Origin of the sequence: Corallococcus sp. RDP092CA, assembly GCF_041903675.1 — a bacterium.
Lineage (GTDB): Bacteria > Myxococcota > Myxococcia > Myxococcales > Myxococcaceae > Corallococcus.
Map to the genome: position 1 here is coordinate 1 of NZ_JAYESI010000037.1, position 56636 is coordinate 56636.

At 70.5% G+C, this 56636-nt stretch carries 50 protein-coding genes and 1 pseudogene; 21 read left to right on the forward strand and 30 right to left on the reverse strand.

Features of this window, described 5'->3' with window-relative positions:
* The 5 genes from U8525_RS29275 to U8525_RS29295 form a co-directional block, all read left to right on the forward strand.
* The coding region (locus tag U8525_RS29275) for a hypothetical protein (protein ID WP_374270004.1) at window positions 1–248 on the forward strand (248 nt) is incomplete at its 5' end.
* On the forward strand, window positions 242–604 hold the full coding sequence (locus U8525_RS29280) for a hypothetical protein (protein WP_374270005.1): 363 nt from the start codon (window positions 242–244) through the stop codon (window positions 602–604). The genes U8525_RS29275 and U8525_RS29280, both read left to right, overlap by 7 nt.
* A 92-nt stretch (window positions 605–696) precedes the next feature.
* The gene (locus tag U8525_RS29285) at window positions 697–1332 is read left to right on the forward strand and encodes a glutathione S-transferase family protein (RefSeq protein ID WP_374270006.1); all 636 of its coding nucleotides are present in this window, start codon (window positions 697–699) and stop codon (window positions 1330–1332) included.
* A gap of 104 nt (window positions 1333–1436) precedes the next feature.
* Window positions 1437–2468 carry a hypothetical protein gene (locus tag U8525_RS29290; RefSeq protein ID WP_374270007.1) on the forward strand — a complete coding sequence of 344 codons (1032 nt, stop codon included), beginning with the start codon at window positions 1437–1439 and terminating at the stop codon, window positions 2466–2468.
* A gap of 216 nt (window positions 2469–2684) precedes the next feature.
* Window positions 2685–3656 carry a M91 family zinc metallopeptidase gene (locus tag U8525_RS29295; RefSeq protein WP_374270008.1) on the forward strand — a complete coding sequence of 324 codons (972 nt, stop codon included), beginning with the start codon at window positions 2685–2687 and terminating at the stop codon, window positions 3654–3656.
* Between the two features lie 77 nt (window positions 3657–3733).
* Here U8525_RS29295 and U8525_RS29300 read toward each other — a convergent pair whose 3' ends face one another.
* The 4 genes from U8525_RS29300 to U8525_RS29315 form a co-directional block, all read right to left on the reverse strand.
* A complete protein-coding gene (locus tag U8525_RS29300; RefSeq protein ID WP_374270009.1) occupies window positions 3734–4207 on the reverse strand; it encodes a hypothetical protein in 474 nt (157 codons plus the stop codon).
* A gap of 415 nt (window positions 4208–4622) precedes the next feature.
* Window positions 4623–5447 carry a HEAT repeat domain-containing protein gene (locus U8525_RS29305; protein WP_374270010.1) on the reverse strand — a complete coding sequence of 275 codons (825 nt, stop codon included), beginning with the start codon at window positions 5445–5447 and terminating at the stop codon, window positions 4623–4625.
* Window positions 5448–5581: 134 nt separating this feature from the next.
* Window positions 5582–6403 carry an SAM-dependent methyltransferase gene (locus U8525_RS29310; RefSeq protein WP_374270011.1) on the reverse strand — a complete coding sequence of 274 codons (822 nt, stop codon included), beginning with the start codon at window positions 6401–6403 and terminating at the stop codon, window positions 5582–5584.
* Between the two features lie 45 nt (window positions 6404–6448).
* Window positions 6449–7267 (reverse strand): DUF6597 domain-containing transcriptional factor, encoded by an 819-nt coding sequence (locus U8525_RS29315; RefSeq protein ID WP_374270012.1) that lies wholly within the window; start codon window positions 7265–7267, stop codon window positions 6449–6451.
* A gap of 62 nt (window positions 7268–7329) precedes the next feature.
* On the opposite strand from U8525_RS29315, the gene U8525_RS29320 reads away from it, so the two are divergent.
* The 6 genes from U8525_RS29320 (at window position 7330) to U8525_RS29345 (ending at window position 12154) form a co-directional block, all read left to right on the forward strand.
* Window positions 7330–7590, forward strand: coding sequence for a hypothetical protein (locus U8525_RS29320; protein ID WP_374270013.1), 261 nt, complete (start codon window positions 7330–7332; stop codon window positions 7588–7590).
* A 254-nt stretch (window positions 7591–7844) separates the two neighbouring features.
* On the forward strand, window positions 7845–8300 hold the full coding sequence (locus tag U8525_RS29325; protein WP_374270014.1) for a hypothetical protein: 456 nt from the start codon (window positions 7845–7847) through the stop codon (window positions 8298–8300).
* A gap of 33 nt (window positions 8301–8333) precedes the next feature.
* Window positions 8334–9761 (forward strand): carotenoid oxygenase family protein, encoded by a 1428-nt coding sequence (locus U8525_RS29330; protein ID WP_374270015.1) that lies wholly within the window; start codon window positions 8334–8336, stop codon window positions 9759–9761.
* A 75-nt stretch (window positions 9762–9836) separates the two neighbouring features.
* Window positions 9837–10223 carry a hypothetical protein gene (locus U8525_RS29335; protein ID WP_374270016.1) on the forward strand — a complete coding sequence of 129 codons (387 nt, stop codon included), beginning with the start codon at window positions 9837–9839 and terminating at the stop codon, window positions 10221–10223.
* Between the two features lie 93 nt (window positions 10224–10316).
* Window positions 10317–10871: a hypothetical protein gene (locus tag U8525_RS29340; protein WP_374270017.1), complete on the forward strand. Its 555-nt coding sequence runs from the start codon at window positions 10317–10319 to the stop codon at window positions 10869–10871.
* A gap of 203 nt (window positions 10872–11074) precedes the next feature.
* Window positions 11075–12154, forward strand: a complete 1080-nt coding sequence (locus U8525_RS29345) for a LuxR C-terminal-related transcriptional regulator (RefSeq protein ID WP_374270018.1) — start codon at window positions 11075–11077, stop codon at window positions 12152–12154.
* Window positions 12155–12271: 117 nt separating this feature from the next.
* On the opposite strand, the gene U8525_RS29350 is transcribed toward U8525_RS29345, so the two are convergent.
* The 5 genes from U8525_RS29350 to U8525_RS29370 form a co-directional block, all read right to left on the reverse strand.
* Window positions 12272–12982, reverse strand: coding sequence for an iron-containing redox enzyme family protein (locus U8525_RS29350; protein WP_374270019.1), 711 nt, complete (start codon window positions 12980–12982; stop codon window positions 12272–12274).
* 82 nt (window positions 12983–13064) lie between these two features.
* On the reverse strand, window positions 13065–13877 hold the full coding sequence (locus U8525_RS29355; RefSeq protein ID WP_374270020.1) for a GNAT family N-acetyltransferase: 813 nt from the start codon (window positions 13875–13877) through the stop codon (window positions 13065–13067).
* 264 nt (window positions 13878–14141) lie between these two features.
* Entirely contained in the window at window positions 14142–15587 is a 1446-nt protein-coding gene (locus U8525_RS29360; protein ID WP_374270021.1) for a glycoside hydrolase family 43 protein, read from the reverse strand.
* A gap of 246 nt (window positions 15588–15833) precedes the next feature.
* The gene (locus U8525_RS29365; protein ID WP_374270022.1) at window positions 15834–16427 is read right to left on the reverse strand and encodes a hypothetical protein; all 594 of its coding nucleotides are present in this window, start codon (window positions 16425–16427) and stop codon (window positions 15834–15836) included.
* Window positions 16428–16601: 174 nt separating this feature from the next.
* Complete coding sequence (locus U8525_RS29370; RefSeq protein ID WP_374270023.1) at window positions 16602–18569, reverse strand: DUF4185 domain-containing protein; 1968 nt, start codon at window positions 18567–18569, stop codon at window positions 16602–16604.
* A gap of 148 nt (window positions 18570–18717) precedes the next feature.
* On the opposite strand from U8525_RS29370, the gene U8525_RS29375 reads away from it, so the two are divergent.
* Together U8525_RS29375 and U8525_RS29380 are read left to right on the forward strand one after the other, a co-directional pair.
* Window positions 18718–19212, forward strand: coding sequence for an endonuclease V (locus U8525_RS29375; protein ID WP_374270024.1), 495 nt, complete (start codon window positions 18718–18720; stop codon window positions 19210–19212).
* A 213-nt stretch (window positions 19213–19425) separates the two neighbouring features.
* Window positions 19426–19572 (forward strand): hypothetical protein, encoded by a 147-nt coding sequence (locus U8525_RS29380; protein WP_374270025.1) that lies wholly within the window; start codon window positions 19426–19428, stop codon window positions 19570–19572.
* A 23-nt stretch (window positions 19573–19595) separates the two neighbouring features.
* On the opposite strand, the gene U8525_RS29385 is transcribed toward U8525_RS29380, so the two are convergent.
* Together U8525_RS29385 and U8525_RS29390 are read right to left on the reverse strand one after the other, a co-directional pair.
* On the reverse strand, window positions 19596–20243 hold the full coding sequence (locus U8525_RS29385; RefSeq protein WP_374270026.1) for a response regulator: 648 nt from the start codon (window positions 20241–20243) through the stop codon (window positions 19596–19598).
* Window positions 20240–21403 carry a sensor histidine kinase gene (locus tag U8525_RS29390; protein WP_374270027.1) on the reverse strand — a complete coding sequence of 388 codons (1164 nt, stop codon included), beginning with the start codon at window positions 21401–21403 and terminating at the stop codon, window positions 20240–20242. Before U8525_RS29390 ends, U8525_RS29385 begins: the two co-directional genes overlap by 4 nt.
* Window positions 21404–21541: 138 nt before the next feature.
* Between U8525_RS29390 and U8525_RS29395 the strand changes: the two genes are divergently transcribed.
* Complete coding sequence (locus U8525_RS29395; protein WP_374270028.1) at window positions 21542–22267, forward strand: hypothetical protein; 726 nt, start codon at window positions 21542–21544, stop codon at window positions 22265–22267.
* Window positions 22268–22539: 272 nt separating this feature from the next.
* Complete coding sequence (locus U8525_RS29400) at window positions 22540–23298, forward strand: 2OG-Fe(II) oxygenase (protein ID WP_374270029.1); 759 nt, start codon at window positions 22540–22542, stop codon at window positions 23296–23298.
* Between the two features lie 8 nt (window positions 23299–23306).
* Here U8525_RS29400 and U8525_RS29405 read toward each other — a convergent pair whose 3' ends face one another.
* Window positions 23307–24434, reverse strand: a complete 1128-nt coding sequence (locus U8525_RS29405) for a hypothetical protein (RefSeq protein WP_374270030.1) — start codon at window positions 24432–24434, stop codon at window positions 23307–23309.
* Between the two features lie 168 nt (window positions 24435–24602).
* Here U8525_RS29405 and U8525_RS29410 point away from each other — a divergent pair.
* Window positions 24603–24746 (forward strand): annotated as a pseudogene (locus U8525_RS29410) (hypothetical protein); the annotation flags it as partial.
* Window positions 24747–24757: 11 nt separating this feature from the next.
* Here the strand turns inward: U8525_RS29410 and U8525_RS29415 are convergent.
* From U8525_RS29415 to U8525_RS29455, 9 genes are all read right to left on the reverse strand, one after another.
* Complete coding sequence (locus U8525_RS29415) at window positions 24758–26404, reverse strand: endo alpha-1,4 polygalactosaminidase (RefSeq protein WP_374270031.1); 1647 nt, start codon at window positions 26402–26404, stop codon at window positions 24758–24760.
* A gap of 226 nt (window positions 26405–26630) precedes the next feature.
* Window positions 26631–29234, reverse strand: coding sequence for a DEAD/DEAH box helicase (locus tag U8525_RS29420; RefSeq protein ID WP_374270032.1), 2604 nt, complete (start codon window positions 29232–29234; stop codon window positions 26631–26633).
* 351 nt (window positions 29235–29585) lie between these two features.
* Complete coding sequence (locus tag U8525_RS29425; protein WP_374270033.1) at window positions 29586–31193, reverse strand: AMP-binding protein; 1608 nt, start codon at window positions 31191–31193, stop codon at window positions 29586–29588.
* A gap of 55 nt (window positions 31194–31248) precedes the next feature.
* Window positions 31249–32022 carry an enoyl-CoA hydratase family protein gene (locus U8525_RS29430; RefSeq protein WP_374270034.1) on the reverse strand — a complete coding sequence of 258 codons (774 nt, stop codon included), beginning with the start codon at window positions 32020–32022 and terminating at the stop codon, window positions 31249–31251.
* Window positions 32019–34031 carry an acetyl-CoA carboxylase biotin carboxylase subunit gene (locus U8525_RS29435; RefSeq protein WP_374270035.1) on the reverse strand — a complete coding sequence of 671 codons (2013 nt, stop codon included), beginning with the start codon at window positions 34029–34031 and terminating at the stop codon, window positions 32019–32021. The genes U8525_RS29430 and U8525_RS29435 overlap by 4 nt, the downstream gene beginning before the upstream one ends.
* Before the next feature lie 10 nt (window positions 34032–34041).
* Window positions 34042–35658: an acyl-CoA carboxylase subunit beta gene (locus U8525_RS29440; protein ID WP_374270036.1), complete on the reverse strand. Its 1617-nt coding sequence runs from the start codon at window positions 35656–35658 to the stop codon at window positions 34042–34044.
* Window position 35659: 1 nt separating this feature from the next.
* Window positions 35660–36538, reverse strand: a complete 879-nt coding sequence (locus tag U8525_RS29445; protein ID WP_374270037.1) for an SDR family oxidoreductase — start codon at window positions 36536–36538, stop codon at window positions 35660–35662.
* Window positions 36539–36549: 11 nt separating this feature from the next.
* Window positions 36550–37716, reverse strand: a complete 1167-nt coding sequence (locus U8525_RS29450) for an acyl-CoA dehydrogenase family protein (protein ID WP_374270038.1) — start codon at window positions 37714–37716, stop codon at window positions 36550–36552.
* Window positions 37717–37740: 24 nt separating this feature from the next.
* Window positions 37741–39435, reverse strand: coding sequence for an acyclic terpene utilization AtuA family protein (locus tag U8525_RS29455; RefSeq protein ID WP_374270039.1), 1695 nt, complete (start codon window positions 39433–39435; stop codon window positions 37741–37743).
* Window positions 39436–39531: 96 nt separating this feature from the next.
* Here U8525_RS29455 and U8525_RS29460 point away from each other — a divergent pair, with 96 nt between their 5' ends.
* Window positions 39532–40164 (forward strand): TetR/AcrR family transcriptional regulator, encoded by a 633-nt coding sequence (locus U8525_RS29460; protein WP_374270040.1) that lies wholly within the window; start codon window positions 39532–39534, stop codon window positions 40162–40164.
* Between the two features lie 265 nt (window positions 40165–40429).
* On the opposite strand, the gene U8525_RS29465 is transcribed toward U8525_RS29460, so the two are convergent.
* Window positions 40430–41233 (reverse strand): serine protease, encoded by an 804-nt coding sequence (locus tag U8525_RS29465; protein WP_374270041.1) that lies wholly within the window; start codon window positions 41231–41233, stop codon window positions 40430–40432.
* Between the two features lie 3 nt (window positions 41234–41236).
* Window positions 41237–42010 (reverse strand): zinc-dependent metalloprotease, encoded by a 774-nt coding sequence (locus U8525_RS29470; protein ID WP_374270042.1) that lies wholly within the window; start codon window positions 42008–42010, stop codon window positions 41237–41239.
* Between the two features lie 380 nt (window positions 42011–42390).
* On the opposite strand from U8525_RS29470, the gene U8525_RS29475 reads away from it, so the two are divergent.
* Window positions 42391–43566: a DUF6068 family protein gene (locus U8525_RS29475; protein ID WP_374270043.1), complete on the forward strand. Its 1176-nt coding sequence runs from the start codon at window positions 42391–42393 to the stop codon at window positions 43564–43566.
* A gap of 23 nt (window positions 43567–43589) precedes the next feature.
* Here U8525_RS29475 and U8525_RS29480 read toward each other — a convergent pair whose 3' ends face one another.
* Together U8525_RS29480 and U8525_RS29485 are read right to left on the reverse strand one after the other, a co-directional pair.
* Complete coding sequence (locus U8525_RS29480) at window positions 43590–46655, reverse strand: poly(A) polymerase (RefSeq protein WP_374270044.1); 3066 nt, start codon at window positions 46653–46655, stop codon at window positions 43590–43592.
* A 93-nt stretch (window positions 46656–46748) separates the two neighbouring features.
* On the reverse strand, window positions 46749–47801 hold the full coding sequence (locus U8525_RS29485; RefSeq protein ID WP_374270045.1) for an EH signature domain-containing protein: 1053 nt from the start codon (window positions 47799–47801) through the stop codon (window positions 46749–46751).
* 632 nt (window positions 47802–48433) lie between these two features.
* Here U8525_RS29485 and U8525_RS29490 point away from each other — a divergent pair.
* Window positions 48434–49615 carry a hypothetical protein gene (locus tag U8525_RS29490; protein WP_374270046.1) on the forward strand — a complete coding sequence of 394 codons (1182 nt, stop codon included), beginning with the start codon at window positions 48434–48436 and terminating at the stop codon, window positions 49613–49615.
* Between the two features lie 4 nt (window positions 49616–49619).
* Here U8525_RS29490 and U8525_RS29495 read toward each other — a convergent pair whose 3' ends face one another.
* Window positions 49620–50351: an NAD-dependent deacetylase gene (locus U8525_RS29495; RefSeq protein WP_374270047.1), complete on the reverse strand. Its 732-nt coding sequence runs from the start codon at window positions 50349–50351 to the stop codon at window positions 49620–49622.
* 73 nt (window positions 50352–50424) lie between these two features.
* On the opposite strand from U8525_RS29495, the gene U8525_RS29500 reads away from it, so the two are divergent.
* A complete protein-coding gene (locus tag U8525_RS29500) occupies window positions 50425–50919 on the forward strand; it encodes a GAF domain-containing protein (protein ID WP_374270048.1) in 495 nt (164 codons plus the stop codon).
* 12 nt (window positions 50920–50931) lie between these two features.
* Here U8525_RS29500 and U8525_RS29505 read toward each other — a convergent pair whose 3' ends face one another.
* The gene (locus U8525_RS29505) at window positions 50932–51849 is read right to left on the reverse strand and encodes a pseudouridine-5'-phosphate glycosidase (protein ID WP_374270049.1); all 918 of its coding nucleotides are present in this window, start codon (window positions 51847–51849) and stop codon (window positions 50932–50934) included.
* A gap of 256 nt (window positions 51850–52105) precedes the next feature.
* Here U8525_RS29505 and U8525_RS29510 point away from each other — a divergent pair, with 256 nt between their 5' ends.
* The gene (locus tag U8525_RS29510) at window positions 52106–52969 is read left to right on the forward strand and encodes a DMT family transporter (RefSeq protein WP_374270050.1); all 864 of its coding nucleotides are present in this window, start codon (window positions 52106–52108) and stop codon (window positions 52967–52969) included.
* Window positions 52970–52987: 18 nt separating this feature from the next.
* Here the strand turns inward: U8525_RS29510 and U8525_RS29515 are convergent, their stop codons facing one another.
* From U8525_RS29515 to U8525_RS29525, 3 genes are all read right to left on the reverse strand, one after another.
* Entirely contained in the window at window positions 52988–54724 is a 1737-nt protein-coding gene (locus U8525_RS29515; protein WP_374270051.1) for an FHA domain-containing protein, read from the reverse strand.
* Between the two features lie 64 nt (window positions 54725–54788).
* Window positions 54789–55964: a DUF2314 domain-containing protein gene (locus U8525_RS29520; RefSeq protein WP_374270052.1), complete on the reverse strand. Its 1176-nt coding sequence runs from the start codon at window positions 55962–55964 to the stop codon at window positions 54789–54791.
* Window positions 55961–56575 (reverse strand): deoxynucleoside kinase, encoded by a 615-nt coding sequence (locus tag U8525_RS29525; protein ID WP_374270053.1) that lies wholly within the window; start codon window positions 56573–56575, stop codon window positions 55961–55963. Before U8525_RS29525 ends, U8525_RS29520 begins: the two co-directional genes overlap by 4 nt.
* Window positions 56576–56636 lie beyond the last annotated feature (61 nt).

A 56636-nucleotide genomic window follows, 5' to 3' on the forward strand; every position in this document is an offset into this window, starting at 1 on the left:
GCGCGGCGACCTCCTCGGGCACTTCCAGCGTCACCTTCACCATGGCCGGGATTTCTCCCACGCCTTGGCCTGCTCCCGCCAACCCGCGCTTTAGCTCAGGCGATGCTCAGGATCAGATCCACACCCCCGTAGAAACAAGAGGGACCGAGTCATTCAAGAGCCCAGCAATCTCCACCGGATTGCCAGGCTTCTTCTTTAGGGGGACGATGCGCGGCGCCATCCCTCACGAAGAGAACAACACATGCTGAAGAACCTGCGAATGATTGTCGGCCTGGCTGGCGGTGTCGCGCTGCTCTGCACGGGCTGTGGTGTCGAAGCCCAGCAGGAGGTCTCCACGGACTCCGAACAGCAACCCCTCCCCGAACAACCCCGCTTCCACCAGGAGTCTGTCTACACGGTCTGCTGGAGCGAGCTTGGCATCTACAGCCAGCCCAGCACGTCCTCCTCGCTCGTGTTCGTGCTGAAGTACGGCAACCACTTCAACACCGACAGCTCGGTGTTCTCATCGAACGGCGAGAACTGGGTCCGAGGCCAGCTCTATTGCTCCCCGCCCTATACCTGCACTGGCGGCTACGGCTACGTCCGCTGGGGCGGCCTCTGCTAGTCATTGATTGAAGAGGGCGGGTGGCGAAGCGGTGGCGTCACCCTCCCCTCCGCTTCAGCGCGACGGCCCTCCCGGGCATAGACTCCGCGCCCATGCTCAAGCTCCACCAGTTCAACCCCTCCGGGAATTGCTACAAGGTCCGCCTGCTGCTGCATCAGCTCGCGATTCCGTTCGAGACGCGGGAGCTGGACCTCTCCGCGGGAGAGACGCGCACGCCGGAGTTCAAGGCGATGAACCCCATTGCCCGGATCCCCACCGTGGAGCTGGAGCCCGGTGTCTTCCTCGCCGAGTCCAACGCCATCCTCTGGTATTTCGCCGAGGGCACGCCGTTCATCCCCGCCGACCGGCTGGAGCGGGCGCGGATGCTCCAGTGGATGTTCTTCGAGCAGTACAGCCACGAGCCCTACATCGCCGTGGCTCGGGCGTGGCTCACCTTCTTCGGCGTCCCCTCCGGCAAGGAGAAGGAGCTGGAGGAGCGCATCCAGAAGGGCTACGCCGCGCTCGACGTCATGGAGGGCGAGCTGCGCAAGCGGCCCTTCTTCGCGGGCGAGAGCTACAGCCTCGCGGACATCGCGCTGTATGCGTACACGCACGTGGCGGAAGAAGGCCGGTTCGACCTGGGCCGCCATCCCGCCATCCGCGCCTGGTTCGAGCGGGTGCAGGCCCAGCCCCGCCACCTGCGCATCACCGACGTCCTCGACGCGCCGTCCACCCCTCGGCCGCTTTGACGGCGCAGCTGTAAATTTCGTATTCTTCTGGACAATCCCGGTTCGACCGAACCCGTCCCCATCCAGGGAGAAGTCCGATGTGGAAGTTCTTCCTCTTGATTGTCATGTCCTGGCTTTGGGGCCTTGGCGGCTCGACCGGCCTCGTGCTGCTGGTGATGTTCTTCCTCGGCAATGCCTATTCCATCCGCTACCGCGGCCATCACGGGAGGCTGACCCAGGAGGAGTCGCGGGCGCTGCGGCTCAGGACCGATGTCGACACCCATCACATGCGCGACCAGTGGGACGTCGTTCCCTGGTGGGGCACGTCCAAGCACGTCATCCGCAAGTGGACCTGGGACCGGATCGCGCTGGATACGCGGCTCCAGAAGGTCATGGAGAAGGCCTCCGGCTCCCTGACCCGCGCCGCGGAAGCACTCGCTGAGCTGAGCGACAAGGCGCTTCCGGGCAGTTCGATCAACCCCTACAGCGGGACGCTGGCGGTGATCGACCCCAACCACGCGAAGTCCCATACGCCCAAGACAGCCCTCGCGCTGCTGAACAAGGTCTCCGGGGGCTACAAGGGCTGGACCAACCAGGCCATCTGCACGCTGGGCGGCACCTTCATCATCTGCGCGGACGCGTACAAGGGCGAGGTCAAGGCCCGGCTGAAGCGGAAGGAGAAGCCGGAGCCGCGAATGAAGTCCGGCACGGTCGCCGAGACCTCCCGGCTCACGTGGAAGATGGGGCAGCTCTTCCTGAGCCCCGGCACCCCCGCCATCATGAACTTCCTGAAGGCCCTCTTCGCGCGGATCAACCCGTGGGACAGGCACGCGGTCATCCAGTACCAGGGGGACACGTACTACGCGCCGACGACGATGTTCGGCGCCTCCGCGACCATCATGAAGGTGATGAACCTGTGCGAAGCGCTCGACTTGAGCAGCGAGGACAAAGAGTTCGTCGGCTACTGCGTGGCCATGCACTGGCTGGACAAGTACCTGAACGACAGCTCCTGGTTCCTGGGAGGGGCGTTCACTCCGGATCGCCACTCCCTGATTGAAGCGCTCCAGGGAATGTATGCCCACATCGAGGACAACCCGACCAGGGCCGCCGAGGTGCTGGCCAGGATGTACGAGGAGGCCGACGAGGCGCGGAAGTAGCGCGCGCCACGGTCGTCGGACCCGGGGCGGCGCCTGATGTCTCCAGCCATCAGGCCCCCGACTCCAGTCACCAGGGCCGCCTCCAGCAGGGCCTCCCACTTCGACGTAACCCTTTGAAATCAGGGAAGGCTTGCGAGCCCCAGGGCCGCGAAACGGTGGGCACGCGGGGTGCAGTAGGGAGGGTCCGTCGCTGCACTCCACTTTCGAGGCCCTCCCATGAAGCTGCGCTCCTCTTCCTTCTCCAAGCCTTCCTTCTCGTCCGGCCCCAGCCTCGCCACCCCCCGCCCCCGCAGCAACAGCCTGCCGGCGAAGCCCGAGACCGCGAAGCCGAAGCCCGTGGCCACGCCCGAGCAGCTCCAGGCGGGCAAGAACAACCTCAAGCCCGCCGACTACGGCGTGGTGGACCCCAAGCTCCAGGGCATCCGGACGCGCCGTGACAGCGGCCAGTCCGGCGCGCAGTTCGCGGACTTCACGCAGGACGTGCGCAACTCCACCAACCGCCTGACGAGCCAGCCCGTCGGCAACCAGATGCTGACCGAGCTCAACGGCCGCACCCAGGCCGTGAACCCCGGCGCCACGGGCACGCAGCGCAACCCGCTGACGGCGATGGACATCTACTCGGGCCGCAACTCGGCGATGCCCAACTCGCATGTGCCCCGCAACGACGGCAGCCTGTCGTCCACCCGCCCGGCGTACCGCTACGACGGCCAGCCCGGCGCCGGCACGGCCAGCGACGTCAAGTACGACGAGACCGCCTCCGGCCCGCGCTTCAACAGCCTGGGCCACGAGTCGGTCCACGCCTGGCGCGCGTCCAATGGCCTCCAGGTGAGCCCCCTGGCCGCCAGCAAGCACAGCGACGCGGCGGTCTTCAACCAGTACCCGTCGCACTCGGCCAACATGAAGGAGACCGTCGACGACCGCCTCCGCCTCTCGGAGGAGTTCGAGACCATCGGCCTGCGCCCCACGCCGCACACGAAGAACAACTGGGCCCCGTCCGAGAACGCCATCCGCGCCGAGCACGGCCTGCCGTCCCGGCAGGACTACTCGGGCCTGAAGCCCGACGGGCAGAACAGCAACGACATCGCCTTCAAGAACTACGACGAGGGCACCGACGCCCGGAACTTCTTCCAGAAGCTGTCCGGCCAGCCGTCGCCCTTCCAGAAGATCGTCGGCGACCTGGAGAAGTGATGCACCGGTGCCGCCGCCCCAGGCGGACGGGATGACCGTCACCTGGGGCGGCAATGCGAGACGGGGTGAGCCCGCGCTCAGTAGTAACCCACCGAGATGACGTCGAAGATGATGATGGAGCCGTTGGGGCAGTAGTAGACGTAGGTGGTCCGCGTGTAGTGCCAGCGCGGCCCCGAGTACGGCACCATCATCGCGCTCACGGTCGTGCGCGGGAACGGCGGCTCCTTGGGCACCTCCAGGCTGAACGTCTGGATGCGCGCGGAGAGCTCACCGGCGACGTTGCCGTTCAGGTCGATGAGGCGCACGGTGCCACCGTATTCGCCCTCGTGGATGTCCTCGGCGGCGGCCTGGGTGTTCAGCCGGTAGTAGCCGGCCGGAATGCCCGAGCCCGGCGCATCCAGGTACATGAAGCCCATGTCCACACCCTTGATGAAGCCGCTCGCGGGCACGGACTCGAAGCCGGCGATGCTGCTCGCCACCGTCGTGATGTCCGCGTTCGACGCGAACACCGTCTCCTCGGGGTTGATGGGGTAGCCTGCGGCTGCGGCCACCTCCGCCAGCTCCGACTTGGGATCCTGGCAGGAGTTGGTCGCGGCTCGCGGCGCCTCCACACGAGGGAGATAGGACTGGAGGCGCGAGCCCTCCGCCCATGCCTGCCCAGAAGCGAGGAGGACCACTGCGAGGGTGGTGACTGCCTTCAACCACTGTCGTGTCATGGAATGCTCGGGGTTGGGGTGGAACGCCCCATCGCCCTGCACTGCCAATGCCATAGCCGCAAGCCTTGGATTTCAATTATATGCCGGAATGACTTTCACTGCGGCTGTGGCGGGGCATGCCACAACTCGCGGGCGCGCTGTGACAGCGGAGGTCACAGCGCCAGCCACACGGGCGCTCAGCCGAGCACGTCTGTCTTGCGCAAGACATTGGCAGCCGTGAGCAGGGCCTGCCAGAGCTGACAACAGCGCCTCACCGCGAGAGGGACTCCAGGGCGTGGATGGCCTCGAAGAGGACGGCGAGGAACTCGTGGTCCTCGCCGTCGCAGGCCTCCCGGTGCCTCTGGAGCAGCGGGAGCAGTGAGACATCCTCCAGCGCCTGGGCCGCCTCCACGTCCAGCGTGGAGACCTCCGGCCCCTCCAGCACACGCCGCAGGGGCTCCAACACGCGCGCGTCCTTGCGCAGGGCCAGCCCCAGGAGCGCTTCTCCGCGAATCTTCGGGTGGGACTCGGAGAGCCGGTCCACCAGCGCCTCCCGCAGCTCCGGCGTGTCCACCTCCCAGGCCTGGCTGCCGAGCGTGAACGTCGCCCACTCACGCACCAGCTCATCGGGGTCACGGGAGAGGTGGATCAACGCCTGGAGCGCCTGGGCATCCCGGTACCGCGACAACCCCATGACGACGCCGAAGCGGACATGGGCATCCGGATGGTCCTTCAGGGGCAGGAGCGCGGACACCGAGCGGGGATCTCCCAGATGCCCCAGCGCGGCGGCCATCGCCTCCAGCACTGCGACGTCCTGCTCCTTCGCGAGCGCCAACAGGAGAACGTCCGTGAAACGAGCAGCGCGCTCCGGGGTCCGGCTCCGGAACTCCAATTGGGACAGGACGTTCGCGCCGCGTCCCCGCTCCTTCGGCGAGGACGACTGGAGCCAGGCGGCGGCCCGCTGGAAGACGGCCTCGCCACCGCGGTGATGCAGCTGCCAGATGGCGCGCCACGCGCCCTCGTCCTCCTCGTCCCCCTGGAGCGTGCGGGCGAAGAGCTCGTCGGTGGAGAGGTCTGCCTCGGGCGGGAAGTCCATGCCGGGCAGCGTAGCGCCGGCCGCCCACCCCCGCACCGCGCCGCCCCCCGTCGTTCGTCCAGATCCCCCCACGAGCGGCGCGCCGCTGCACCGGCGCGCAGAACCGCAGCGTGGTGATTTGAACAGGGGGACGGTCAGCCTTCCTTCACGGCCTCCACCAGGGCGCCGAAGGGGAAGGCCGGCGCGCGTGCGGGCGCGGGTGGAAACGGCCAGCGCCCCCATGCGCTGCCGTGCCGCCCGGGGTCACTGGGGTTGGCCCTCCAGCCGCGCCCCTCCACGAGCGCCGCCGGGTGATCCGTGCCGAAGACCCATGGCGCGCCCAAGGCGTCCATGTACCGGAGCACCGGCGCCAGCATGGGAGCGGCGAGGAGCGTCCGCCCGACGACGTCATAGAGGAGCCTCGAACCGGGCGCGGACAGGGCATCCACGCGCGCGAAGAGGCCCTCGACGTGCTCCGGCGCCAGGTACTGCAAGAGCCCTTCGACGAGCCAGCAGGTGGGCACGTTCACATCATGTCCACCCGCCGCGAGCCCCCGCGACCAGTCCCCGGCCAGGTTCCCGGCGACCGGAATCCGCGCACAGCGGGGAGCCACGCCCTGGAGCAGTTGCTCCTTCCGAGCGATGACCTCCGGCTGGTCGACCTCGAAGAGCCGCACGCCTTCCGCCCAGGGAAGGCGATAGGCGCGCGCGTCCATCCCCGCGGCGAGGATGACGTACTGGCGCACGCCCTCGGCGGAGGCGCGCAGCAAGACCTCATCAAAGTAGCGCGTCCGGACCTCGATGATGGGGATGGAGGGCCCCACCGCGGCGCGATAGTCGGCCAGCGCGGCGCGGCCCGCGTCCCCGGAGAGGGTCGCGGCGTAGGGGTCCTCGAAGAGGCGATCCGGGCGGAGCGACTCCTCGGCGCGCATCGAGGCGACGAGGAGGCCAGTCGTTGCAACGGGGTTCATCATCATGAGCGCCAAGCTGCGCCCGCTGGCGGCTCCCGGTCTTGGATCTTTTTACCCGGCCAGGGGGAGGTGGTTCGGGCGCGCGAGTCCCCTCGCGAGGAACTCGCCCGGGCTCACCCCGGTGAAGTGCCGGAAGTCCCGGTTGAAGTGGGCCTGGTCGCAGTAGCCAAGCTCGAGCGCCAGCTCGGCGCCCCGGATGGGGGCACCCGGCTTGAGGCTCCGGAGCGCGGTCCGGAAGCGCCTCAACCGCCAGAACGCCTTTGGCCCCATCCCCACCTCTTCCCGGAACAGCGCGAGGAGGCGTTTCGGCGAGAGGCCCGTGCGCGCATTCACCTCGGTGACGCTTCGCAGTTGGAGATCCTCGAACGCCTCCAGGGCCAGGGTCAGGCGGGGATGGGCAGGGCGTGCATCCTTCGCACGCGTCAGGAGGAACGCCTCGATCAACCGGATGCGGGCATGCGCCTCCGTCGCTTCTTGGAGCTGCTCGCGAAGCCGTGCGGCGAAGCCGCCCCAGAGGGCGTCCAGGGGCACCAGCTTGCCCTCGAGGTCGCCAGCGGACACGCCCAGGAAGGGAACCGCCCTGCCGGGCTTGAACCGCACGCCCAGGGCCCTTCCGTGAGCGGGGAGCGCCATCGCGAAGGGGACGGACCGCGCGCCCGATACGAGCGCGCCGGGGAGCGGCGCCAGCGGGTCGCGCTCATCGGGCCCGTAGACGTCGAAGCGGTCCTCTCCCAGGTTGAACACGAGGCTCAGCACGCCCGTGGGCAGCACCCGCTCCCTGGAGGGCGACTCGCGGCGCTCCTCCGAAAGCCAGATGCAGGAGATGAAGTCACCCAGCGGAGGTCCCGGTCGGTGGAGCAAGATGTTCATGGCCCGTCGAAGCCTCCCGCGCGAGAGGATGCCACACGGCGCTCGATACCGGAGGTGGGTGAATGCCACGCAACACGCGCGAATACGGCCTCAATCACGCGGACCGCATCGCGGAGCTCCAACGGAAGTTCGGGCCCGGCCAGCTCGAAGAGGTGCTCGCGCGATTGCGCCAGGTCGTGAACCCCACCGAGCCGCTCCTGGGCGCCATCGTCTTCCTCTCCCGGCCGGGCCATCTCGAGGACATCGCCCAACTCGTCTCGCTCGCCAACCAGGACCCTTCCCGGGTCCTGAACGCAGCGACGGTCAAGGACGAACGCGGGTGACGGTCCGTGCACGCCGGGCGGGTTCGACTTTCAGGCCACGTGAACGCCCTGCCCCTGCCTGAAGCGTCCCACCTCAAACCCTTTCCATTCTTCTCCCCGCAACGGTTCATCTCCGCCCGGTGGCCCGAGCTGCCGTTCGCACCGCCGGTGCGAGTCCCGCCCCGGGGTGTTCTGGCCCCCGGTGCGCGGAGCCCGGGACTTCCACTAGGCTCCCGGCACCGGCTCTCGCCCGCCCCCTGCCTGGAGCTCCCCCCATGATGCTGTTCGCGCCGAAGGTGTTCCCCAAGCTGTCCACGCTGAGCCACGCGGGACGGTCGATGTACATCTGGGTCTATTACACGATCCCCCTCGCCTTCACGCTGCTGCTGGTGCCCGAGCTGTTCCTCAAGGTGATGGGCATCGCCCCCGGGGCGGCGGACGGGAACCTGTTCTTCATGCGGCTGGCCGGCGCGCTGCTGGTGTCCATGTCGTTCATGTCCCATCAGGCGGCCATCCTGGACATGCGCCAGTTCTTCGTCTGGGCGGTGATGGGGCGCACCTTCATCGTGCTGGTGCTCATCATCTGCACGGCCATGGGCCTGTGCGATCCCATCGTCACGTTCTTCGGCTGCATCGACTTCAGCGGCGCCATGTGGACGCTCATGGGCATCCGCCGCGACGAGGCCGAGGCGCGCGGACAGCAGGCCGCCATCGCCCAGCCCACGCCCTGATTCCTCGCGCCCTCCGTCCCCCTCGGATTCCCCATGACGACCGCGACGCCGCTGCCGGCCGCCCCTCCCCTTCCGGACTGGAAGCGGGCCTTCCGCAACATCTCCCGCCAGCACGCCTTCCAACCCCTCCGCGTGGAGGGACACCTCCCCGAGGGGCTCCGCGGCACGCTGTTCCGGCTGGGCGCGTGGACGTTCGACGTGCACGGCACGCCGCTCCAGCACTGGTTCGACGGTGACGGCGGCGTGATGGGCGTGCGCTTCGGGCCGGACGGCGTCCAGGGCGCGGCCCGGCTCGTGGACTCGCGCACCATGGTCACGGAGCGCAAGGCGGGCCGGCAGCTCTACGGCAGCTACGCCATGCCGGTGCCGCTGCGGAACAAGCTGCTCAACCCGCAGAAGAACAACGCGAACACGGCGCTCCTGCCGTGGAACGGGCGGCTGTACGCGCTGCACGAGCCGAACCTCCCCGTGGAGCTGTCCCTGGAGGACCTGTCCACGGTGGGCGAGACGAACCTCGACGGCGTCGTGCTGAAGTCGTTCTCCGCGCACCCGCGCCGGGTCGCCTCGCGCGGGACCACGTACAACTTCGGCCAGCACCACGGCCGGGTGAACACGCTGGAGCTGTACGCCCTGCCGGATGGCGGCAAGGCGCGACACATGGGCTCCGTGAAGCTGCCCGGCGCGACCATGGTCCACGACTACGTGGCCACGGACCGCTACCTCATCTTCTTCCTGCCGGGGATGCGCATCGACGTCTTGAAGATGCTGCTGCGCATCGGCGCGTTCGCGCACAACGTCTCCTTCCGCCCGAGCGACGCGGCGGAGGTGCTGGTGGTGCCCATCGACGACGTGGCGCACCCCATCCGCATCCCGGCGGACAACTTCTTCAACTGGCACTTCTCCAACGCCTACGAGGACGGCGACACGCTGGTGGTGGACTACGTCCGCTACCCGGACTTCGCCTCCAACCAGTGGCTCGGAGAGCTGGCGCACGGCATCCCGTCCACGGACGCCGACGGCATGCTCCACCGGGCCACGCTCGACCTGAAGGCGCGCACGTTCCGCAGCGAGCAGCTCATGGACCTGAGCTGTGAATTCCCCCGCGTCGCCCCCAGCGTGGCGTGCCGGCCGTACCAGACGGTCTACCTGGGCGCGCATGGCACCCAGGAGGCCCGGCGCGGCCTCTACGACGCACTGGTGCGCCTGGACGTGGGCACCGGCCGCGTGACGCGGGCCGCGCTCGACGCGGGTCAGTACCCCTCCGAGCCCGTCTTCGTGCCCCGCCCCGACTCGCACGCCGAGGACGACGGCTGGATCCTCACCCAGGTCTTCGACGCGAAGACGGACACCACCCACGTGGCCGTGCTGGACGCCGAACGGCTGGACGCGGGCCCCGTGGCGCGCTGCCACTTCGAGCACGCCCTGCCGCCCACGTTCCACGGCCAGTTCGTCCCCGCCTGAAGCGCGGCCACCGCGGGAATCCGAGGGTGCGCTCCGGCGCCGGGCGGACATGCCAACCGAGCTGCGCCGCGCTCCATGAGCCCCTCGCCCCTCCAGGCTGAAGCCGCCGCCCGTGATGGCTACGCACGACGTGTGGGCCTGTTCTCGGGGGTGATGCTTGTCATTGGCGGCATCATCGGCTCGGGCATGCTCCTCAACCCGGCCATCGTCGCGCAGCGCGTGCACACGCCGGTGCTCACCCTGGCGGTGTGGCTGCTCGGTGGAGTGATGGCGCTCATCGGTGCCTTCATCCACGGAGAGCTGGGGCAGCGCATCCCCAAGGCGGGCGGCAGCCATGTCTCCCTCTGGGAGGAGCGGGGCGAACCGAACCCGTGGCGTGTATGGGAAACCCCATGGAAACCCCGTAGCGCAAGGTGCAACACGGCCGGGCCGAAATCCTCCGCAATTACTGGAACATCATGAATTTCTAGTTTTGATTTGCGGTTGAATCGTGGACGATGTTAGTAAGCCATTGGCTTCGGCCAATCCCCGAACAATCCCAATCAGGAGAAGTCCATGACGAGGAACGTGAAGCGTTTCCTGGCTGCCTCCCTGTTGTCTCTCGCGCCGTCGGTTGCCTTCGCCGGACAGGTCGACCTGGGGTTCCCCGACTTCCTCAGCCCGCGCAACGAATATGTCAGCGTCCGTGAGGGTGCGTTCGAGATCGCCCAGGTGAAGGGCGGGGCGTCCGTGGGCCCGGCCGTGGAGAACCTGCTCGTCTCCAACCAGAGCGGCGTCAACATCTCCCTGGGGCTCCAGGTCCTGGCGGGCACGTTCAACGGCGTGTTCAACCCCTACCCCGTCCCCACCTCCAGCGTGGGCGGGTTCCAGGTCAGCGCCCCCACGCCGGCCCCGTCGTTCTCCCAGCAGTACTACTGGACGGTCGACCCGTCGAACCCGGCCGCAGCGAAGACGTGTGTCTGGCGCGTGGATGTGGCGGACTCCGCCGGGACCTGCACGGCGACGGTCTATTACGGCACCTACGGCGGCGCCATCTGCACTGTCGATGCGCTGAACTCGTTCATCGACCCCACCACCTGCCAGGCGCAGATCGTCACCATCATTCAGTGACCTGGGCCTCACACCGTCCGGGGCCCCCATGGGCCTCGGGCGGTGCTGTCGGGTAGACTCAAGGCGCCTGCCCTACCCGGCCGGTCCCGACAATACCTCTTAGGGGTGAGGGACATGATTTCAGCTCGGACCTATGGATGGGGGGCATCCACGCACGACCCGACAGAGGGTCGCCTGCCCACCAGACGCGGAGGTCCAGTCCGATGAACTTCAACACCCGTGAGCTCACGGTCCGCGACAACGTCATCAAGGCCCTCAACAGCTCGCTGTTCCTTCCCCAGGTCCTCGAAGCCACCCGGACGTCGATGCTCGAGTTCGTCCAGGCCGACGCCATGGCCCTGTGCCTCATGCACACGGAGCCGTTCGACTTCCGGTGGCTCGTCCCGGGTCCCCGCATCCCCATCCTCGATGGGTATGTGGAGCTGGTGAAGCATGACTTCCTCCGGGACCCCATCATGGCCCGGCCCAACGTGCCCATCCGCGATACGCAGCTGCTCTCGCGCGGCGAGTACGAACGCACCATCATCTATCAGCGCAGCCGGGAGCTGGACTCACCCCTGGAACACATCATGGCGGTCCTCCTCCCCATCCGCGCGGGCCTGGTCGGCGCGCTCGCGTTCTACCGGAACGAGCCGCGCCCCTTCTCCTCGCAGAACGCCAGTGCCGTCACCAGCCTCAACGAGCACCTGATGAACATGGTGCGCAACGTCAGCGACGCCCAGAACCTCATGACCGGTGCCAACCTCCTCGATGAACTCTACCGCCGCGACGACAGCGCCTTCCTCGTCGTGGAGCATCCCATCCGCGAGACCTTCCGCTCCAAGCACGCCGCCACCCTCCTGGCCCGGTGGTTCACCGCTTCGGACCTCGACTCCTCCGGAATCCCTCGCGTCTTCAAGGAGCGGCTGGACGCCCTGGTCGGTATGGATGCGGACGCGCGGCGCTGGAAGCTCGAGTGGGTCGTCAACCATTCCGAAGGCATCCGCAAGTGCCGGTTCATCGAGCTGCCCACCGCGGACGGCCCCCAGCGCTGGGCGCTCGTGCTGAATGAGATTCCCCATTCCATCCCGCTCCCCCTGGAGATGGCTGCCAAGCTCACGCGCCGCGAGGTCGACGTGGCAACGTTCATGCTGCGCAACTGGGACAACGATCAGATCGCCGGGGAGATTGGCCGCAAGGTCCTGACCGTGAAGACCCACGTGCGAAACATCTTCTTCAAGCTGAAGGTCGACGACCGGGCGGACTTCCTCTATCAGGCCGCCCGCCTCAACCGCCCCGTCTGAGAAGACAGGCGCGCCCCTTCGTCCGGAAGGGGCGGCCTTGATGCAGTGCATGGAAAGACGCCTCCCGGTCGGCCTGGGTTCGAACGGGAGGCTCTCCCAACCTGCGTGTGCTTGTCTCTACCTCGCCGGAGGGGGGCGGGAGACGCCGCCCTCACGGAAGATGCGCGGGAAGACGCTGCGGGCGACCCGGGCGGAGAAGAGGATCGCCTCCTGGTCCTCCGGGTCCGTCAGCTTGCTCAGGATCCGCTGCATCTCCGCCACGTGGTCCCCGTCCAGCGCGCCGTGGCTGCGCAGGAACGTCACCGACTTGTGGATGTTGGGGATGAGGGCCGCCGCCTTCAGGCGCTCGGCCCACACGCCCGCCCGCGTCTGGGACAGGTACTCCAGCGCGTACGCGGTCCCCAGCACCGCCGTCGGCACGCCGGAGAGCGACGTGAAGAAGTTCCACCCCGTATACGCCTCCACCGCGGGGCTCCGCTCCGCCGCCTCCACCAGCTCCGCCGGGACGCCCAGGTTCTTCAGGTCCGACAGCAACCACTTGTCGTGCCCGCGCTCCTCCTCCCCCTTCTGGACCAGCAGCTCCGCCAGCTCCGGGTGCCGCCCCAGGCGCCGCAGCCGGTAGCCCCCCTCGGCGAGGATCGGCGTGCTCCACCGCGCGTAGTGGTAGGTCTGGACGAGGTAGTGGATGTAGCCCTTCACGTCGAGGGTGCCGTCGAGGAGCCGGCGGCCGTCGGGCTGCGCATCCACCGCCGCCACCAGCGCGCGCGCCTCCACATCCAGTTCCGCCAGCCAGTTCTTCTCCGCCTGCTGCTCCGTCTGCGTCTGCATGGACGTCTCCTGTCCGGGGCCTTCTGGGGGCTCCCGGCTGCTGCGTGTTGAAGGTGAAGGGAAGGAAGAAGCCGCCTGGACCTCAGGCGGCGGAGCTCACGCCGTTCTCCAGCGCGTGGAAGCGCGCCAGGGAGTCCGTCGGGATTTCATCGAGCGCCATGACCAGCGGCAGCGTGAACCACCGGAAGTACGCGTCGTAGAGCGGCTCCGAGATGAAGCGCGCGCCCATCGTCGTGGCGAAGAGCGAGGGCGACCGGGGCAGCCGCAGCTCCTCCAACTGCCCCCGCGCCGCCTTCGCGCGCTCCTCGGGCGTGTAGAAGGGGTTGCGGGGCTGCACCGGGGCCTGCCACGGGTCGGGCACGTCCACGCGCCAGCGAGGGCTCAGCCAGCCGCGGTGGGCCGCCACCTGCCAGGAGAGGAGCGCGTCCTCGGGCGAGTCCGTCTCCAGGTTCGCGGACGCGATCCAGTGCGTCACCCCGTGCCGCCGGCTCACCGCGTACATGCCCGCCTGGAGGAACGCGACGGCGTCCGAGCGCCGCCACCGCGGCAGCACGCAGAAGCGCGAGGGCTCCGCGACCACCCTCCCCGGCTGGAGCAGCCCCGTGAGGTCCACGCGCTGCTCCATCTCCAGCCCCACCTTCACGCCCAGGTTCGCCGCCACCTCCGCGTTGGGCAGCGCCACCCGCATCGTCGCCACCGCCTCGGAGCCGGCATACACGAGCACGTGCACGGTGGTGTCGAGCGTGTCGATGGAGGTCAGCTCCCGCCGCGCCACCGCCGACTGCGCGGACAGCAATCCCATCTCTCCGCCAAACACAGCCCAGCGGATGCGGGCTGCGTCGTCGAACTCCCGCTGGGTGGTGGCGACCCGCCAGCGCCAGTGCCTGCACGTCATGGGTTCTCTCCCGGATGCGAAGTGGGGCCGGCGTCTCGCCTGCCGCACTCCTTATTTCGTCGCGGGAGCCCCGAGTTCGAGCGCGGGACCTACTTCGCGGGACGGGAGAACCTCCGCGCGAGCCACCCGTCGCGCGCCGCGATGCAGGCACGCGCCAGGTCTGACTCGGGCGCGATGTCATGGAAACCAACCGGCGCCCGGAAGGAAGACAGCGGCCGCGCGAGCCACTCCTCGCGCGGCCGGGCCGTCCTCGGGGCGCGCCTGCTACGGCATGGGGCGTGAACCGGACGACGGCGCCTCCGGCACCGCGGGCCAGCCGTTGGGCCAGGTGATGGCATCCACGAGCATCACCCGGGCCGTGTGGGCGCTGTTCCACGCGTGGTAGACCATGACGGTGCCGCCGCCGGGGCCGGTGACCACCGAGTTGTGGCCAGGCCCCACCCAGCCGCCGCCCGTCTTGAGGATGGGGTTGCCCAGCTTCGTATAGGGCCCCAGCGGGCTCGTGGCACGGGCAACACCCACGGCGTAGGTGCTGTTGGCGTACGAGTTGCCGCTGTAGAAGAGGTAGTAGTAGCCGCCCCGCGCGACGACCCACGGCGCCTCGACGACGCCGCCCTCCCAGCCCAGCGTATTGCTCATCAGCGTGCGGCGCGTGCCGGTGAGCGACAGCCCGTCCGCCGCCAGCGCCTGGCCGTAGATCGGCGTGGGCTGGCCCACCGCGTTTCCGTCCGCCTTCCACACGAGGTACGGCGCCCCCGCGGTGTCATGGAAGAACGTGGCGTCGATCATCCCCATGCCCGCGTCATGCACCAGGGGATGGCCCAGGTCCGTGAAGGGCCCGAGCGCGCTGGTGGCCGTCGCCGCGCCGATGGACAGCTTCCCGTCCTGGTGGCGCGCGGTGAAGTACGCGATGTAGCGACCGCCCACCTTGTGGATCTCCGGCGCCCAGAAGTCGCCCGTGGCCCACGTGGGACGGCGCGCGGAGGGGAAGATGTTGCCCGCGGCGGTCCAGGTGACCAGGTCCTTCGACGTGCGCAGCGGGAACGCGTTGGCCGCGCCCCCGGACGTGCAGGCCGCGACGTACTGCGTGCCGTCGTGGATGACGCCCGGGTCCGCGCAGTCCACCGGCACCACGGGGTTCTGGTAGAGCCCGCCACAGCCCGTGTAGCGCAGCGAGATGCCGCACGCGTTGGCGCCGCTGAAGTACGGCGCCCACTCGTTGGACAGCACCGTGTACGAATTGGGGGACGCGTTCGTGCAGCCCCGGTCCCACGTCACGCGGCCGCCCACGTCGTCGTACTGGGCCGCGTGCCCCGAGGGATGCAGCCACGCCGCGCTGTAGGTGAGGCGCGTCGCGCAGGCCGTGGCGCCCGAACAGTCCGTGTCGAGCGCCATCACACAGGCGTCATGCCCGGTGAAGTACGGCTTCCAGCCGTTCGACAGCACGGAGTAGGAGTTCGAGCCTTCGTTGACGCAGGTGCCGTCCCAGGTCACCAGGCCGCTCGCGATGTCGAACTGCGCCGGGTGCCCGGGGTGGATCCACCGGTCGCCGTAGGTGATGCGCGTGCTGCACGCGAGCGCACCGCTGGACGTGCCCACCGGGGCCTCGTCCACGACGGAGCCGTCGGAGCGCTCCTCACCACAACCCGCCGCGAGCGCGGAGAGCGCCCCGGCGAGGGCGACAGCGGACCACAACGAGGGGTTCTGCATCGATGGACCTCCAGGCAGGAGAAGACAAGGAAGTCATATCTAGCAGCTTTTACTCGTTGGCGAGTCTCCGCCTCCCAGGCGTGGACCGGGCCCTGAACACCCGGAACGTTCAGCCCAGCGCTCCTGCTCGTGGGACTCCAGCGGCGCGGCCGGGACCTCGGGCGAAGTCAGGCCGGCATCTCGTCGGTCCGCTCCGCGTCGAGCGGCGCGGCCCCCTGAAGCCTGTCGGGCGCTCCTGGACGCCCGCTAGGGTCCAGCCGCTGAACCCTCGTCGCGGAAGTGCGGCTCCGCGATGGACGCTCCCCAGCAGCAGGGGTCCTCTCCCTCCTCGCCAGTGGGCAACGTGGTGTGGAGCGGTGCGTCCGCCTTCACGTCCGCGAAGTAGAAGAGGTTGCGTGGAAGGACGACGAGGGCGCGATCCGCCTTCCGCGAGCGCAGGGTGAGCTGCCCCAGCGCCGGGTCGGCCGCGTCCGCGGGCCCCTTCGGGAAGAAGGTCTCCCGCTTCGGCGGAGCCTGCGGCCCCACGTGGTTGCAGCCGCCATCCTCCGTGGAGACATCCACCTGCCGCACTCGGCAGCCGGGGCCTTCAGCGAAGTGGAACACCGCCCGCACCTTCGTGAAGTAGCAGTCGGGGGTGCCGCAGTCCTCGCTGTGGACGTCCGCCACCGCCGTCAGGCGCACCTTGTTTCCAGGCAGGGTCTCCACCATGCCGCTGCGCGCGTAGCGCTGGAACAAGGGAGCCTGGGCGCAGCTTGCGGGCTTCGCCTCCGCTGCCCGGGGGGCGGTGCCAGACAGGGACAGCAGGAGCGCGAAGAGGGCCGGAGCATGCTTCAGGGACATGGCTGGGTTCATATCAGGCCCCGGCCTCCAGACCCGCGCCGGCTCAGGGCTTGAGGCCGGCGACGCTGTAGTTCACCGGCAGCCACGTGAAGGCCTTGCCCTCTCATGACGCCCGGCCCCGGACCGCCGAGGGCTGAGCGCCAGCCCGAAGACAGGCAACGGCCGCGCGTCCCTTCAGTCGCGGACCACCGCCACGTCATCCAGTTGCAGCCAGGTGTCGCCCGTGTTCGCCCAGGTTCCGGCGTACACCTCCACGCTGTGGTTGGCGCCGGAGTTGAACGTGATGGACTGGAGCGTGTAGCTGCCCAGCGGCTGCGTCAGGTGCACCTCGTTGAGGATGGGGCCTCCGTTGAGCACGCGCGCGCCGAAGTAGCCGTCGTCCTGGTTGGAGGACGTCTTCACCCAGCCGGTCAGCGTGTAGACGGTGTTCGGCGTCACCGCGACCTCCTGCTTGAGCGCGTTCCAGCCGGTGTTGTTGCGCACGAAGCCGTTGTTGGCGCCCGTGCGCGCGAAGCCCAGCCCCCGGTCCACGCCGCCGTTGCCCTGCACGTACCAGGGCGAGGTGGCCGTGGAGGACGGCTGCTGTTCGAAGCCGCCCTGCGCCACCAGGTTCGAGCCCCGGGTGAGGCTCACGTCATCCAGCTGCGCCCAGGTGTCGCCCGCGTCCGCCCACACGCCGCCGTAGACCTCCACGATGGAGTTGGCGCCGGAGTTGAAGGTGACGGTGCGCTCCGCCCAGGACGGCAGCGAGCCGTACTGCGTCTCCCCCAGGATGGGGCCGTTGCCCGCGGCGCGCGCGCCGAAGAAGCCCCGGGTGGTGTTGGACGAGGAGCGCAGCCAGCCCTTGAGCGTGTAGTCCGTGTACGGCTGCACCACGACGCGCTGCTTGAGCGCGTTCCAGCCGCTGGACGCGCGCACGTAGCCGTTGTCCTGGCCGGAGTGCGCGTGGCCCAGCGCCCGGTCGATGCCGCCCGCGCCCGCCAGGTACCAGGGCGCCATCGTGGGCGTCGCGGCTTGGGTCTCGAAGCCCGGCTCGGAGAGCAGGTTGTTGCCGTCCGCGTCGGCCGTGAGCGTCGCGCGCACCAGGAACGTGTTGTAGGGCGTCCACTGCGAGGTGATGAAGTACAGCTCGCTGGCGGTGTTGCCCCACGGGTGGATGAAGCCGTTGTAGAGCCCGGGGAAGGCGGCTCCGGTGGCCAGCAGCTTCTCCCCGCTCCAGGGACCCGTGGGCGTGGCCGCGTCGCGCAGCACCACGGCCTGACGGTGCTCGTTGAGGTACGTCATCAGGAAGCGGCCCAGCCCGGCGTTGTAGGCGACGGACAGCTCCCCCGCGACGCCGATGACCACCGGCCGCGCCGCCGCCTGGGACGCGGACCAGCCGTTGCCGTCCCAGTAGCGATACGCGTTGATGTCCAGCAGCGCGCCCTCCGGCACTCGCGCCAGGTGCACGTTGCCGAAGCGGCCGTTGGGCGTGGCATACAGGTAGACGAAGCCGCCGTTCTTCACGAAGGCGCCCATCTGGAAGGGGTTCGTGAAGGACGCGGTGTTCGCCCAGCGCGCCGTGGGGTGCTTCACCCAGCGCTGCCCGTTGTCATCCGAGTACGCGATGCCCGCGTAGTTCGTCTGCCACTGCCCCGGGTCGCCCCAGTGCTTCACGGACATGTAGTGGATGAAGTGGCGCGACCCCACGGTGACGCCCGCGGTGGGGATGACGGTGATCTCGTCGTTGTCCACCTTCCGGGACGCCAGCACCTCCTTCGCGTGGCGGGTGCCGTCCTGCACCATGGTGGTGAAGGACAGGCCGTTGGACAGCGTGGTGTCCGCCGAGCGCGCCAGCACGTTGCTGCGCCAGCCCCCGCCGCACCCGCCGTTGCCACACCAGCCCGCGCCGAAGGTGTCTCCGAAGAGGACGAACACCTCACCGCCCCCCTTGTCCCAGACGATGCCCAGGTCCGTGCCGTACACCTCGTAGTTCGTGTGCGTCTGATTGGGATTGGGCAGCGCCTCCCCCGCTGGCGTGGCGCCCGTCACCCGCGCCACCTTCGTCACGTTCGTGGGCGTCACCGCCCCGGCCGTGCCCGCGCCGCCCAGCAGACACACTGCCTGCAACGCCACCACCCGCTTCCACGTCGCGCTCCGCATCCTCTGGACTCCTTCCGGCAAGAAGGTTGTATTCACTGCAAAAACCAAAAATCCTGAAAGTATCCCGACGGGTGTGGAAGACTCCAGTGGACGGTGGAGCAGCGCGGGGTCCCCGCCGGTGTAGCCTGGGCCTCTGGAGGAGGATGGGATGCTCGCCTGCGTGGACGTGGACTACCGCCCGGATGTCACCGTGGCCGCGTGCGTCCTCTTCCGCGCCTGGACGGACGCCAGGGAGGCCGGGCACTTGGTGGAGCGCGGCCCCATCGCGGCCCCGTATGAGCCCGGCCAGTTCTACCGCCGCGAGCTGCCGCACCTGCTGCGGGTGCTCGCCGGCGTGCAGGAGCCGCTGGAGGCCATCGTCGTGGACGGCTACGTGTGGCTCGGGGAGGGCGTGCCGGGCCTGGGGGCCCACCTGTACGAAGCGCTCTGCCGCGCGGTGCCCGTCATCGGCGTGGCCAAGACGCCCTATGTCACCACCGGCCCGGCGCTCCCCATCGTGCGCGGCGGGAGCCTGAGGCCCCTGCTCGTCACCGCCGTCGGCATGGAGACCGCGACCGCCGCGGAGCACATCCGGCGGATGCACGGCGCTTCGCGCATGCCCACGCTGCTGAAGCAGGTGGACCGGCTGTGCCGTGAGCCCTGAGGCGGCGGCCACCACCGCGCCCCGTCCCCCGACCCGAGGACGGGGCGCCCGCCGCCCACACGGTTGGCCGCCGACTCCTGCGGGGCGTGCTCGGACAGCATCCGCACTTTGAGCGCGCCGTTGGCGAAGAGCTGGCTGTTCTGCCCCACGCGCTGCTGCTCCAGCCGCCGCTGGAGGTTGACGTCGTAGCGGCCCAGCTTCATCAGCCCATCGTTGAACCAGCCATCCCCCGCCCCCGTGCCGTCCACGCACTCCGCGTACACCCTGGGCGCGGGCCAGCTGACGGCGTCGAGCAACACGACGAACTCGCGGATGTCATCGTCCGTCCACTCCATGCCCGCGTCCTGGGCCTCCAGTTAGCCGCTTTTCAACTCGCTCCGCGCTTAAAGACAGCCCAGCTCCATGGCGCGGAGCACGGCGCGGGTGCGATCCCTCACGCCCAGCTTGGAGAGGATGCTGGAGGTCTGGTTCTTCACCGTCCCCTCCGCCGTCCCCAGCGCGTCGGCGATCTCCCGGTTGCTCATCCCCCGCGCGATGAGGCGCAGCACCTCCACCTCGCGGCGGGTGAGCCCCTCCGGCAGGTCCGCGTGAGGGAAGTCGCGAGGCACCTCCGCCATGCCGCGCGCCACGCGCTCCGCGACGCCGGGAGGCAGCAGCGTCTGCCCGGAGGCGACGCACCGGATGGCCTCCGCCAGCTCCTCCAGGGACACGTCCTTGAGGAGGAAGCCCTGCACGCCCGTGCGCAGGGCCTCGATGAGGGCGGCGTCCTCGTCGAAGGTGGTGAGCAGCACCACGCGCCGGTCCGCGTCCGTGCGGCGCAGCACGCGCAGGGCCTCCAGCCCCGTCATGCGCGGCATGCGCACGTCCATGAGCACCACGTCCGGGTCCAGCTCCGCGACCTTGCGCAGCGCCTCCTCGCCGTCCGAGGCCTCGCCCACCACCCTCAGGTCGGGCGTGAGCTCCAGCAGGCTGCGCAGGCCCTGGCGCACCAGGGCGTGATCATCCGCGAGCACCAGGCGGATCGGGTTCAAGTTCCCCCTCCATGCTCCGGCGTGGCCGGCAGCCAGGCCTCCAGCTCCATCCCCTGCCCCGCCGCCGCGCGCCACTCCACGCGCCCGCCCAGCCGGGTGAAGCGCTCGCGCATGCCGGTGAGCCCCGCGCCGGGCGTCACCCGCGCCGCGCCGCCGCCATCGTCGCGCGCGTGCACCCGCACGCCGCCGTCTTCCGTGGGCGCGATGGCGATCCACAGGTTGCGGGCCCCGGCGTGCCGCAGCGTATTGGTGAGGACCTCCTGCACGCAGCGGAACAGCGAGTGCGCCGCCTCGGAGGACTCCAGCGCCAGCGCCTCCGGGACGTCCAGGTGGACGTCGAGCCCCGGGGCCCCCTCCGCGAGCGCGCGCAGCGACGGCAGGAGCGGCACGGGGGCTTCGCGCAGCTCCGTCACCGTGCGCCGCACCTCGGACAGGAGCGTGCGGGCGGCCTCGCGGGCCCGGCGCAGGTGTTCAGCGGCGGCCGGGTCCTTCGCGGTGTGCGTGGCGGCCTCCAGGTTGAGGCTGAGCGCGGTGAGGTGGTGGCCCACGGAGTCGTGCAGCTCTCGGGCGATGCGCAGCCGCTCGCCCTCACGCTCGCGGTTGGCGAGCAGGACCTGGGTGGCCTGGAGCTCCGCGTGGACGCGGGCCAGCTCGCGGCGAGCCTCTGCTTCGCGGACCATCACCAGCGCGGTGCCGAACGTGAAGCCCTGGAAGCCGGTGTAGATGAGCGTCTGCGCCAGGGCGTGAAGGAGCGGGCGCTGGGCGGCGAACACGGCGAGCAGCCCCACCACCTGGGCCCCCATCCACGCCAGCGCCCGGCGCTGGGGAAGGATCTCGGGAACCTGCCCGGCGGTGATGGCGAGCAGCGCGGCCTCCAGCCCGCTGTCCCCCGCCGCGGTGCAGACGAGCGCCGCGAGCGTCTGCGCGGCGAGCAGCGGCAGCGCTCCCCTGCCCTGCACCCGCGTCTGGAGCCAGAAGGCCGCACCGAAGGCGAGGAGCGCGGCGCACCAGAGCAGCGTGTCCGGCGCCCACCACGGCGCGGGCTCGCGCGCGAGGTCCTCGGCGTGCGCGAAGCCGACCACGGCCCAGGTCAGCATCCCGGCGACGAACAGCAGCTGGTGGGTGGTGGCGGGCTTCGTCACGGCGGACCGCGCGGACATGACGGAAACCCTAGGCCACCCGGGGCACCGGGGCCATGTGCCGGAAGTCACATGCGGCCCGTGTGACTTCCGCCAGATGGAGGCCGCCGCGCCGGCGCGTACCTTGGCCTCCGGACTCGCAGCACGTCGGAGGCACCCGTGTCGCTCTATCTGCTCGCCCACTGGCTCCACATCGCCTCGGGGGTCGTCGCGTTCGTCACGCTCTGGCTGCCCCTGGTGGCGCGCAAGGGAGGCCCCCTGCACCGGCGCGTGGGCTGGACCTACGTGGGCGCGATGATCTCCGCCGCGATCTCCGCGCTAGCCATCTCGGGATGGCGCTTCCTCCTGGCACCGGGGGCGCGGCCCATGGACCTCTTCTTCATCTACATCGCGGTGCTCAGCGCGGCCTCCGCGTCCATGGGGGTGCGCGTGCTGCGGACGAAGACCCGCACCGGGGCGAGCACGCACCCGCTGGACCTGGGCCTGTCCGCGCTGCTGCTGTGCCTGGGGCTCTTCACCCTGGCGTACGGGCTGCGGATGAACGTGCCGCTGCTGTGGGGCTTCGCGCCGGTGGGCCTCCTCTCCGGGACGACCGGGCTGTGGTACTGGCTGCGCCCGCCCCGGGAGCGGATGCACTGGTGGTTCCAGCACATGGGCGCCATGGTGGCCTCGGGCATCGGCACCATCACCGCCGCCCTGGTGGTGAACGCCAAGCACCTCGGCATCGAAGGCCTTCAGCTCGCGCTCTTCCTGGGACCCACGGTGGTGGGGGTGGTGGGGCTGAAGCTCTGGACGCGCGCCTACCGCCAGCGCTTCGCGCGGAAGGCCCCGGCGGGAACGGGCCAGGGGCTCCCGGGGGAGATTCAGCCCGCGCGCGCGCGGTGAACCGCCCTGCAAGCCACGGGAATGTGGCTGCTCCTGACCTGGGGATCCGTGAAGCCTGGGTCAGGGGGACAGGCCTCCCATGATGAAACGGGCCTCCCCCTATGCGACCTGGGCGATGAGCTTCGACCAGCGCTGGCGCATGGCCTCGCGGACCTCATATGCGTCGATGGTCCGCGGGACTCGGGTCTTCGTCGTCGCCATGGCCGCTCCTGTCTGGGTTCGCGCACGCATGGCATCATCGAAGGCCGCAAACCCCAAGCGGAAGAGGTCTCGTGAGCGTCGCCACCGTTGAAGAGGGCCCATTGCGGGGTCCCAGCTTCTTCTTCAGCCGGAGCGCGCTCCGCTCACTCGCGCTGGCGCACCGTGACGCCTACGGAGCCGCGCGGCCGCATCCGCACGTCGTCATCGACGGGTTCCTGGGAGAGCGGTTGGCGAGCGCACTGGCCGGGGTCTTTCCAGGCGCGACCGAGGCCCCGTGGATGCGCCGCGACCATCCGGAGCAGGCGGCGCGCCTGGGACAGCTTCAGCGCAAGGGCTTCGAGGGCGTGCCCGGGGCGCTGCGGCACCTGCTCGCGGAGCTCTCCGGCATGGCGTTCCTCGACTTCCTGGAGACGCTCACCGGCGTGAAGGGACTCATCGCGGATCCGCACTTCCGGGGCGCGGGGCTGCACCTCACGCTGCCCGGTGGCCACCTGGCGCTCCACGCGGACTTCAACCGCGACCGCACCCGCGCCCTCTCGCGCCGGCTCACCGTCCTGTACTACCTGAACCCAGGCTGGGCGCCCGAGTGGGGCGGGGACCTGGAGCTATGGAGCGCCGACCTCTCCCGGTGCGAGGCGCGCATCGCTCCGGTCCTGGACCGCCTGGTCGTGATGGCGCACGGCGACACCCACTGGCACGGCCACCCCACCGCGCTGGCGTGTCCCGAGGGACGAGGCCGGGCCACGGTGGCGGCCTACTTCTACACGGCGGAGGAGTCCCCGGACGCGCCGGAAGCCCACAGCGCCCTCTGGGCTCCGACGCGGTCCTGAAACCCCTGTCACTCAATCGTGGAGTTCGTCACCCGGATGGGCGTGTCCGCGTGGTTCGAGATCTGCGGATAGGTCTCGTACCAGGAGCCCCCCTTGTTGTTCTGGATGACCGAGCGGTCGATGCGGATGTCGCCCGAGTGGTCATTGCTCACGAAGAAGATGGCGCTGCCGTGGGCATTGACCTCGTTGTGCTCGATGCGCGTGCCGCAGAGGGACAGCGTCATCGTGTTGCCATCGTTGTAGATGGCCCCGCCGCTGCCGCCGCCGGGCGTGCCCGGCTGGGCGGGGTTGGCGCCGTTGCCGATGGCCCGGTTGTACGAGAAGAGGCTGTTGATGATGGTCCACGACACGCCGATGCTGCTGATGCCGCCGCCGTTGGAGCAGACCCCGCCGTAACCCTCCTTGCCGCCGAAGGTCGTGTTCACCACGTAGACAGGCTGGTCGTCGTACTGGTCGAACACCCGCAGCGCCCCCCCGCCGACGTCGGGTCCGGCGTCCGCGCACACGTTGTTGAAGAAGCGCGAGTTGATGACCTTCACCCGCCCGCCGCGCACCCAGACCGCCCCGCCGCCGTCGTACTCCGTCTCGCTCTTGGAGCTGGCGTCCACGAAGGTGAGGTTCTGGAGCGTCAGCCGGGGGTGGTCCTGGTCCTGGCAGTGGGAGGTCGTCCACACCTGCGCCTGATCACAGGTGTTCATGTAGAGGATGCGGTGCCTGCCCGCCCCGCTGAGCGTCACCAGCCCCTTGCCGTCGATGACGATCTCCGGCCCCTTGTCATTGAAGATCTTCGCCGTCCTGTCGAGCGTGAGGGTCACCGGCTCCGGCCCGCAGTCGAAGGTGATCACCCCACCCTTCGCCACGGCGCTGACGAAGGCGTCCGACGTGCAGCTGGCCGGCGTCCCCGTCCCCACGACGGTGGTGGGCTTGGAGACGTCCGCGAGCCCCGCCTCGGCGGGCACGCCGCAGGTCGCCTCGGCGTTCGGGTTGCCAGCCGGGGGCCCGTCCTTCGGGTTGGTCAGCGGGTTGGGGACGTCCACGTCGTCGCTCGAGCAGCCCGCGGCGCACACCAGCGCCACCCCCGCGGCGAGCGAGAGCCACGTGGACACAGGGAACCGGCGAAGTCTCTTCGGGTACATGCAGCCTCCAGGAAGACGGCAGTCTAGGGCGGCGGGTACACCCCCGGATGAACAAGAGTGAGCCGCGGCCTCACAGCGCGCACCGCTTGCGGCTGTCGGAGATTGGGGGCACGAGACGCGCCCGTGATCGTCCGCCCCCGCCCTGGCTTCCTCAAACGCCTGTTCGTCGTGCGCGGCACCATCCTGCCGCGCGTCCTGCCCCACGTGTTGGGGGTCGCGGCGCTCGCGACGCTGGTCGTCCTGACGCTCAAGTACACGGCGACGGTCGCGTACCGAGAGCCCGGAAGGAGCCGGGGCCTGACGACGACCCCGGCCCACCCCGCTCACCAGCAGGCGAACTGGAGGTTGTCGTACCGGACGGACGCGGTGGTGAAGACCAGGGTGCGCAGGTCGCCCTGGGCGAAGCCGCTCTCACCGCAGGCGCAGGTCGCCCCGGTTCCGGTGCACGACGTCCAGTTGGTGGTGTCCCCGCTCGAGTCCTTGCGGTACTCGGCGTTGAAGACGGCCTTGTTCTTGTTGGTGAACGCCGCCTTGTAGACGCCGCACTCGCTGTACTTCTGGCACTCCTCGTTGATGGCGAAGTCGAAGGAGTCCGCGAGCGCCGGGACCTGATCCACGTCGTTCTTGAGCGCGATGCCCAGACACAGCGAGTGGGCGGTGGTGGCCAGCCAGCGGTTGTAGTCCAGCTGGTTCGCCGCCGTGAGGCCCCAGCAGGCCTGGTCGGTGCAACTGATTTCATCGTCGTGTGAGTAGCCGTCGACGTTGTCCGGCTCCACCGCGTCGCAGCCCTTGTTCTTCGCCAGTTGCAGGCGCGACGTCATCACCGTCCGCACCGCCGGCTTGCGGTGGTCCAGCCACCACTCACAGCCACCGCCGCTCGTGCACCAGTCGCCCAGGATGTGGATGGACTGCGCGCAGTTCTCCCCGGGGCTGCACCAGGTGTCTTGTGGGAACTGGTTCGCGTCGTCCCGCCAGTCCTCGTAGGTGCCCGCGCTGAAGTAGCAGACCACCTTCTTGCCGGCGGTCTTGTACTCCTGGATCTTCGCGCTCGTCGTATTGAAGAGGTCCACGACGTAGACCTGCGCGTCGAGGTTCGTGGGAATGGACGCGTGCTCCAGGTCCCACATCCAGGTGGTGCCCCTGGGGAAGGTCGCCACCGTGCAGGCGGAAGCCTCGCCACAGACATTCGCGGTGCCGCCACCGCCGCACGTCGCCGGGCCCTGACAGGTGCCGCATGTGGAGGCCGTGCGCGCCTGGCCGCAGTTGTCGGTGCCGCTCACCTGCCCACAGTCCTTGCCCAACCGCGCACAGAAGGCCGCATCCGTCTCCGGCGTGCACGACGTGGCGATGTCCCATGACACCTGGAGGCGCAGGCTGTCGAGCTGCGCCGAGTCCGAGCCCGCCCCCTGGATGATGCGCGCGCGGATGTCGCCGGTGCTCGACACGAAGTTCGAGGCCACCTCGGGGCTCGGGAGGTCGAGCGTCAGGACCGGGGTCCACACCCAGTCGCCGCGCCCCTGCGAGCTGGCGATGGTCACCCAGCTGGCAGTCGAGAACCGGTAGAGCTGCCACTGGTAGTAGGACGCGGCGACCCCGGGCCCCTGGTACTTCGTCAGCAGCTGGAGCTGGGTGACCTGCGCCGGGGTGGGCGCGGCCTGGGTAAGGCTGGAGAGCTTGAAGGTCAGGTAGCCCGTGTAGCTGGGGCTGAACTCGATGTACTGCGCATAGCAGTCCGCGTACGCGCCGACCGTGCAGTTCGCGCTGTTCGTCTTGAGCACGCCCATGCCGCCGCTCTTGCCAGACGCGTCCGTGTTCGCCTGCGTGCTCGCGGAGGCGAAGTCGATGACCTCCGAGCCCGGCAGGGCTTGCTGTTGGGCCTCCGGCTCCGGCGCGTCCTCCGCCTCCATGGACATGCAGCCGGGGAGCAGCAAGGACAGACAGGAGAGCAGCCAGACACTCCATTTCGACATCACGCCTCCAGGGTTGGTGCCCGGCTATCACAAAAGCCCCTCCCATCACTTAGCCATTGCGCCAAGTGTCAAGAGCCGTTGCACGGACTACAGCGCCCACGTGATGCACGAGAACCGCGCGGACCGGAACACGCTCCACGACCTGGGCTTCCACGAAGGCTGGGGCACCGTCACGGCGCAGCTCGCCGCCATCGCCCAACGGCGCGCGTGAGCGGGACGGTGGCGGTCAGCGCCATCGCCTGCCGCCCCTCCGGCCTCCAGGTCTGGGGACGCCGCGCTCCTGGGGCCGGCGCTCGCGCGTGGCCTCGGCGATCTCGTCGGGCATCCATGGCTGGTCGAGCAGGTCCTGGAGCTCCAGGAGCGAGCGGGCCTGGAGCACGCCCCGCCTGCCCCGGGCCACGCTGAAGCGCAGGGGACGGTCCAGCGATGGCAGCTCCTCCTCCACCAGCGTGCGAGCCAGCTTCTCCGGGAGGTGCAGCCGCACCACGCCCCGTGGGGCGCCGTCCGCCAGCTCCTCCACGTCGTATTCGAGCGGCACCGGCTGCTCGCGGACCGCCACCGTGTCCGGGAGCGCCAGGAGGGCCTGACGCGTCGCGGGCGGCACGAGCGCGTCCAGGTCGAGCCGCAGCGGGCGCGCCCGGAAGTCATCGAGCGTGTCCACGCCGTCGAGCTGCGCCTCATAGAGCGCGGTGAGCTCCTGGAAGCCGAGTGGCGCGGTGGTCCCTCCCGAGCGCCGCCACAGCTCGCGCACCTCGGCGATGGCGACCCGGTGACGGTCCACCGCGGGATGCGGCGCGTCGCCCCGCGCCAGCGCCTCGGCGAGCGCGTGCCGGGCCGCCTTGGCGAGCTCCGGGCCCCAGGCGCGCAGCACCTCCACTTCCCGCTCCAGCTCGAAGCCGAAGAAGTCCAGCCGCTTTTCGAGCACGACCGAGCGGAAGCGCGCGTCGTAGGCCGGCGCCACCGCCTGACGGTGGGCATGGCGGCGCAGCAGCGCCTGGGGCAGCTGGGTGCCTTCGATGGCGGCCTGCGAATCACCGTTGCGGTCGGCGAAGTAGCGCAGCGTGCCCACCACCGCGCCCAGGTTGCCGCACACGCTCGTCTTCGACACGCGCGCGGTCTCGCCCCAGGCCGTGCGCTCGTCGATGACCAGGTCGAAGGGCATGAAGCGCGCGAGCAGGTCGCAGAAGCGCTCGTAGACGCGGGGGCTCGCGAAGGGCATGCGCGCGGGCAGCGCCAGTCCCACGCTCCGGTACACGCTCGCCATCGCGAGCGCCGCGTCCTCCAGGGCCTTCACCAGCACGCCGCGCCCCTCCGCCCAGGCCGCGAGCTTCTCCGGGTCGAAGACGTGGCGCGGCAGCCCCTGCACCTCCCCCACCGTGCCCGCTTCACGGAAGGCCTCGGAGTACAGGTTGTACGCGGTCAGGTGGTCACTGCCGGGCACGAGCACCCCTTCCAGGTTCCGCTCCTCGCGCGTCATCCGGTGCAGGGACTCCACGGCGCTGCACACCGCGAGGAAGGGCAACAGCGCGTCCTCCGCGTTGACGATGAGCTCCGCCCACGGACGCTCCACGGGCAGGGCCTCCACCGCGCGGCCGTAGTCGGACAGCCGGCCCTCCGCGTCCACGATGCCGCGCGCCTGCAACCTCGTGAGCGCCCGCCGGTAGGCAGCGCGGTCCAGCGGAACGGGCAGGTCCAGCGCATCCGCCCACACGCCCAGCGCCGCCGCGGTGAGCGCCACCCGCTCCGGCTCGCCCGCGAGCTGGAACTCGGGCTCGGTGGGCCGCAGCGAGGCGAAGTGGATGGGCCGGTCGCTCAGGATGAAGACGCGGCCGCCCTCCACCCGCCCGTGCACGCGCCCCGCCATCTGCAAGAGCTCGTTGTTGCCCAGGTGCACGCGGGTGAGCACGTTGCGGCCGCCCTCCACCACGTTCGTGAAGCGCAGGTCGTCGATGACGACCGTGTCCAGGCCCGGCACGTTGAGCGCGCTCTGCCCCGCCGCCGTCATCGCGAGCACGAAGGGCCGGGGCGCCGTGCCCTCCAGGAAGGGGCGGATGGCGCGCAGCGGTTCACCGCCGTGGTAGTGCGCCGCGTGCACCTCCGGCGAGAGGGCGCGCACGTGGGCCGCCGCCTCCTCCACGCCCGCGCGCGTGGCCAGGAACACGCCCACGCCGCGCCCTCGCCGAGACACGTCCCGCAGGAAGTCCTCGTCGAGGAAGGACAGCGGCTGGCGGCGCTCCACCTCCACCCGGGCCGCCTTGCTCGGGTCGAAGGTAGACACCTGGAGCACGTCCGCGCTGTCCAGGTAGCGCGCGTAGAAGGCAGGGTCCACCGTGGCGGACAGCCAGATGAAGCGGCAGCCCACGCGCTTGCCCAGGGCCAGGCACAGCTCCAGCTCGGCGGAGGTCTGGTGGATCTCATCCACGATGAGCGTGTCCTCACGCCGGATGGCGCCGCCCTGGAACCAGCGCCGCGCGATGCCGGTGGTGACGATGGCCACGTCCGCGAGCTGCGTCTCCGCGGTGGCCTCCCGCTCGCGGTTGACCACCGCCACCCGCAGGGGCCGCCGGCCCACGAGCTCCTCCGCGATGGGCCGGATGGCGAGCGTCTTGCCCGTCCCAGTGCCCGCGACGATGCCGAACCCCTGCCCGCTTCGCGCCAGTGCGCGCAGGCGCTCGCCGTGGTGCTCTTGCAAGTGCGTGCGCAGCTCCAGCCCGAGCGCCAGCTCGATGGTCTCGCACGCGGCACGCGTGGGCGCGATGACCACGACCCGGCCGCGCGGGGAGGGAGCATCAGCGTGGGGTGGCAGGAAGCGGTCGGTGGGCGTGCGCACGAATGCGAGTGATACGCACGAGCGGTGCCCAGAGTAAGCACTTCCCCCGGCCGGGCCCACTTCGGAGCCCGGCCGTTCGGACCGGGGCAGAGCGCGACGCGAACGATGGCCGTCCCAGCAGTGCCCTCCGCGTTCACGCCCTCCGTGTCCAGATAGAGCGTGGGCGGGTTGTCACGCACGAGGCTCACGGGCCCAGGCCTTCCATCCCGCGTCCGTGAAGCCCTGGCTGAAGACGGGGCCGAGGACGGTGTCCTGGAGTGGAAGCCCTTCGGCCTCCTGGGCGGACGTCCGGCCTGCGCCTGGACGTCGCTCACGCCGTGACCCGCGGCTGCTGCCCCGCTGGGAGGGCGGCTACGCGCCGGCCTGACCGCTCCCGTCTTCGTAGTGCCCCGCATACTGCTGCCGGAGCACGAACTTCTGCGCCTTGCCGGTGCTGGTCTGCGGCATGGCCGGGAGCAGGACGATGGCCTTCGGCACCTCGAACCCGCCGAGGTGCTGACGGCAATGGGCGTGGAGCTCCGCCTCCGTCGCGGAGGCACCCGGCTTGAGCACGACGAAGCCCGTCACGGCCTCCGTCCAGCGCGCGTGCGGCAGGCCCACCACCGCGACCTGCAACACCGCGGGGTGACGCAGGAGGACCTCCTCGACCTTGATGGACGGGACGTTCTCTCCGCCCGTCTTGATCATGTCCTTCTTGCGGTCCACGAAGAGGAGCTGGCCGTCGGCGTCGAACATGCCCAGGTCGCCGGTGTGGTGCCAGCCGAAGGCGCTCGCCTTCGCCGTCGCCTCCGGGTCCTTGTAATAGCCGAGCATCACGTTCGGCCCGCGATGGACGATCTCCCCCACCTCGCCACGCCCGAGCAGCCGGCCTTCGTCGTCCATGATGGCCGTCTCGTTCGTCACGACCGAGTCGCCCCAGTACGAGCCGAAGCGCTTGAGCTGCTGCTCCGGCTTGAACATGGTCGTGGCCGGGTACATCTCCGTCTGCCCCGACGCGAGCGCGAAGCCTCCCGGGCAGAAGTGCTCGATGAGCTCCACGAGCATCGTGCGCGCCATGGGCGCCATCACATAGAGGCACAGGCGCAGGCTGGACAGGTTCGTGGTGGGACGCGCCGGGTGCGCCAGCATCGCGCCGTACATCACCGGCAGGCCCAGCAGGAACGTGATGCCCCGCTGCGCGATGGTCGCGAGCATCGCGCCCGGGTCGAACACCCGCCGCACGACGACGGTCGCGCCGGCCAGGAGGAACGTCATCACGATGGCGTGCTGCGCGCAGTGGAACATCGGCAGCACGCAGATGGTGGAGTCCGCGGGGCGCATCCCCAGCTCGAACAGGTTCCCGCTCAGCGCCGCCTGCACCGACGCGTGCGAGTGCATCACGCCCTTCTGCTGGCCGGTGGTGCCGCTGGTGTACATGATCTGCGCGAGCTGACCGCTCGCGATGTCCACCGTCGGCAACGTGCCTTGCTGGCCCTTCAGCGTGTCCAGGAACGCCACCGTGTCGCCCCCCGGCGCCGCCTGCCCCTCCGGCACGCAGACGATGATGCGGGTGCCCAGCGCGTCGAGCATCGGCCGCAGCCCGGGCTTCGCGAGGAGCTCGGCGTCGATGACGGCGTGGGTCGCCTCGGCGTGCTCCAGGATGTACTGGATGCCCTCCACCGACAGGCCGGTGTTGATGGGCACCCAGACGAGCCCCGACTTGTAGATGCCCACGAAGGCGGTGACCATCTGCGCCGAGTTGCCACAGAGCATCGCGACGCGCGCGCCCCGGGGGAGCCCCTGCGCGAGCAGGTAGTGCGCGAATGCGTTCGAGCGCCGGTCGAGCTCCGCATAGGAGAACTCGAGGTCTCCATCGACGAGCGCCGTCCGCTCCGGCCAACGCAACGCCGACCGGTGGACGATGTCTCCCAGTGAGATCCGGCCGATGCGCGGGGACTGCGCCTGCTGCGTCACGGACATCCTGTGCTCCATTCCGCCCATCCGGGCGTCGGGTCGAACCGGGGGCCTCCGCCGCCTATTTCGGCGCGGCCCACGAGGGAGGCCGGCGCTCCAGGAAGGCGAGCATCCCCTCCTGGGCCTCTTCCGAGGCGAACAGCCGACCAGAGAGCGCGACCATCTCGGCGCCCCCGGCGTCCAGGCGCGCGCGAAGGCCCGCGGCCACCAGCTGCTTGGTCTCGCGCAGGCCCTGCGGAGACGACGCGCGGAAGGTCTCCAGGAGCTGCTCGACGGCGCCGTCCAGCGACGCGTCCGGCACCGCGGAGGTGATGAGCCCGGTGCGCGCGGCCTCGGCCGCGTCGAAGGCCTCCCCCGTGAGGAAGTAGCGGCTCGCGGCCCGGCTGGTCAGGTGCGGCAGCGTGGTGAGGGAGATGACCGCGGGCGTCACGCCGATGCGCGCCTCCGTGAAGGCGAACTTCACGGACTCCGCGACGACCGCCACGTCGCACGCGCCCACGATGCCGATGCCGCCGGCCCGCACCTGCCCGGCGACCTTCGCGACGACAGGCTGGGGCAGCGTGACGATCGCCCGCAGCACGTCGAGCAGCACGGCGGGCGCCTTCGCCGCGCCACCGTCGGTCATCTCCGAGAGATCCGCGCCAGCGCAGAACGCGGGCCCGGTGGCCGCGAGCACGACCGCGCGCACCTCCGGAGTGGAGCCCACGGCGCGCAGCTGCTCCAGCAGCTGCGTGACGAGCGCCCGCGACAGCGCGTTGCGGTTGCGGGGCGAGTCGAGCGTGAGGGTGGCGACGCCACGGGAGACTTCATACCGGACGAGCGGTGCATCACTCATGCTGCCTCCTTCGCTGCTGGGGAGACGACCGCGACGACGTGCCGTGCCGGCACCTGCGCCCCGACCGTGACGTTCACCGCCGTGACCACGCCATCCGTGGGCGCGATGAGGGACGACTCCATCTTCATCGCTTCGAGCACCACCAGCACGTCGCCCCGCTTCACGGTCGCGCCGACCTCGGCGCTCACCCGGATGATGCGGCCATCCATGGGCGCGCGCAGCCGGCCGTCGCTGGCGCGCTCGCGCTCGGAGGGCGGCCGGAAGGAGACATCGCGCAGCTGGCGCGTGACGCCGTCGAGCGTGCACCACAGGGTGCTCCCCGCGCGGCGGTAGCGGACCGCGCGGCGCCGCCCCGCCACCTCGACCTCGGCGCGCTCGGGGGCGAGGGCGCGCAGCGAGAGCGCGACCAGGGTGTCGCCGACGCGGACCTCGTAGGCCTCCGGTGCGACGGGGCGCACGGAAGCGCGGAGCTCCGAAGCGCCGTCGTGCAGGCTGACCGGCACCGGCAGGGCGTAGGAGCTGCTCCAGCCCGTGAGCGTCGCGTCGAAGCCGCCCTTCCGGGCGAGCGCCTGCGCGTCGTCGTGGAAGAGCAACGCTGCCAGGAGGGCCTGCTCCTCCGTCGAAGCCCGCCCGAGCGCTTGCAGCGCCTCCGGGGGCGCGTGCGCGCCGACGAAGCCCGTGTCGTACCGGCCGCGTCGGAACGCCTCGTGCTCGAGGACGTACTGGATGAAGGTGCTGTTCGTCGTGACGCCGAACACCGTCAGCTCCCGCAGCGCCGCGGCCAGCCGCTCGCGCGCCGTCTCGCGGTCCGGCCCATACGCGATGACCTTCGCCTGCATGGAGTCGTAGAACGGCGTGATGTCCTGGCCTGCGCGCACGCCATGGTCCACGCGGACGCCCTCCCCCGCGGGTGGCTCCCACGCGAGGAGCCGGCCCGTCTGCGGCAGGAACCCCCTGGCTGGATCCTCCGCGCACAGGCGCGCCTCCATGGCGTGCCCGCGCCAGGTGATCTCCGGCTGGGTCCGCGGGAGCGGCTCACCGTCGGCGACGCGCATCTGCCACTCGACCAAATCGAGCCCGGTGATGAGCTCCGTCACCGGGTGCTCCACCTGAAGGCGCGTGTTCATCTCCATGAAGAAGAAGTCGCCATCGGGCGCCAGGAGGAACTCGATGGTCCCCGCGCCGCGATACCCGATGGCGCGGATTGCCTGCACCGCCACGGCCCCCATGCGCTCGCGCAGCTCGGGCGTCACGGCCGGGGACGGACTCTCTTCAATCACCTTCTGGTGCCGGCGCTGGACGGAGCAGTCGCGCTCCCCCAGGTGCACCGCGTTCCCGTGCGCGTCCGCGAAGACCTGCACTTCGACATGGCGCGCCCCCTCGATGGCTCGTTCGAGGATCAGCTCGCCGCTGCCGAACGCGTTCGTCGCCTCCGAGCGGGCGGAGCGGATGGCCTCCAGCAGCGCGCCTGGCTCGCGGACCAGGCGCATGCCGCGGCCGCCGCCGCCCGCGGCCGCCTTCACCATGAGGGGGAACCCCACGCGCTGGCCCTCGCGGACCAGGGCCTCATCGTCAAGGGCTTCTCCGGGGCGGGCCGCTTCATAGCCGGGGATGCAGGGCACGTCCGCGGCCTGCATGCGCAGCTTCGCCTGCCGCTTGTTCCCCATCAGCTCGATGGCTTCCGCCGGCGGCCCGACGAACACGAAGCCGGCCGCTTCGCACGCTCGCGCGAAGTCCTCGTTCTCCGACAGGAAGCCGTAGCCGGGATGGATGGCATCCGCGCCGGACGCCTTCGCCGCGGCGAGGACCCGCTCGATGGAGAGATAGGACTCCTTCGCGGGCGGAGGCCCCAGGTGCATGGCCTCATCCGCCAGCCGCACGTGAGGAGCGTCCCGGTCCGCGTCGGAGAAGACCGCGACCGTGCGCAGGCCGAGTCGGCGGCACGTGCGCAGCACGCGCACGGCGATCTCTCCCCGGTTCGCCACCAGCACCTTGTGGATGCGTTTCATGATCCCCTCGCTACAGCCGGGCGACGCCGAAGGAGTTGGGCGCCAGCGTGCGGCGCGAAGCCTCGTCACACGTGGCCAGGAGGAACCCGAGCACCCGCCGCGTGTCCCGGGGGTCGATGACGCCGTCGTCGAACAGCCGCGCGCTGCAATGGAAGGCATCCGACTCACGGTCGAACTGCTCGATGAGCGGCTTCGCCATCCCGTCCAGGAACTCCTGGTCAGGCGGCAGCCCCGCGCGCCGCGCCTTCTCCGTGGCGACGATGGTCAGCACCTTCGCCGCCTGCTCGCCGCCCATCACCGCCGTGCGCGCATTGGGCCAGGCGAAGATGAAGCGCGGGTGGAACGCGCGGCCGCACATGCCGTAGTTGCCCGCGCCAAAGGCTCCCCCCAGGAGGATGGTCAGCTGCGGCACGGTCGCGTTGGCCACCGCCTGAAGCATCTTCGCGCCATGCTTCACGATGCCGCCCTGCTCCGACTGCGTCCCCACCATGTAGCCCGTGGTGTTCTGCAGGTAGACGATGGGCGTGCGCGCCTGGCAGCAGAGCTGGATGAACTGCCCCGCCTTCGTCGCGCCCTTCGCCGTGATGGGCCCGTTGTTGCCGATGATGCCCACCGCCCGGCCCTCGATGCGCGCCCAGCCGCAGACGGTGAGCGCGTCGTACTCGTCCTTGAAGGGCGAGAAGTCCGAGCCGTCCACGAGCCGGGCAATCACCTCGCGGCAGTCGTAGGGCTTGCGGTGGTCCATGGGAACCACGCCGCACAGCTCCTCCACCGCGTAGCGCGGCGGCTCGAAGGCGGGGCGCGCGACCGCCGGCAGGGCATCATTCCACCCCAGCGACGCGACGATCTCCCGCGCGATGCGGATGCCGTCGGCGTCGTCCTCGGCCAGGTGGTCCGAGGTGCCGGCCACGGCGGTGTGCATCTCCGCGCCGCCCAGGTCCTCGTCCGTGGCGACCTCGCCCGTGGCCGCGAGCAGCAGCGGAGGCCCGGCGAGGAACACCTTCGCCTTGCCGCGCACCATCACGACGTGGTCGGAGAGGCCCGGGATGTACGCGCCGCCCGCCGTGCTCGAACCGTGGACGACGGTGACCTGGGGGATGCCCGCCGAGGACAGCTTCGCCTGGTTGTAGAAGGTCTCCCCACCCGGGACGAAGATCTCCTGCTGGTAGAGCAGGTTCGCGCCACCGCTCTCCACGAGCGACACCACGGGCAGCCGGTTCTCCAGCGCGATCTCCTGCGAGCGCAGCGCCTTCTGGACGCCCCAGGGCGTCGCGGTGCCGCCCTTCACGGCGGAGTTGCTCACGAACACCAGGCAGCGCACGCCGGACACGAAGCCGATGCCGATGAGGGTGTTGCCCCCGGCCAGCGAGCCGTCGGTGTCGTCGTGGTGCTTGTAGCCGCAGAGCGTGGAGAGCTCCAGGAACGGCGAGCCCCGGTCGAGCAGCAGCGCCAGCCGTTCACGCGGCAGGAGCTGCCCGCGCTGCTTGAACCTGTCGCGGGCCTGCTGCTCGGTGTCGCGCGACTTCTGCTCGATGGCCCGCAGCTCGGCGACGCGGTCGAGCATCTCCTTGCGCTGCGCGGTGAAGGTGGCGGAGGCCGGTTCGACCTGCGAGACGAGCGTGGGCACGTCACTGCTCCTTCGGGCCGTCGAGGATGGAGGGCGGCGCCGCGAGGTGGAACCCGTCGTAGGGCTTCGAGTTCGAGTGCTCGGACAGCGGGAACGTCTTCGTGTTGCAGGACGCGCCCCCATCGATGCGGATGACCTCGCCGGTGATGAACGCCGCCACGTCGGAGAGGAGGAACACGATGGCGCCGCTCACCTCCGCCTCGGTGGCCAGCCGGTGCAGGGGCACCTGCTTGCGCAGGATGGGGATCATCTCTCGCACGAAGGGGTCCTCGTAGGTGTCCAGGCCGCTGGAGGCCACCCAGCCGGGCGCCACGGCGTTCACGCGGACCCCGGAGGAGGCCCACTCGACGGCGGCCGTCTGCGTCAGGTTGAACATGCCGGCGCGCGCCGCGCCCGAGTGCCCCATCCCTGGCATGCCGTTCCACGCATCCGCGAGCATGTTCACGATGGCGCCACCGTGCTCGCTCATGGACTGGGTGAACACCTCGCGCGCGACCAGGAAGCCGCCGGTGAGGTTCGTGGCGACGACGGCCTCGAAGCCCTTCTTGGAGATCTGCGACAGCGGCGACGGGAACTGCCCGCCGGCGTTGTTCACGAGCCCGTGGATGCGGCCGCGCGCCTGGACGATGGCGGCCACCATGTCACGCACCCCGGACTCGTCGCGGATGTCCACCGAGTGCTGCGTGGACGCGTGGCCTTCCGCGGCCAGCTCCCCGGCGACCTTCGCCAGCTTCTCCGGCTTGCGGCCGACGAGGACGACATGCGCGCCGAGCGACGCGAGCTCATGCGCGGTGCACCGCCCGATGCCGCTGCCGGCGCCGGTGACGATGATGGTTCGACCCGCGAAGGCACCCCTGGCGAAGACTGAACGGTATCCCATCGTGTTGTTCCTCAGCCGCGCGCCTTGCGGGGCAGCGTTCCCATGGCCTTGCTGATGATCCCGAGCATCACCTCGTCGGCGCCGCCGCCGATGGAGCCCAGGCGAAGGTCGCGGTAGGCGCGGGCGGCGGGGTTGTCCCAGGTGAAGCCCATGCCCCCCCAGTACTGGAGGCAGCCATCCACCAGCTCGCGGGCGAGCCGGCCCGACTTGAGCTTGCTCATCGACGCGAGCTTCACGACCTCCGGGTCGTCCTTGTTCTCCACGTACATGGCGACGGTCCGGTAGATGAGCGCCCGGAGCGCCTCCACCTCCGTCTGCAACTCGGCGAGCCGGAAGTGCACGCTCTGGTTGTCGAGGATGGACTGGCCGAAGGCCTTGCGCTGCCGCGTGTACTCGGCCGTCTGCGCGATGAGCCGGTCGAAGGTGACCAGCGTGCTCGCCGCCACGAACAGCCGCTCCTCCTGGAACTGCTGCATCTGCATGGCGAAGCCGCGCCCCTCGTCGCCGATGCGGAAGCGCGTGGGGACGCGCACGCCGTCGAAGAAGAGCTGCGCCGTGTCGGACGCCCACATGCCCAGCTTGCGGATCTTCGACCGGGTGATGCCCGGGCTGTCCATGGGCACGATGATGAGCGACTTGTTCGCGTGCGCGGGCCCGTCACCCGTGTTGGCGAGCAGGCAGATCCAATCCGCCTGCATGCCGTTGGTGATCCACATCTTGCTGCCGTCGATGACGTAGTCGTCGCCGTCCCGGCGCGCCGTGGTCGTGACGCTGGCCACGTCGGAGCCGGCGCCGGGCTCGCTCACCGCGATGGAGCAGACGCGCTCGCCCGCGAGCGTGGGCGCCAGGAACTCCCGCCGCAGGGCGTCGCTGCCGAAGCGGGCGAGCGCGGGCGTCGCCATGTCCGTCACGACGCCGATGGCCATGGGCAGCGCGCCGCAGGTGCAGTGGCCCAGCTCCTCGGCGAAGGCGACGGAGAACGACGCGTCCAGCCCCAGCCCGCCGAACTCCGTGGGCTTGGTGATGCCGAGCAGCCCGAGCTCGCCCAGCTTCTTGAAGACCTCCCGGGCCGGGAAGATCTCCGCGGCCTCCCAGGCGTCGACGTGCGGGTTCAGCTCCTGCTCCACGAACTTGCGGACGGTCTGGCGGATGGCGCGGTGCTCCTGGGTGTGCTGCATGGTCTTCCTCGGTGTGCGAAGGCGCTAGAGAAGGGATTCCGGGACGTCGACGTGGCGCGAGCGCAGCCACTCGCCGAGCGCCTTGGCCTGCGGATCGAATCGGGTGGAGGACGAGACTCCCTCGCCGAGCAGGCCCTCGACGACGAAGTTCAGGGCGCGCAGGTTCGGGAGGACGTGCCGCTGGATCCTGAGCGCCTTCGTCTCCGGGAGCAGCGCGCGCAGCCGCTCCTCCGTGAGGGTGTGCGCGAGCCAGCGCCACGCCTCGTCGGTGCGGACCCAGACGCCGATGTTCGCGTCCCCGCCCTTGTCCCCGCTGCGAGCCAGGGCCACCTGACCGAGCGGCGCACGCCGGGTGACCCCGACAGCCAGCGGCGCGGGCAGCGGCGGCGCGGAGACGGCCTCCAGCGCGCGCGTCTCCTCCGGGGGTTGTACGTCGATGCGCCGACCGTCCCAGAGCACCGCGACGTGCAGCACCCTCCGCGCGTCCACGTAGGCCGGCGTGTAGACGCCGAAGGGCGAGCCGTCGCCGGGCAGCGTGGGCAGGAAGAAGCCGGGGTAGCTGGACAGGGCCAGCTCCACCACCGCGCCGCTGAAGGGACGGCCGACGGCCTTCGCGTCGGCGTCCTTCACGGAGATCCGCAGCGTCGCCGTGGCCTGCTCCTCGCTCGGGGCGTCCGCGTGGTCGGTGCGAGCAAGCGTGTAGAGGACCTCCGCCGGCCGGGGCTTGAGCGTCGCATCGAGCTGCGCCCGGACGAGCGCGGCCTTCTCCTCGATGTCCAGGCCGACGAGCATGAAGTGGGCCTCGTTGCGGAAGCCGCCAAGCCGGTTCAGGCAGACCTTCACGTCCGGAGGAGGCGGCTCGCCGCGCACGCCCGACAGGCGCACCCGGTCAGGGCCAACGTCCTCGACCACGATGGTGTCGAAGCGCGCCGTCGCGTCCGGGCCGGCATAGCGGGCACCGCCAATCTCGTACACGAGCTGGGCCTTCACCGTGTCGACGGTGACGGCGCCGCCGGTGCCCGGGTGCTTGGTGATGATGCTCGAACCGTCGGCGAAGAGCTCCGCGAGCGGGAAGCCGGGCCGGCGCAGGTCGATCTCGCTGAAGCGCGCGAAGTTGCCGCCGGTCGCCTGGGCGCCGCACTCCAGGACGTGGCCCGCGACCATGGCGCCCGCGAGGCGGTCCCAGTCGTCGCGCTTCCAGCCAAAGTGGGAGGCCGCGGGACCGACGACGAGCGAAGCGTCCGTGACGCGCCCGGTGACGACGATGTCCGCGCCCGCGTCGAGGCACGCCGCGATGCCCCAGCCCCCGAGGTACGCGTTCGCCGTGAGCGGCTCGCCGAAGCCGAGCTCGTCCGCGCGGGCGACCAGGTCATCCCCCTCGACGTGCGCGATGTTCACGGCCACCCCGAGCTTCGTGGCCAGCGCGCGCAGGTCCTTCGCGAGCCCCTCCGGGTTGAGGCCCCCTGCGTTCGCGACGATGCGGACCTTGCGCTGCACCGCGAGGCCCAGCGTCTCCTCCAACTGGCGCAGGAACGTCCGCGCGTAGCCGCCCGACGGGTTCTTCAGCCGGTCGCGGCCCAGGATGAGCATGGTCAGCTCCGCCAGGTAGTCGCCGGTGAGGACGTCGAGCGGACCGCCCTCCAGCATCTCCCGGAACGCGGAGAAGCGGTCGCCGTAGAAGCCGGATGCATTGCCGATGCGCAGCGAACGCGCGTCCATCGCACCTCCTCAGCCAGGGAGCGGCGAGTCTGTACCCCACCCTCAAAGAAAGCAATCACGATTGCTTTTTTCTTCCCGCCGGCCCAGTGTGGCCACATGAGCGGCGCGGCGGGCGGTACGACACGGCAGGAGCAGGAGCGCAGCCGGGTGACGCGGCAGAAGCTGATGACGGCCGCCATCGACGTGCTCGTGGAGAAGGGCTGGGCAGGGGCCACCATGGGCGCCATCGCCGAGCGCGCGGGCGTGTCACGTGGCGCCTGCCAGCACCACTTCCCGACGCGCGCGGCCCTGGTGGCGGCCGCGGTGGAGTACGTCTTCCACCAGCAGATCGAGGAGCTGGCGCGGCGCGCGAGCGGCCTGCCGGAGAGCCGGCGGCGCGTCGAGCCGCTGTTGAACCTGCTCCACGACGTCTACGCCGGCCCGCTCTTCACCGCGGCCACGCACCTCTGGGTGGCGGCCGGGGCCGACGCGGAGTTGAAGGCCCTGCTGCTGCCGCTGGAGACGCACGTGGGCCGGGAGGTGCACCGGCTCACCGTCGGGCTGTTGGGGTTGGATGAGCGCGACCGGGATGTCCGCGACGCCGTGCGCGCGACGCTGGACCTGCTGCGCGGCCTGGCGCTGGCGAACCTGCTCCACGACGACACGGCGCGGCGCCGCAAGGTCCTGGCGCACTGGGCGCGGACGCTCGAAGCCCAGCTCACGCCGAAGGACGCGGCGACGGCGGACTGAAGCCCCTCCGCGACGGCAGCGGTGCGACAGCGCTGCGCTGGGAGGAGGACTCCGAGTGACGCATCCCGGGCGTGTGCCCCGGCGTTGCTCGCCCGGTACCGCCCCGCGCTGGGCCCACCTGCCTGGAGCAACTCGGGGGACGCCAGGACGCGCACCGGGGCGTCGCCGCCTCCAGGTCGGTCCCGCACCCGGACAGCCACGCACCGCAGCCCACCGCGAGCACCGCCGTGCTCATGCGCAGGCTCGTCTCCCCTCGGGCCCTGCTTCAGCGCGCGACGATGTCCGCGTCCACCAGGTACGGTGACGCCGCGACAATCGCTTCCGTCGTCCACCCCCGGTTGGCGCCGCGGCCCTTCTCGTCGCAGTCGCCGTCCGTGTGGACGCCCACGAGCTGTCCCTGGCGGTTGAGCACGCCCGCGCCGGAGCTCCCGACGAGGGTGTCCAGGTCCGCGTAGTAGAGCAGCGAGTCGCACGCATCCAGGTACTCACCCTCGGCGATGACCTTGGGCTTTCCGCGCGGGTGCTGGATGATGGCCAGCCGGTCGCCAGGCACGCTGGACAGCAGGACCGGCGTCGCCTGCGGCAGCACGTCCAGTTGGATGAGCGCGTAGTCGGGCTCGAGCGACTGCTCGATGACGGTGCCCTCGGTGATGAGCGGGTCGCCGTCGGGCTGGTCCTCGAAGTTGAAGACGATGAGCGGCCGGTCACCGAGCGCGACGCAGTGTCCCGCCGTCACCACCACGGGGCCCGCGCTCGCTTCAATCAGTGTCCCGGTGCAGCGCCCGTCAATCAGGACGACCGCGTCCTCGGCCGCCTGCGCGACGTCCGCGAACCCACCCTGGTAGCTGTTGATGGGGGTGAAGTCCGCGGTGGGGCCACACTGCGTCTGGCCGCGCACCCGCGGTTGCGGACGCACGCGCGACGCCGCGGCATCCTCACAGACCGCCGGACGAGACTCCTCCGCGGGCACCTCTTCCCTTCCACAGGCCACGAGGCCCAGGAGGAGGAAGGTGCCCGCGAGGATGCGACCCCTCGGGCTCATGAAGGACTCAAGGGGTCGCGACGCCATGGTTCAGTACAGGGCGTTCAGCGCGGTGATGTCGGAGCTGGTGAACTCGCCGGTCTCCGTCGAGCGGAAGCAGGAGTTCATGATGGAGCCGCCCACCGTCGCGGTGCTCGGCGTGCCGCTGATGAGGATGGCGCCCACGCCCGCCGTGCCCTCGTTGCTGGAGGAGCCGCCGCAGCTGATGGCGCGGTTGTAGTAGTCCGAGTGACGGAAGCCGATGGTGTGGCCGAGCTCGTGCGTGATGACGTGCTCGTTCACGTCCACGCTGTAGCTCTGCAGGCTGGTGCCGATGTTGATGGTGCCGTAGGGCTTTCCACCCGACGGGAAGCCCGCGGAGCCGCCCGCGCCGGACATGACCGTCGCGGTGATGTTCGCGTTGCAGCCCGTGGTGGGGCCACGCGCCATCGTGAAGCTCAGGTTGCGCTGGTTGTAGTTCTGGATGGCCAGATCCAGGCCCTGGCTCAGGCGGCTGTAGCTGTTGAACGTGGAGGTCGGGTTGATGCAGATCTTCTTCACGCTCGAGGAGACCAGGTTCGTCGTGCGGTACTGCTCCTGCGTCTCCTTGCTCGCCGGCTGGAGCATCTCGCGCGAGGCCTCCAGGCTCACTTCCGCGTCACGCCCCACGTACACCTTGCCGTCAGCGAACATGATGTCGTCCGCGGGGAACCCGGCCTCGATCAGGTTCGAGACGATCTCCTGGTTCTCCTGCTCAACGTCGTTACCGCAGCCGGACAGCAACGCACCACAGCTCGCCACGACGACTGCCGCCTTCTTGAACATGAGTCGTTCCTCTGGTTCGGGGGAGATCCGCTGCCGCCTGACCTTCCCGTCAGCCGCGGACAGCTTGCCCCGCCACTGAGCAACTGCCGGGCCAGTCGTGCCCCAGAGGGAATAACCCGGTTTTGTTGAATTGCTTGGAGCACCAGCACTCCAGCTTCCAAGAATCTAAGCGTAACAAGTCGTAACGCTCTGGCTTCCAAGTCACTGTTGTGACGAGGTTTTTGCTTGGCGCCCAGCGACCCACTGATTTTCGGACAGGGGTGTCTACGCATCAGTCACCCTCCCCGGGGTCGCATTTACTCCCACAATTCAGGAAATACACGCCGCCCGTGTGAGCACTGGGAATTGAATCCACTCCCGGTATTTCGTGTCCCATGTCCATGCGCCCATCCCTCCCGTTCGCCGCGCTGTTGGGCGCGGCCCTGTCGTTCCTCCCCGGCTGCGAGAGCACGAAGTCCAGCGGCCCCTCCCCTTCCGACACGCGGACCCATGATTCGGCGGCGGTGCAGGCCGCCGAAGGCTGGGCGCGCGCACGCGTGGGCGATGGAGTCCACTACTCCTTCAGCGCGACGCAGGGCCCCGAGCCTCGCGCTGGTGGCACCGCGCGCACGCTCCAGGGCCAGCTGACCCTGGAGGTGGTGGCCGTGCAGCAGCCCTGGGTATGGGTGCGCGTGGCCTTCAGTGATGAGAGCGGCAGGCCGCTGTCAAAGGCGCGGCTGGCGCAGGAGCTGCTCATCCCCGTGCGCTCGAACATGACGCGCCCGCTCGATGTGCCGTATGGGGGCACGGCCACCGCCGAGGTCGCCTCCAAGGCAGGACGGACCTGGGAAGCCGTGCGCTACGTCAGCGACCAGCGCTCCTTCGACGGTCCCCTGCGCACGCGCGTGTACGCCAACACTCCGGGGCCGCTGTACCTCACGCGCGGTCTGATTGAAGCGGGCACGGAGTCCGCGGGCTTCCGCGTCCCAGGCGGCGTCCAGCTGACGCTGCTCGAGGTCCGTGAGGGCTCGACGGAGGCCAACGCCCCCGTGCCCGCGCTGGAGCGACCGCTGGGCCCGGGCGCGTACTACGAGCGCAACGTAGACGTGGGCCCCGCGCCCGGCGTGCAGCGCGTGTGCTTCAGCGCCGAGCGCGGCTACCTCCTGCGCACCGAAGGCCCCGTCGAGGCCAACGCCGCCCCCTGCTCCGACTTCTCGCAGGCCGAGCCGGAGCCCCTGGAGGAGCTGCTGCTGGGGATGCCGTGGGAGGTGCTGGCCGCGGGAGACTGGCCGCCCGCCGCGGCGGCCTCCGGCACGAAGGGCACGTTCAGCGCGGAGGGCCACGACGTGCCGGCCCTGACCGAGCAGAGCCAGGAGAACGTCGAAGGCACCGAGCGCGTCTTCACGCAGACCTACGCGGCCGACCCGTGGGCGCCGGGGCTCGCGGGCCTGCCCTACGAGGCGCGCTTCCAGCCGCTCGCCAACAGCACCGAGCGCGTGGTGGCGGAAGGCCAGCGCGAGTCGGAGGGCGGCACGCGAATCGTGCGTTGGGGTTCGTGGCTCGCGGGCTCGAAGTAACGGCGGTACCGGGAGGACCCGCGCTACGGGGCGGGGGTGTCGCTCCGTGCGCTGTCGTTGCCGCGCACCCACTCGACCTGGAGCACCGCGCCGGCAGGGCGGTGCGTCCATTCCTGGAAGGACGCGCGGAACGCCTCCACGGCCGCGAACAGTGGGCTCGACGGCTGCCAGGTCAACGCCGCCGCATCGCGCGCATCGCGCACCGCCAGCCCGATGAGCAGCGCTCCTCCAGCCTGTGACGGTTGGAGCGGACGCACGGAGAGACGCCGGTCACCTTCCAGCCGGTACACCAGGGCCGTGACATGCCCGAGGATCCACCCCGCGACGATCTCCCGCTCCTCGGCAGAGGCGGCTTCCGCGGACAGCCGCAAGGCGACCGGCGGGAGCTCGCTGGCGGCCAGGGGCTGGAAGAGCGCTGACCAGGCCGAAGCGGTCCCCGAAGCCCGAGCGTGGGCCACGAGCTCGCGGGCCCGGAGCAGCTCCTCGCGGAGGACGCGGGACGTGGACCGGGACACGTTGCGCGCGGTGTTTCGAGCCGGAAGCGCGGGAGCAATGACAGGCAGGAGGTCCCGCTTGCCTTCGGGCCGGTAGCGCGCCGTCTCGGGGGTGAGTGTCACCGGCTGGGGCCACGGCCAGGAAGCGAAGGTGCCGAAGAAGTGCGCGAGCAGCGACGCGTCGGACCGCAGTGCGTCCGGGGTCGCGCGGGTGCAGACCCACGCCGCGAGCAGCGTCCACGACAGCCCACCCAGGTAGCCCAGCGCATGCGAGTAGATGCCTCGGGCTCGCGCCCAGGCCTTCACCGCGCGCAGCAGGGTCCGGAACCGTTCAGCCCGTCCACGGTCACGGGCGACGGCGTCCATCAGGCTCGACGTGTCAGCCCACCCCAGCACGGCGCGGAGGCCTGGAGGGTCGAGCTCAGAGCCATGCCGCTCGAGCAGCGTCCGGGGCTCTTCCAAGGGCACGCCCTCGGGGCGACTCGCATAGGCCAGGTCGAAGCTCACGTCCCCCAGCGACAGCTTCACCAGCGGGATGGCGGCGTCCGCCACGTAGCGAGCCGTGCCCGGTGCAAGCTCCTGGAGGAGCGCCCGAGCGAAGTCGTCGCGAGACAGGCTCGCCGGTCCGATGGCGACCGCGTCCACGTCACTGCCCGCGCCATCCGTGCCCAGGAGATAGGAGCCATACGGAAGCAGCGTGGCGCCAATCCGTTCGCAGTGCGCGCGCAGCTGCTCCACGGCCGCGGTCCGGGCGGCGTGGCCCTCGCATGCCTCGGCGGCGCCGATGGAGGCCAGCACTTCGCGCAGCGGCGTGTCCTCCTGTTCCGGCGCGGCACGAACCGGCTGCGCGAGGGGAATGCGGCGGATGACCTCGAAGGGTGTGTCGCCCTTCCTCCGGATGAGGCACAGCTCGCCCACGCGGAACTTCAGCGGTCGCCAGCCCCGCTGCCAATCAGCGAGCGTGCGGGGGATGTCCGAGGAGCGCGGGAGCTGCCCCACGGAGAGGTGGGGCGTGAAGCCGCCGTGCGCGGAGGAGGCGCATTCAGGCAGGGCCGCCACGAGCTTCGCGTGCAGGGCCGCCAGCGCACCGGGAGGCTGCTCATCGGGGCGGAGCCACGCTGTCGCGTTGGCGCGGTGCTCGAAGTGCTCGAACGAGGAGAGCGTCACCTCGAAGGGCACGACCCCCTGGAGGGCATCCGCGAGGATGGCTTCCGCCGTCTCGAAGTCCTCTTCCGGAACGAAGGGATACAGCAGCGTGAGGTGAGGCATCCACCGCTGGAACTTCGCGTCGTGTTCCTTTCGCAATGCCTGGATGGGTCCCCAGACGTCCTCTGGAGGAATCAGCACCAGGGCCGTGTGATGGACCAGCTCCGTGACGGTTCGCGCGGCGAGCCCCACGGGGGACTCAGCGGATTCGCGGCGCAGGACACAGCGCAGCCCGAAGTGATCCGAGACGAAGAGCGGCTGCCCCGTGGGCGCGGGCGGTCCCTCGAGGGGGGCTTCAGCCAAGAGTTCCACGGACTCTGGAGCGAGCCGACCTGAGGGAGACGCCACCAGCACGCGGTCCAACCGCTGGAGCCGCCCCGAGACGGTGTTGAGCGCCGCCAGGGTGTTCAACCGGGGGTTGAACGTCTCCCCCGCCTCCGAGGGCCGCAGGCTGGACCAGACATCCACGAAGCCCGCGCGCGCGAAGGACTCCGCTTCCGGCGCACCGTCGCCGAAGTTGAAGTCACCGGCCACCACCAGATCCGGAGCTTCGGTCTCATTGGAGGAACCGAGTACGCGAGCCCATTCCAGGAGGGCTTCGACCTGAATGGCGCGCGCGGAGGCTCCGGACGCGTCCCGGTCGCTCGTCAGGTGCGGAGTCGCCACCCACAGCGTGCCCCCCGCGACGCGAAGCTCCGCGGTGATGACGCGCTTGTCCCGGGAGAAGACGCGCTGCCACACGGAGGCGAGCGGCACGCGTGACAGGAGCACCTGGCCATAGGGTGTCACGGTCTGCGCGCCGGGACCGTCCGACAGCCAGCAGTGCTCGCGCACCCAGGGTTCGGCGAGCAGGGCCCGGAGGAACGACGGAGTGACTTCCTGGAGGGCGATGACATCCGCGTTCGTCCCGCGAAGCAGCGCGAGCGCCGCCGGGGTCCTGCGCTCGGTCGCCAGCAACTCCGCGTCGTACAGGTCGAAGAGGACGTTGAAGGTGACGACGGTGAGCGCGGCCGTGGCGGGAAGCGAGGAGCCCGGCTCAAGGGATGCCTGGGCCCACGCGCCCGAGTGTGCGTCGAACTTCCATGCGGGCCATGGGGTGAAGCCCGGCACCGCGACGGGCGGGGGCTGCCCGGCCTCCACCGCGGGCCGGGCATTGCCGAGGAGGTCGATGCGCGCCTTGCGGTCCCACACCACCTGGGTCCCGCGCTTGAAGTACCAGACGCGGTGCCACGGAATCTCGCCATCGGGGACGAACGCCTCGAAGGGCATCTCCTCCATCGCGCCACGGTGCGCGTCGTAGCCGACGACGAACTCGCGGGCGTCGATCCGCGAGTCCCACCGGATGCGGTGATACACCTCGCGGCTGGTCGTGAAACGTTCGTGGGACATGGCGGGGCTCGGGGCGAAGAGTACAGGAAGGCACGCCGGACCAGCCGCGCACGCGTCGCGTTGACGAGAGGATCTGGGGCCACCTGACACGCATCATCGCCCCAGGCGTTTCACCTGGCGGTCCTTCGCGATTCCCGGCTCCAGGAGCGCCTGCTCGAAGCGGTATTGCCACCCGCAGACATGCATCAACCGTCTTGAACGCTGCCGCCTGAGGTCACGTGCATGCTCGACCGTGCCGCATCTCATCATCTGGGTCGACTCTCCAGCTTCGTAGAGGCCTGTGGCGTTTCCTGTCCTCGAGAACTCCACCGCCACGTGCCTGTCGAACGACAGCTCGAACGCACTGACATTCCCCTTCGGCAGCCGCCTGGCCCGTCGGAACGCGGCCTGCTGTTCGACTGGCAGCGTCGCGACCCTCGACCTCAGGGAGTCATACGTCGCCAGGTCGAGCCAGCAGGTGGTCCGGCGGATGGACCCGAGGTAGCTCAACCAGAACTTCCGTCGGTCCTGCGCATGCATCGCCCGCTCGAAGAAGAACTCCAGGTCCTGCTGGATGAGCGCGGCCAGGAACACATCGAACGCCGCCTGTCCCAGGACACGCACCGCGTCCCACGCCCTACTCAAGGTCCTCAACCGGGGATCACCGAAAACATGGTCCCGGATGATCAACCGCTCCTCGAGCCGCCCCCGGACGTCAGGCGCGAGCAATCGAGAGGCCCAGCACTCCAGCGCGGCGGCGACCACGGCGACACGGGCCTCCAGCGGCGCCGACGTCACGACGTCATCCGTGTTGTTGTGAGGCAACCACGACCGCCCCAGCGGCTCATCGACGAGGAACTTCAACCCTTCCGACACATCCTGCCGGGTCTTCACCCTCTGCCGCAGGTACTCCGCGATGACATGTCCCGCGTAGGCAGTCCCGGGCCTGAGGCCAACGCTCGTGAGCATCTCGACCACGTCCACGAGGGCATGGGCCCGCCAGTGCTCCGCCAGCATGCGCGGCCCCTCCGGCCCCAAAGCCTCTCGGAGGGGCATGGGAAGCACCCACCCAGGCCCCCTCTTCGGATGAGCTCCAGCCACCAAGCCACTGCCGCACCGCCCGGAGCAGGCACTTCGGACCCTGGTCGAGAAGCCAGCCCATGCCATGGGACCCACCTCGCGCCACAAGCCTGGTACCGCGCGCCGCTTTCAGCGGGACAGCCTGGAGAAGTCTCGCGCCCACGGTTTCTTGAGCGCCGCCGCGACGACCTGCGTCTGTCGTCTCCGGACGAGACGCTCAAGCTCCCGATCATCCACTCGCCGAGCGCGAGGGATTGAGCTCACAAAGAAAGCCAGACACGGATGATACCCTGCCCTGGCTTCGCCGAGCCATCGCCCTCTCGGGATATTGCGCGCCTTCCCGGAAGAAGGCAGACGACGGCGCTCGGCCCCCGCTGGCCCGGGTCTTGCCATGGAGCCCCCATGGAGGAAGACACGGAATGGGTATTCGCGCAGGGGTGGTGGGGACGGGATTGCTGGTGATGTCTTTGGTATCGGTGGGTTGCAGCGACGACTCCTCAACAGTGGATCCGCAGGATGGCCCCAGCACGGATCCGTCCGATGGAAACGAAGTTCCCTCGCTCCCCCCTCCGGGTTCCCTTCCGGACGCCGGCACGCTCCCTCCCGATGAAGATGGGGGGACACCCGACGCGGGCGAAACCCCCGACGCGGGGACGACGCCAGAGCCCGATGCCGGAACCGGCGAGACACCCGACGCGGGCCCGTGGCCCACGGACGCGGTGCTCGACTACACGCGCACGTTCGGTGTCGCCAAACCCCAGAGCGTCGGGCTCGATGAAGGGCTCAACCTCTGGCTCCTCGACGGCCGCCGCATCGGTGTGCTGCGCCCGGGCGACACCCAACCCACGTGGACCGCCAACGTCGGGCAGGCGGCGGAGCCGTTCAGCCCGGACTCGCTCGCGACCGGGTCCACCGTCATCTGCGGCGGCGAGGCCGGACGCGCGTACGTGGGCTACTCCGCCAACGAGATGAAGCGCGCGGAGGGCATCGAGCAACGCACGTACATCCCCTGGAAGGGGGAAGCGGGCTACTCCGCCGAGCGCTTCGCCGAGTACCGCAAGGGCGACCTCGACGCGGTCCGCCTCCAGCCGGATGGCAGCGTCAAGCTCGAGGAGCACCTCTGGCGCAGCACCGGCGCGTCGAACGCGGGCCGCGAGGCGGGCATCCACAACACCAATGACTTCCACTACGAGGAGGACCGCACCGTCCTCAACTGCGCCCGCGTGACGCGCGGACGCGATCGCGGCGACCTCTACATCACCACCAACCACGGCGTGACGCGCATCCAGGGGCTCACCTACAACAGCCACCGCCACCCGGGCTGGTACCTCTTCGAGGACGGCTCGGAGTGGGGCTCGCTCCAGTGCCCGTACATGCACGGCCTGGGCATCGGGCAGAACGGCGACGTCCTCGTCGCCAACGAGCAGATGGTCGGCGTGCTCGTGCCCAGCCCCAAGCTGGAGGAGTGGGACCGCGAGCAGACCTGGGAGGGCCCCACGCCCTGGTCGTTCAAGAGCTACAACGACGCGCTCAACGGTCAGGCCACCGACGACTACTGGCGCGCCTTCGAGCAGGTCCGCTCGGGCCGCTACTACCTGGGCAGCGCGCAGTACGGCGTCTGGGCGCTGACGCCGAAGAACCGCTCGACGGGCAACTGGTCGAAGCTCGCGGGCCTGCCCACCCACCGAATCCTGTCACTCAAGGCGACGGACGATGGCGCCCTCTACATCGGCACCGACGGCGCGGGCCTCTGGCGGCTGGAGGCGGACGGCACCACGCTGGCCCAGGTCCGCGAGGTCTCCGGGCAGCGCGTGCTCCAGCTCGTCTACGAGCCCACCGTGACGCCGAGCATGCTGCTCGTCCTCACCAACCAGGGGCTCACGGTCCTCCGGGGACCGTAGGCCCTCAGACGAGCTTCGCCAGGGTGGGCAGCACCTGCCCGCTCAGGCCCTGGACGAAGTGGTGGAAGCGCTCCGTGTTCGCGGCGGACTCGTAGTTCACGAGCCACGTGTCCCCGCGCGCGGAGCGCACCTCGTCCACGATGCCCGCCGCCGGCCACACCGCGCCGGACGTGCCCGCGGCCAGGAACACCAGGCGCGTGCCATCCTTGCGCGTGATGAACTCGCCAATGCGCGCCAGGTCGCCGGGGTCCAGCATCTCCCCGAACCAGACGATGTCCGGCCGCAGCCGGCCTCCGCAGCCGTCGCACCGGGGCACCGTGCCCGACGGGTGCACCGTGGTGTCCGCGAAGGGCTCACGCGGGCAGTCCGCGCACTTCGTGCGGAACAGGTTGCCGTGCATGTCCACCACGCGCCTGCTGCCCGCCTTCGTGTGCAGGCCGTCCACGTTCTGCGTGGCCAGGAGGAAGCGGTCGCCCAGGTGCTCCTCCCAGCGCACCAGCGCGTCGTGGCCCGGGTTGGGCTTCACGTCCGCCGCCCCCGCGCGGCGCTGTGAATAGAAGCGCCAGACGAGCGAGGGGTTCGCCTCGAAGCCCTGCGGGGACGCCACGGCCTCGACGGGGTGGTTCTCCCACAGCCCGTCCATGCCACGGAACGTGGGCACTCCGCTCTCCGCGGAGACTCCGGCGCCGGTGAGCACGAGCAGGCGGGTTTTCGAATCCAGGACGAGCGGTTCCACACGGCCTCCAGTGCCAGCGGACACGGGGGTTGTTAGAAGGGGCGGGACTGAATTCCGGACAGAGGACCCCATCATGGCCGAAGTCACCCTGGATCTGCGCGGTCAGCCCAAGACCGAGGCATACGCCGAGCTGAAGACGCACGCGCTCGCCATCCTCGAGGGCGTGGATGACGACATCTGCGCGATGGCGACGATGAGCTGCCTGCTGCACCACGCCTTCGGCCACCTGTGGACGGGCTTCTACCGGGTGGTGACGCCCGGGAAGCTGCTGCGCGTGGGCCCCTACCAGGGGACGCTCGGGTGCCTGGAGATCACCTTCGGCAAGGGCGTGTGCGGCACGTCCGCCGCCAGGGGCGAGACGGTGGTGGTGCCGGACGTGAGCGCATTCCCGGGCCACATCACCTGCGACGGGCGCTCCGCGTCGGAGATCGTCGTGCCGGTGTTCGGCCGCAACCGCGAGCTCCTCGCCGTGCTCGACATCGACTCCGAGCACAAGAACACCTTCGACGACGCGGACCGCGCGGCGCTGGAGGACCTGATGTCCTGGTTCCAGCACCGCGCGGGCTGAGCGCCGCTGCGCTCAGCGCTTCGAGAGGCGTGCGTAGGCCACGGCCAGCGCCCCCGCGAAGCGCGCGTTGTTCTCCAGGAGCGCCAGGTTCGTCTTGAGGCTCTTGCCCCCGGTGCGGCTGGCCAGCTCGCCCAGCAGGAACGGCGTCACGGCCTTGCCGCGCACGCCCTGCCGCTCCGCGTCCGCCAGCGCCGACGCGATGTGCAGCTCCACGTCGTTGCGAGGCAGCGCGGCCTCCGCCGGCGGCGGCACCGTGTAGAGCACCCCGCCCTGCCCCAGCGACTCGAAGCGAGCGTGGGCGATGCGCGCGGCGGTCTCCGCGTCGTCCGCGCGGTGCTCCAGCGAGAGGCCGGACTCGCGGCTGTAGAAGGACGGCAGCTCGTTCGTGCCCACGCCGATGACGGGCACGCCCGCGGTCTCCAGCAGCTCCATCGTCTTGGGCAGGTCCAGCACGGACTTGGCGCCCGCGCACACCACGGCGACGGGGTAGCGCGACAGCGCCGCGATGTCCTGCGAGATGTCCCAGTGCTCGGAGGCCCCGCGGTGCACGCCGCCGATGCCGCCGGTGGAGAAGACGCGGATGCCCGCCGCCGCGGCCAGCTCACATGTGGCGCTCACCGTGGTGCCGCCGCTGGCGCGGGTGGCCACCGCGACGGCGAGGTCGCGCGAGCCCACCTTGAGGAGCCTCTCCTTGCCCTCGGCCAGCCGGCGCAGCGCGGCGTCCTCCAGGCCAATCCACACCTCGCCGTCCACGAGCGCGATGGGCGCGGGCACGGCGCCAGCGCGGCGCACGGCCTCTTCGCACGCGCGAGCGGCGGCTAGGTTGTCGGGGTACGGCAGGCCCTGCGCGACGACGCTCGTCTCCAGCGCCACCAGCGGCTGCCCGGAGTCCCTCGCGCGCCGCACCTCGTCTGAATAGCGGAAGTCCATGGGCGGGCATTTACGCCATGGCCTGGGCGGACGGACAAGCACGCGCGCGGGGGAAACATCCGCACGACGTCGCCTCCGGGTGGGAGCGCACCTCGCGTGCGTGCAGGCAACCGAGACCGTGGAACGGACGGCTCCCGTTCGTTGCGGCCCCGTGGGTTGCATCCGGACCCGGGCCGCCCTATGCCCCGCCGCCGTGAGCACCTCGTCGCCCGCGGTCGCAGCGCCTGCCCGTCTCCTCTCCACCTCGGACCTGGCGATGATCGCCGTCGTGGTCGTCTGGGGGACGAACTACACCCTCGTGAAGGACGCGCTGGAGGGCATGCCGGCGCGGGCCTTCATGTCGCTGCGCTTCGGGCTCGCGGCGCTCGCGATGGGGCTCGTGCTGCTCGCGGTGGAGGGCCACAAGCCGATGCCGTGGAGGACGTTCCTGCGGCTCACCGCGCTGGGGTTCGTGGGCAACACGCTGTACCAGCTGTGCTTCATCGAAGGGCTCGCGAGGACCACGGCGGCCAACAGCGGGATGCTCACGGCGGTGAGCCCGGTGGTGACGGCGGCGCTGGGCGCGGCCCTGGGCATCGAGCGGCTTCGGCGCCCCGTCGTGGCGGGCCTCTCCCTCGCGGTGGTGGGCACGCTGCTCGTCGTCGGGGCCCGGGGCCCCAACCTGGGCGCGGCGACGTGGATGGGCGACGCGCTGATTGTCGGCAGCTCGCTGTGCTGGTCCATCTACACGGTGGGCACGCGCGCCGTGGGCGACGGCGTGTCCGCGCTGCGCGTCACCGCCATCACCATGCTCACGGGCGCCCCGGGCGTCGTGCTGGCCGGGGCCTCCCAGGTCATCGAGATGGACGCGTCGCGCGTGGGCGTCGCGGGCTGGGTGGCGCTCGTGTACTCGGCGCTGGTGCCGCTGGTGCTCGCGTACTTCGTGTGGTTCCGCAGCGTCCAGCAGGTGGGCACCAACCGCACGACGCTCTACGGCACCGGCATCCCCGTGGTCGCCGCCCTCACCGCCTGGGCCATCCGTGGCGAGCGCCCCACCCTGCTCCAGACGCTCGGCGCGGCGCTCATCCTCACAGGGGTGCTGCTCAGCCGCCGCAAGGACACCGCCAGCACCAGGGCCTGAGGAGCGCGCGCTGCCCGCTCAACCGCGAGTCCCACGCTCCAGCGTCAGCGCGTACTCCTCCATCTTCCGGTCGAGCGTGGGCCGGCTGATGCCCAGCAGCTCCGCCGCGCGGACCTTCTTCCAGCCGGACTCGCGCAGCGCCTCCGCGATGGCGTCCCGCTCCAGGCGGGCCACCTGCTCCTGCAACGTGCGCGGCACGTGCCCCACCACGCCCTCGCGCACCTCCGGCGGCAGCTGCGGAATGCCCACGTGGCCCGCCGCGTACACGCGCCCCAGCCGCTCCGCGACCAGCTCCAGCTCGCGGACGTTCTGCGGCCACGGATACTCCGCCAACAGGCGCCGGGCCTCCGGCCCCAGCACCGGCGCCTCCCGCCCGCCCTGCCGCGCGCCGCGCAGCACGAAATGCTCCAGCAGCACCGGCACGTCGCCGCGACGCTCGCGCAGGGGCGGCACCTCCATTTCGAAGCCCGTGAGCCCCCGGGCCAGCGCCGCGTCGAGCTCGCCCCGCGACGCGAGCCGCGACACCGGCGACGCACTGGTGGCGACGATGCGCACGTCCACGGGCTCCTCTCCGCCCTGCCGGGCAGGAGCCGCGCGCCGGGCCAGCATCCGCGCCAGCCGCTCCGCCGCCGGCCGGGGAAGCGCCTCCACGTGGCGCAGCAGCAGCGTGCCCGCGTCCGCGCGCAGCACCGCGGACGTCACCGGCGGCTGGCCCGGCGCGCCCGCGCGGCCGAAGAGCGCCACCTCCACGGCCTCCAGCGGCTGACGGCACTCCACCGTCACCCACGGCCCCAGGGCGCGCGGCGACCTCCCGTGGAGGAAGCGCGCCAGCAGCGCCTTGCCCGTGCCGGGCTCGCCATACAGCACCACCGGGGCGGCGCTGCCCGCCGCGCGCCGCGCCTCCTCCACCACGCCCCGGAACGCCCGTGACGTCCCCAGCGGCGTCACCCACGGCGTCTCCGCGGCCTCCGCCTCGCCGCGCGAGCGCACCGCCGTATAGGCCTCTCCGCCCAGCCGCCCCAGCGACGCGAGCAGCTGGCCCTCGCCCTCGGTGAACGGCGGCTCCTCGCGCTCCACGTACAGCACGCCAAAGGGCATCCCGCCCGAAGCCACCAGCGGCGAGCACAGCGCCGTGCTCGTCCGCCCCAGCTCCTTGCGCTCCAGCGCCGCCTGCACCAGCGCCCGGGGCACCTCCACGGACGCCGCGCCGGACACCGCCGCCGTGCGCAGCCCCTCTGGCCCGCCCAGGAGCGCCGCGGCGCGGTCCGCGTTGAGCGCGTGCGCCGTCTCCTCCGACAGCCGCCGCAGCACCATGGCCTCGCTGGTGGCCCCCAGCAGCGCCGTCCCCGCCGAGTACATCGCCGCCGCCGCCCCCACGTGTGGCAGCACCTCCTCGATGGGCACGTGCTCCGGCTCCGGGGCGCTCGCGCCGGAGGGCTCGTCCACGATGGACACCGGCGGCGGCTCGTACACCGCGATGGTGGCGCCTACGCGCATCCGGTCGCCCGGCCGCAGCACCGCCTCCTCCTGGAGCGCCAGCCGCTGCCCGTTGAGCAGCGTGCCGTTGGTGGAGCCCAGGTCGCGCAGCCGCACCTGCCCCGCGATGGGGTCCAGGAACAGCTGCGCGTGGCGACGCGACACCTGGTCATCTTCCAGCGGGATGTCGCAGGAAGGGCTGCGGCCGAGGGTCAACTGGGAGACGACCTCGTACCGGCGCCCCGCCGAGGGGCCCGTGAGCAGCAGCAATGCCGGCATGCGGGCGGGGAGCCTACCAGCGCACCAAGGGGCACCCGCAAGACGCGTCGGGGTGGACGCGCCGCTACATCGGACGTTCGGCGTTCAACAGAGTCCGCAGCTCGGACTCGTTGAGCGCGCGGCCCTCCCGGGCGATGGCCAGGGCGTTGATCTGCTTCTCCTCCACCTCCACGTGGGCCCCCTTGCGCCACTCCGTGGTGTGCACCGCGCCATCCACCAGCCGGCCCACGACGGAGCCCTCGTCCCGGGCCACCGCCTCCAGCCACAGGTTCTCCACCACCACCTCGCCCTCCGGGTGCGTCTCGAAGGGGGCCCGCACCAGGAACGTGAGGGGCTCCATCAACCCCTTGCGCTGGAAGCGCGCCAGGAACGCGGGCAGCAGCGCCTGCGCCTCCTCGTGCATGGCCTGGGTCTGCTCGGCCGGCTCCTTGGCGAAGCGCTCCCGGTACGTCGCCAGGAGCTCCGCCGTGTTGTGCCGGCCCAGCGGCGACACCACCGTGAGGAACAGCCCCTCGTGGCCCTCGAAGGCGTCCAGCGGCACGCCCAGCAGGTTCGCGCGGGCCTCCTCCGACGGGACCAGGGTGAAGCTCTGGCCCTCGCTGGTGGCCACCTCCGAGCGCAGCGCCGGCCCCTGCGCGAACGCCAGGTCCGTGCACAGCTCGTGGAGGAAGCTCTCCGCGGCCAGGAGGTCGTTCTCCCCCAGGTGGAAGATCTCCACGTCGCGCGCGCCGAACTTCTCCATCCCGTGCGAGTGCACCCACAGCGGCGTGTCCCCCTCCGCCAGCTCGATGGCGTGCAGGTGCACGTGGTCGCGGATGTCGAAGTCCAGCTCCGTGATTTCAACCACGTCCTCGGGCTCGTGCAGCTTGAACGCCGTCAGGTCCACGAGCACGCCCGGCACCTGCTCCATCAGCGTGCGCACGGTCCACAGCGCCTCGAAGACGGGCAACGTGGGCTGCGGGCCGCCCGGCTCCAAGAGGAACGCGTAGCAGGCCTGGGAGCGCTCCACGCGCGCGAAGGCGTCCGGGCTCCCGCTGAACAGCTCCTGGACGACGCGCGGACGGCCGTCGCTCAGGGGCTTGAGCACCACCTTCACCTCCGAGCCGTCCGCCCGCACGGTGAAACCCCAGCCGCCCTCGTGCGGAACGAACTCCACCTCGTCCGTCGCGAACGCCGCGCGCAGCGCGTCCAGGGCCGGCGGCTCGGCCTGCTCGGTGGCCAGGACGTAGACCTCCTTCACAGGTGCTTCTCTATCTGTCGGAAGAGGTCCACGCGGTCCACCAGGTTGGTGAGGTAGTCCAGCTTGTCCGTCCCCAGCACCAGCACCGGCGACAGCGAGTAGCCCTCGAACCACTCCTCGTAGAGGGCGTTGAGGCGCTTCAGGTACGGGGTCGGGATGTCCTTCTCCATGGCCCGCCCGCGCAGGCGGATGCGCTCCTTCAGCGTGGCCACCGGGCAGCGCAGGTAGATCATCAGGTCCGGCGGCCGGAGCGACTGGGCGAGGGTCTGGTACAGCTCCCAGTACGTGGACCAGTCGCGCTTGTCGATGAGCCGCTGCCGGTGGAGGTTCTTGGCGAAGATCTCTGCGTCTTCGTAGAGCGTCCGGTCCTGGAGCACGGTGCCGGCCGTGCGCTCCAGCTCCCGGTGCAGGCGGAACTTGTGCGTCAAGAAGAAGAGCTGCGAGCGGAACGCCCACGTCTTCATGTCCTTGTAGAAGTCCGCGAGGTAGGGGTTCTGGTCATTGGGCTCGAAGGACGGCGTGAGGCCGTACTTCCGGCACAGGAAGGACGTGAGCTCCGTCTTTCCAGCTCCGATGTTGCCCGCGATGGCGATGAACTTTTTCCTGGCCACGCGACCCTTGCTTGTAACCCCAGCGAGCGGCATTCACCAGAAACAATGGCGAGGGGAGCCA

What these genes read in the sequence shown, in the direction of transcription:
- U8525_RS29280 (WP_374270005.1), top strand. Translation starts at nt 242, where the DNA reads ATGCTGAAGAACCTGCGAATGATTGTCGGCCTGGCTGGCGGTGTCGCG.
- U8525_RS29285 (WP_374270006.1), top strand. Translation starts at nt 697, where the DNA reads ATGCTCAAGCTCCACCAGTTCAACCCCTCCGGGAATTGCTACAAGGTC.
- U8525_RS29290 (WP_374270007.1), top strand. Translation starts at nt 1,437, where the DNA reads ATGTCCTGGCTTTGGGGCCTTGGCGGCTCGACCGGCCTCGTGCTGCTG.
- U8525_RS29295 (WP_374270008.1), top strand. Translation starts at nt 2,685, where the DNA reads ATGAAGCTGCGCTCCTCTTCCTTCTCCAAGCCTTCCTTCTCGTCCGGC.
- U8525_RS29305 (WP_374270010.1), bottom strand. Translation starts at nt 5,447, where the DNA reads ATGGACTTCCCGCCCGAGGCAGACCTCTCCACCGACGAGCTCTTCGCC.
- U8525_RS29310 (WP_374270011.1), bottom strand. Translation starts at nt 6,403, where the DNA reads ATGATGATGAACCCCGTTGCAACGACTGGCCTCCTCGTCGCCTCGATG.
- U8525_RS29315 (WP_374270012.1), bottom strand. Translation starts at nt 7,267, where the DNA reads ATGAACATCTTGCTCCACCGACCGGGACCTCCGCTGGGTGACTTCATC.
- U8525_RS29320 (WP_374270013.1), top strand. Translation starts at nt 7,330, where the DNA reads ATGCCACGCAACACGCGCGAATACGGCCTCAATCACGCGGACCGCATC.
- U8525_RS29325 (WP_374270014.1), top strand. Translation starts at nt 7,845, where the DNA reads ATGATGCTGTTCGCGCCGAAGGTGTTCCCCAAGCTGTCCACGCTGAGC.
- U8525_RS29330 (WP_374270015.1), top strand. Translation starts at nt 8,334, where the DNA reads ATGACGACCGCGACGCCGCTGCCGGCCGCCCCTCCCCTTCCGGACTGG.
- U8525_RS29335 (WP_374270016.1), top strand. Translation starts at nt 9,837, where the DNA reads ATGAGCCCCTCGCCCCTCCAGGCTGAAGCCGCCGCCCGTGATGGCTAC.
- U8525_RS29340 (WP_374270017.1), top strand. Translation starts at nt 10,317, where the DNA reads ATGACGAGGAACGTGAAGCGTTTCCTGGCTGCCTCCCTGTTGTCTCTC.
- U8525_RS29345 (WP_374270018.1), top strand. Translation starts at nt 11,075, where the DNA reads ATGAACTTCAACACCCGTGAGCTCACGGTCCGCGACAACGTCATCAAG.
- U8525_RS29350 (WP_374270019.1), bottom strand. Translation starts at nt 12,982, where the DNA reads ATGCAGACGCAGACGGAGCAGCAGGCGGAGAAGAACTGGCTGGCGGAA.
- U8525_RS29355 (WP_374270020.1), bottom strand. Translation starts at nt 13,877, where the DNA reads ATGACGTGCAGGCACTGGCGCTGGCGGGTCGCCACCACCCAGCGGGAG.
- U8525_RS29360 (WP_374270021.1), bottom strand. Translation starts at nt 15,587, where the DNA reads ATGCAGAACCCCTCGTTGTGGTCCGCTGTCGCCCTCGCCGGGGCGCTC.
- U8525_RS29365 (WP_374270022.1), bottom strand. Translation starts at nt 16,427, where the DNA reads ATGTCCCTGAAGCATGCTCCGGCCCTCTTCGCGCTCCTGCTGTCCCTG.
- U8525_RS29370 (WP_374270023.1), bottom strand. Translation starts at nt 18,569, where the DNA reads ATGCGGAGCGCGACGTGGAAGCGGGTGGTGGCGTTGCAGGCAGTGTGT.
- U8525_RS29375 (WP_374270024.1), top strand. Translation starts at nt 18,718, where the DNA reads ATGCTCGCCTGCGTGGACGTGGACTACCGCCCGGATGTCACCGTGGCC.
- U8525_RS29390 (WP_374270027.1), bottom strand. Translation starts at nt 21,403, where the DNA reads ATGTCCGCGCGGTCCGCCGTGACGAAGCCCGCCACCACCCACCAGCTG.
- U8525_RS29405 (WP_374270030.1), bottom strand. Translation starts at nt 24,434, where the DNA reads ATGTACCCGAAGAGACTTCGCCGGTTCCCTGTGTCCACGTGGCTCTCG.
- U8525_RS29415 (WP_374270031.1), bottom strand. Translation starts at nt 26,404, where the DNA reads ATGTCGAAATGGAGTGTCTGGCTGCTCTCCTGTCTGTCCTTGCTGCTC.
- U8525_RS29425 (WP_374270033.1), bottom strand. Translation starts at nt 31,193, where the DNA reads ATGTCCGTGACGCAGCAGGCGCAGTCCCCGCGCATCGGCCGGATCTCA.
- U8525_RS29430 (WP_374270034.1), bottom strand. Translation starts at nt 32,022, where the DNA reads ATGAGTGATGCACCGCTCGTCCGGTATGAAGTCTCCCGTGGCGTCGCC.
- U8525_RS29435 (WP_374270035.1), bottom strand. Translation starts at nt 34,031, where the DNA reads ATGAAACGCATCCACAAGGTGCTGGTGGCGAACCGGGGAGAGATCGCC.
- U8525_RS29445 (WP_374270037.1), bottom strand. Translation starts at nt 36,538, where the DNA reads ATGGGATACCGTTCAGTCTTCGCCAGGGGTGCCTTCGCGGGTCGAACC.
- U8525_RS29450 (WP_374270038.1), bottom strand. Translation starts at nt 37,716, where the DNA reads ATGCAGCACACCCAGGAGCACCGCGCCATCCGCCAGACCGTCCGCAAG.
- U8525_RS29455 (WP_374270039.1), bottom strand. Translation starts at nt 39,435, where the DNA reads ATGGACGCGCGTTCGCTGCGCATCGGCAATGCATCCGGCTTCTACGGC.
- U8525_RS29460 (WP_374270040.1), top strand. Translation starts at nt 39,532, where the DNA reads ATGAGCGGCGCGGCGGGCGGTACGACACGGCAGGAGCAGGAGCGCAGC.
- U8525_RS29465 (WP_374270041.1), bottom strand. Translation starts at nt 41,233, where the DNA reads ATGGCGTCGCGACCCCTTGAGTCCTTCATGAGCCCGAGGGGTCGCATC.
- U8525_RS29470 (WP_374270042.1), bottom strand. Translation starts at nt 42,010, where the DNA reads ATGTTCAAGAAGGCGGCAGTCGTCGTGGCGAGCTGTGGTGCGTTGCTG.
- U8525_RS29475 (WP_374270043.1), top strand. Translation starts at nt 42,391, where the DNA reads ATGCGCCCATCCCTCCCGTTCGCCGCGCTGTTGGGCGCGGCCCTGTCG.
- U8525_RS29480 (WP_374270044.1), bottom strand. Translation starts at nt 46,655, where the DNA reads ATGTCCCACGAACGTTTCACGACCAGCCGCGAGGTGTATCACCGCATC.
- U8525_RS29485 (WP_374270045.1), bottom strand. Translation starts at nt 47,801, where the DNA reads ATGGCATGGGCTGGCTTCTCGACCAGGGTCCGAAGTGCCTGCTCCGGG.
- U8525_RS29500 (WP_374270048.1), top strand. Translation starts at nt 50,425, where the DNA reads ATGGCCGAAGTCACCCTGGATCTGCGCGGTCAGCCCAAGACCGAGGCA.
- U8525_RS29505 (WP_374270049.1), bottom strand. Translation starts at nt 51,849, where the DNA reads ATGGACTTCCGCTATTCAGACGAGGTGCGGCGCGCGAGGGACTCCGGG.
- U8525_RS29510 (WP_374270050.1), top strand. Translation starts at nt 52,106, where the DNA reads ATGATCGCCGTCGTGGTCGTCTGGGGGACGAACTACACCCTCGTGAAG.
- U8525_RS29515 (WP_374270051.1), bottom strand. Translation starts at nt 54,724, where the DNA reads ATGCCGGCATTGCTGCTGCTCACGGGCCCCTCGGCGGGGCGCCGGTAC.